Source organism: Acinetobacter sp. YH12076, from assembly GCF_013419525.1.
In the GTDB taxonomy this organism is placed as follows: domain Bacteria; phylum Pseudomonadota; class Gammaproteobacteria; order Pseudomonadales; family Moraxellaceae; genus Acinetobacter; species Acinetobacter amyesii.
The window spans coordinates 115343-158273 of record NZ_VOZY01000009.1 but is presented as its reverse complement, the minus strand read 5'-3'; the positions used below and the strand labels follow the sequence as shown (position 1 = coordinate 158273).

Here is a 42931-nt window from a genome sequence, read left to right as displayed (position 1 = left end):
TTGTGCTGGCGACAATAGCAAGAGTGAACCACCTGATCCCTTCCCGAACTCAGAAGTGAAACCTCTTAGCGCTGATGGTAGTGTGGGGTTACCCATGTGAGAGTAAGTCATCGCCAGCTCATTATTCCAAAAGCCCTCTGCAAATAGCAGGGGGCTTTTTTTATGCTTGGGGAAAAAGGGAAAGAAAATGGAGAGGGAAATAGAATGAAATTAATAATATATCTAATTAAATAATTCATTTATAAGGTGAATTGTTCCTAATAAAAGAATAAATTAGCTGAATAATGAGTCTAAAAAAGACAAAAAATCGGGCGTTCTCTTCGAAATTATGCTATAAAAAATAAAACGGCATAAAAATTGCTTATAAAGTGCGGTTAATTATAGGGGGAGTTATTAATGAAATTAGCGATGGGGTTAAAGGTTGCCAATTCCTTATCATTAACACCTCAATTACAACAAGCCATTCGTTTATTACAGCTTTCAAGTTTGGAATTGGAACAAGAAATTCAAATCCAACTCGACAGTAATCCTCTATTAGAGAAAGTTGAAGAACAAAATACCGTTGAAAGTTTAAATAGCTTACAAGAACAAGAAAGGGAAAATAAAGACTTAACCAATGAATTAAATGCCGATCATTTACCTGATGAGTTACCAGTGGATACAGAATGGGATGATGTATATACCCATCAACCCACAAGTTTAGGTGCTGCTGAATTTGAAGAGCGCGAAGATAATCGGCAGGGGCATCAAAGTTTACAAGCGCATATGCTTGAGCAAGTTAATCTTTTACACTTTTCTGTGATCGATAAACTAATTGCACACTGTATTATCGATGCTTTAGATAACAAAGGTTTTTTAGATTGTGACTTAAATGAAATTACCCAATCGGTTCAGCATCTTTTAGACTCTATGGATTATGAAGAAGAAGTCGAAGATGACGAAGTTTTAGTAGTTTTAAAGCATATTCAGCGTCTAGATCCTGTAGGGGTAGGCTCACGCAATCTTGCCGAATGTTTAATGGTGCAAGTTGAAAATCTTCCTGAACATGTTGAATATCGATATGAAGCTATTTTATTATTGAAAAATTATGAGTTGCTGATTACCAATGAATTACCCAAGTTGATTAAGCAAACGGGATTAAATACAGAACAGCTCAAACTAGCCATTTCTTTGTTAAAAACATTAAAAGCGCATCCAGGGCAAGAGTTTGAAGATAAAGATTCAGACTATCAAATACCAGATGTTGTGGTCTTAAAAAAGAATGAACATTGGTTGGTTCAATTAAATCCTGATGTAATGCCAAAACTACGGGTAAATTCTTTTTATGCCAATATGATCAAGCGTGCAGATCAAAGTGACGATAATCAATATTTACGAAATCAAATGCTTGAAGCAAAGAATTTCATTAAAAGTATTGATGAACGACATAAAACATTATTAAAAGTAGCGACATGTATTGTTGAGCATCAACGAGCGTTCTTTGAACAAGGACCTGAGGCAATGAAGCCTTTGGTACTACGAGACATTGCCGAAGAAGTCGAACTCCATGAATCCACAGTTTCCCGTGTAACCACAAATAAATATATGCTCACACCACGTGGATTATTTGAGTTGAAATATTTCTTCTCAAGTCATGTTGGAACGTCATCGGGTGGGGAAGCGTCTTCGACTGCAATTCGTGCAAAAATTAAAAAGCTGATTGCAGAAGAAAATACACGTAAGCCTTTGTCTGATAATGCAATTGCAGTTTTGCTTAATGCGGAAGGTATTGATGTTGCTCGTCGTACGGTTGCGAAGTATCGTGAATCGTTACATATTCCATCATCTTCAGAGCGAAAAGTGTTGATCTAAATTTGAAAATCTGACTATTCTAGAGGTTCATTATGACGAAATAATGAATCTCTTTTTTATATAAGGAATAGCCGAAATGATCTGATCGTGTAAATGTATGCTTCGCATATTGAGTTGGATAATTCGGCTTGAACTTTTCCAGTCCTGAAAGAAGGTGAGGGATAGAATTATGCAGATTACAATTCGTGGCCACCATTTAACAATTACGCCAGCAATAGAAGAAAATATTCGTCTTAAATTTGCGGAAATGACCAAACATTTAGATCAGGTCAATAGTATGCAAGTTAAGTTGACTAAAGATCATCAAGTTGATAAACGTTCAAAAAAAGGCAGTGATAATCACATTGCAGAAGCGATTATACGATTACCCGGGACCGAACTTTTTGCGCAAGCTTGCGCTGATGATATGTATACCTCGATCAAAAAATTGTCTGAAAAATTAAAAAAACAATTGCATAAACATCGAAAAATGCAGCTCATTTATATGCCTTTAACGGTTTAGATTGTACATTGTACAAAAAGAGGTTTTTTATAACCTCTTTTTTTATATATATAATGTATGTGACTAATGAATTATTTTTTAGATTTATAGTAAAATGACGGGTTTTACACCGTTAGTCCTATATGGGGTCTTGTGATGAATAGTGAACAGCTCACTGAAATTTTAAAAGCTGCTTTTCCAGAAGCTGAGGTTGCAGTTAGTGGGCAAGGCGGCAAATATGATCTACGCATCGTCGATGATCAATTTGAAGGGAAACGTCCTGTTGCTCGTCAACAATCTGTTTATGCACCTTTGAACTCCTACATTGCCAGCGGTGAAGTACATGCAGTAACAATTCGTGCAATGACCAAAGAAGAATGGCGCAAAGCAAGCTTATTCGGAGCTTAATAATTAATGGATAAATTTCTGATTCAGGGCGGTACTAAGCTCGAAGGTGAAGTTCGTATTTCTGGTGCGAAAAATGCTGCATTGCCATTACTCGCTGCAACTATCCTTGCGGATACACCTATTACATTAACCAATGTTCCAAATCTAAAAGATGTGAACACCTTAGTGAAATTGATCGCAGGTTTAGGTGTTCAAATCAGTTATGAAGGTGATACGGTTAAGGCAGATACTTCTAGCTTAGATAACCAATTTGCACCATATGAACTCGTGAAAACCATGCGTGCATCTATTTTGGTGCTTGGGCCGTTATTGGCGCGCTATGGTAATGCAAAAGTGTCTTTGCCGGGTGGATGTGCAATTGGTTCACGCCCTGTAGATCAACATTTAAAAGCTTTAGAAGCACTTGGTGCTGAAATTGAAGTTGAAGCTGGCTATGTGCATGCCAAAGTTGATGGTCGTCTAAAAGGTGGCGAAGTTGTCTTTGATATGGTCACAGTTGGTGGTACTGAAAATATTCTAACTGCTGCGGTTCTTGCAGACGGTGTCACCACGATTCGTAACGCGGCTCGTGAACCCGAGATTACTGATCTTGCTAATATGTTGATCAAGATGGGTGCAAAAATCGAAGGTTTGGACACAGATACTTTGGTTGTTACAGGTGTTGAAAGCTTACATGGCTGTGAATATGCCGTTGTTGCAGATCGTATCGAGACAGGTTCTTATCTTGCTGCTGCGGCAATAACTGGCGGTAAAATCAAAACCACGCATACAGATCCAAACTTGTTGGAGTCTGTACTGGATAAATTTGAAGAAATGGGCGCGGAAGTTACGCGCGGTGAAGATTGGATTGAACTGGATATGATGGGTAAACGCCCGAAAGCAGTAAGTTTCCAAACTTTACCACACCCAGAATTTCCAACCGATATGCAAGCACAGCTGATGGCGGTGAATGCAATTGGTCGTGGTTTTGCCACAATTTCAGAAACGATTTTTGAAAACCGTTTCATGCATGTACCTGAATTAGCACGTATGGGTGCTAATATTCAGGTTGAAGGTAATGATGCTGTTGTTACAGGTGTAGAGAAATTATCTGCTGCACCGGTGATGGCAACTGATTTACGAGCTTCTTTCTCATTGGTTTTAGCAGCACTTGCCGCTGATGGGGAAACGTTGATTGACCGTATCTATCATATTGACCGTGGTTATGAAGATGTGGAAGCGAAGTTACAAGGTTTAGGTGCCCAAATTAAGCGAGTAAGTTAATGAGCGATATGAGAAACGATGATCCCAATTTTGACGTAATGGGCAATTTTGATCATGGTTTAACTTTAGCATTAAGTAAGGGACGTATCTTAAAAGAAACTTTGCCATTGTTGGAAACAGCTGGCATTAACTTATTGGAAGATCCGGATAAATCTCGTAAGTTAATTTTTCCAACGACCCATAAGCACGTACGTATTTTAATTTTACGTGCTTCTGATGTACCAACTTATGTTGAAAATGGTGCTGCAGATATTGGGGTGGCAGGTAAAGATGTGCTGATGGAGCATGGTGCACAAAATGTGTATGAACCATTGGACTTAAAAATTGCCAACTGTAAGTTAATGACGGCTGGTAAAGTCGGCATGGTTCGTCCGAAAGGTCGTTTAAAGATTGCAACCAAGTACGTCAATTTGACCCGTCAATATTATGCAAGCTTAGGCGAACAAGTTGATGTGATCAAACTGTATGGTTCTATGGAACTTGCACCATTGGTTGGTTTAGGTGATTACATTGTCGATGTTGTGGATACCGGGAATACTTTACGTGCCAATGGTTTAGAGCCTTTGGAAGAAATCTGTAAAGTGTCTTCACGTTTAATCGTGAACAAAGCAAGCTTTAAACGTAAACAAACTTTGTTGAATCCAATTCTTGCACAGCTAGAAAAAGCCGTGGAAGAACGCGAGCAAGCAAAAAAAGCATAAGTTATTAAGTTTCTAGCTATGCTGATCAAACCGCTCAAATTTGGGCGGTTTTTTTATGAAAACTGAAAAATAATGTTAAAACTGTATTTCACCAATTTTAACGAAAGTTATTTTCAATAAAACTCCACATGAACACATGCGATAGATGTCCACAAGCTGCTGTAAAACAGGTAAACTAATCTTTTCCAATAGATTACCTTGTGGGTAAATTGATGCGACGTTTATCGACTCAAGATCAAAACTTCAAGCAAGCTTTTGCTGACTTGTTGGCTTTTGAAACTGTGAATGATCCAGAACTTTTAAAAACCGTTGACCAAATCATTGCTGATGTTCGTCAGCATGGTGATGCTCATGTTCTTAAATTGACACAGCAGTTCGATCGACATCCAGCGCATCAATTCTCAGAATTAGAGCTGACGCAAGCACAGTTGAAAGCAGCATTTGAGGGTTTAAGTTCAGAAGTGCGTGAAGCCTTAGAACTGGCTGCGAACCGTGTTCGTGAATTTCACCAAGCGCAAAAGCAAGACGGCTGGACCTATGTTGATGCTTTAGGAAATACGCTTGGTCAAAAAGTCACACCGCTGGACCGTGTGGGTATCTATGTGCCGGGCGGTTTAGCTTCTTATCCTTCTTCTGTATTGATGAATGCTGTACCTGCGCATGTTGCTGGCGTGCCTGAAATTATTATGGTGGTGCCTGCGCCGAATGGTGATTTGAATCCATTGGTTTTGGCAGCAGCTTACTTAGCCGGCGTACACCGTGTATTTACCATTGGCGGCGCGCAAGCGGTTGCAGCATTGGCTTATGGTACAGAAACTATTCCATCTGTGGACAAAATTACTGGCCCGGGCAACCGTTTTGTTGCTGCAGCAAAACGTGCAGTATTTGGTCAAGTCGGTATTGATATGATTGCAGGGCCATCCGAAATTTTGGTCTATGCCGAAGGTCAAAACAATGCTGAATGGCTGGCAATGGATTTATTGTCACAAGCGGAACATGACACTGTGGCTCAAGCGGTATTTATTACGCCAGATGCAGAACTTTTAGATCAAGTTGAGCAATGGATTGAAAAGCATTTAGAAGCGTTACCAAAAGCGGATATTGCGCGTACTTCAATCGAAAACCGCGGCGCATTGGTTTTAGTCAAAGACCGTGCTGAAGGCGCCGAATTGATTAACCAAGTTGCGCCTGAACATTTGATGCTGTGCTTGGATCAAGCACAGGAAATGGCTGAAGATATCCGCCATGCCGGCGCAATCTTCATGGGACGTTATACACCAGAAGCGATTGGTGATTATTGTGCAGGTCCAAACCACGTGTTGCCAACCTCAGGCACAGCGCGTTTCTCATCACCGCTCGGTGTTTATGATTTCCAAAAGCGCTCAAGCTTAATCATGTGCTCTGAAGATGGTGTGAAAACTTTAGCGAAAACAGCTGATACATTGGCGCAGCAGGAAAACTTAGACGCGCATGCGCGTTCAGCACGCTATCGTTATCAGTAATAAAATATAGACTAGGTGAAAAACTTAGTTTTCCAAAACTATAAACCTCTCCTTAACCCTCTCCTGAAAGGAGAGGGGAAATCTCATAAAATGAATATTCCTCTCTCTGAACGAGCTTTAAGGATTCCTTTAAAGCGAAGTGCAAGAGAGGTTAGGAGAGGGTGAAAAAGAGCAAAATAAAATGCCAAATATTACCTCTGAACAAATGCGTTTTTGGAGCCCAGATGTACGTGAATTAGAACCGTACACACCGGGTGAGCAGCCTAAAATCCAAAATATTTTAAAACTCAATACCAATGAAAATCCGTATCCGCCATCGCCAAAAGTGGCGGAAGCAGTGCAAAAAGTATTGGCAAATTCTGCTGATGTTTTACGTTTATATCCAGATCCAGATGCATCTGAGTTAAAGCAGGCGATTGCAAAACAGCAGCATGTGCCTGTTGAGCAGGTCTTTGTCGGCAATGGCTCGGACGAAGTGCTGGCGCACATTTTTAAAGCCTTTTTTGTGCAAGAGCTGCCGGTTTTGTATCCAGACATTACCTACAGTTTTTATCCCGTATATAGCCAATTTTTTGGCATTGCTGCCAATACTAAAATTTTACCGCTGAACGATGACTTTGAAATTGTGGTGGATGACTATAAACAGCCAAATGGCGGCATCATCATTACCAATCCGAATGCGCCAACCAGCATTGCTTTAGGTTTGTCTGCAATTGAGGAAGTGCTGCAAGCCAACCCAAATTCAGTGGTAGTGATTGATGAAGCGTATGTCGATTTCGGTGCGGAATCTGCTGTGGCTTTGGTTGCCAAATATGAAAACCTTGTGGTTTGTCAAACCACGTCTAAGTCGCGTTCGCTTGCCGGTTTGCGTGTCGGTTTCGCGATTGCACAGCCGCATTTAATCGCAGCGCTTGAGGCGGTAAAAAATAGCTTTAACTCTTATCCGATGGACCGTTTTGCGATTGCAGCAGCCGTGGCGTCATTTGAGGATCAAGCGTATTTTGAAGCGCAAAATGCCAAGGTGATTGCGAGCCGTGAAAAACTAGTAGAGCAGCTGTCTGAGCTGGGCTTTAAGGTATTGCCGTCTGCGGCAAACTTTATTTTTGCCTCATTGCCAAATAAAGATGCAGGTGAGTTGGCTGCTGAATTGCGTGAACGCGGGATTATTGTACGTTACTTCAATAAGCCGCGGATTAATCAATTCCTGCGGATCACCATTGGCACAGATGAACAAAATCAGCGCCTTGTGGATACGCTTAAAAACGATATTTTGGCTTAATTGCTGCAAGCTACTATAAATTTAAATCTACCCTAATTTTCCTTTCGAAAAGGTGAGAAGCACTGCTTCGCAAGGGGAGGGTTATAAAAAAGCGATTCAATTGAATCGCTTTTTTTGTTTAATCTTCCGTATACCACGTGTTTAACAAATCCAGCATCGCTTCGACTTTATCAAAGCATTCTTGATATTCAGCATCGCAATCAGACGCGATGGTGATTCCGCCACCTGCCCACAGCGAAACCTGATCTTGGTATTTTTGAATAGAGCGGATTAAAATATTCCAAGAGCCCGTGCCATCGTGATTAAAATAACCCATCGAGCCGCAATAGGCGCCGCGAGGAGCACCTTCAAGTTCATCAATGATTTGCATCGCGCGAATTTTAGGCGCGCCGGTAATCGAACCGCCCGGCAGTGCTGACATCAGAACCTCAAAAGGGTTTACATCTGTTTTCAGCACGGCCTCAACTTCACTGACCATGTGATGCACTTGGTTAAAACTTTCAATGTCAAAAAGTTTAGGTGTTTTTACAGAACCTGTTTCAGCATAAACACTCAAATCATTACGCAGTAAATCGACAATCATGACATTCTCAGCCATGTCTTTTTCAGATGATTTTAACCATTGTTTTGACTGCTCATCTAAAACTGGGTCTTCATAGCGAGGCATCGTGCCCTTGATTGGTTTAGTAATAATCTTGCGTTCAGGCTTAAAATCTATAAAAAGTTCAGGCGAACAACTTAAAATTTCAAAATCATTAATACGTAAGTAGCCTGAATATGGTGCATCAGTCAGTGACCAAAATTCTTGAGCGGTATCTAAGAGTGAACCGTTTGCTTGAGCTGTGAACTCTTGGGTTAAATTAATTTGATAGCAATCACCCGCTTTAATATATTCCTGCACTTGATCAAAGGCTTTCGTGTAGTCTGACTTAGACCATCTTGCAGTACATTTTTGTCTTAATTTAAATTGATTCTGAGTGATCTCTGTTTGAATGAACTGATCAATGTAGTCGTAAATCTTAGCTGCAGAATGATCTGAACTATAAAAATACCAACCATCATTCTCTAATTTTAAAAAACTGGAAAATTGTCCTAAAAACAAGCGAGGTTGCGCTTTGGCGTGCAAGGAAATCTGTTGCTGCGCTGCATAATCATAGCTAATAAAACCAGCCCAGCCCCCAGAAAACCCGTTGCCTAAGTTTGAACATAAATCTTGGAAGGCAATATTTTGCAAGGGCTGAGTATCAGATTCCTCATATTGATCTAAATTGGTACAGACATAAGCTTTAAGTTCATCATTCTTCAATTGTTGATATTGATTTGCCAAAAAGCAAATAACAGGTTGGTTTTGATCTTCTAAAAAAATCACATGTGGCAAGGGCGCAAGCGCTTGCAAAATTTTTTGAGCACTAACAGTTTGTTTGAGAATAAATTTTTTAAAAGAAATTGGTTTTTGCATCAACAGAAAAATTAACTTTAAAGACTAAAATGGATTTTATACCATTCCTAATTCATTTGGTTTGCAAATACCGTTTATCGGTAAGAATTAGATTGCGACCAACAACAGTTGAACAAATTTTAGCTTGGATATAATTTAATCGAGCGAGCAAACAACTCAAGGAAAGATTTAGCAGTTGTCACAAAATAATATTACAGCTGAATAAATCGAGTGGTTGAAAATCAAAAAAAATAAATACTCTTGGGAGAGTACCGTATGAAAAATTTCACTAAATTAGCTCTAGTTTCTTCAATCGCATTTAGTGCGAATGCTATGGCTATGCAAGCAATGGACGATGCTGCACTTAGTTCAACCACTGGTCAAGATGGTATTAACATCGGGATTGGTATCTCTAAAATTGAAATTGAAAAACTTTTCATTCACGATAACGACGGTTTAACGGATACAGCTAAGGGCGGTACAAGTACTGCTGGTGCGATCGTTATTCAAGGTAACAAGAAAGCTGGTGATCCTTTAGAAAATAAAGGTATCGTTATTGGTGCAAACTATGATAACGGTGGGGCTTATCTTCTAGCTTCTCGCAATTTAGCTGATTTACGTATTGATACTGATGCTGGTACTGGTGCAAATGGTGCATTCATTAACATCGCAGCTGATGTTTCTGGTTTAGATATCAAAATCGGTGAAATTGGCGTAACAGCATCTGGTACAGCGGGTACTACAGGCATTCGCCGTGGTGGTGACGATAACAACTACAATGCAATTTTATCTGGCCTTTCTCTAAAAACGGGTCCAATGACTGCAAATGTTCAGTTGGGTGCTGCTCCACAAGGTGCAATGATTAAACTGAGTACGACAATGGTTGGTGGCTTAGAAATTAAAGATCTGGGTATCCTAGATGCATCAACTAAAACGGCTACACGCGAAGCAGGTGAAATCTTTATCGAAAGCATCAAAGTTGCTGATGCTAATAAAACTGACTTAACGATTAACCAAGATGTTCGTGTTTATGGTAAAGAAGGCACAAACAATGGTTATATTCAAATGGTAAGCAACTCTGGTCCAATTGATAACTATGTGAAAGGTATTCATTTAGGAAGTAAAGACGCTGGTTCAATTGGTGATATCGAAGTTCAAGGCTTACAAACATTCTACAGCCCAGCTATGGGTGTATATAACCAAGGTTCTGTAATTACAATTTCTAGTAAGTAATCTAGAATAAAAATAAGGCGCGTGTTGATCACGCGCTTTTTTTTACAAAAAAGTGCGGAATGACCCAATAAAGCATAAAAAAATGCTGTTTTTTTATAAAAAAAAAGGTATCTTGCATAATACATGGATGTAGAGCAATAGCTCTAAAAAATAATGAAAAAAGGCACATCATTGCCGATAACTAAAAGTTAGAAGATATGTTAGAGATAGCTGTAGGCTCGGCATTGATGTATTACTTTGCCAAAGAGTCCTTCGATTTAAAAGAAAAGCCAGTCGGAACAGTTCACTATACCGAAACATTGGATTCACGAAATGATTCCTTTACTCGGATGCACCGTGAATCTGTAAAAATTAAACCTGCCATAGAAGATCAATTTCGAGGCATCGTTCGGCAAGCATACGACTACAGTTGTGGTTCAGCGGCCTTAACGACTTTATTAAATGGTTATGTCGGGACACAGTTAACTGAGCAACAGACCATGAATGGTTTGCTGAAATTTGGTGAAACTGAAAAAATCATCGAACGTCGAAGTTTCTCCTTATTAGACATGAAACGTTTTGTTGCTGCTGTTGGGCTAGACAGTGGGGGCTACAAAGGTGAGTTTTCAGATCTAGTTAAGCAAGGTCAGCCTGCGATTGTTCCCATTTCATATGCTGGTTTTAAACATTTTGTGGTTTTTAAAGCCTATAAAGATGGGCGTGTTTATGTTGCAGATCCAGCACTGGGCAATATCAGTTTCGATGAAGTTAGATTCCAAGAAATATGGGAAAACAACACATTATTCTTAATCAATGTTGCGCCTGAGCAACGTAAAAATTTATTGGCTTTGCAAGATTCAGACTTGCGACATGTTGAAGATGCAACCGTGAACCGTTATGCATTGGTTGATATTCAATATCCGCAGTTTTACATGGAAAAAATTGCAGACAAGGCATCTACGATACGACTTGATAAAAATATGAATGAAGAGTCGGAGTCATATGGTAAATCGAATTACAACTTTCTAAGGCTTTACTACAAGAGTAAATAATTAGATGAATGCGTATAACAAAGTGTCAGGATTAAAAAAATAAAAACGGTGGGAAGGAACATGAATCGTAAATGGATGAACAAAACACTACTAGCCATGAGTATTCAGGTGGTGATGGGGGTTGCCTATGCAGCTGAAGAGCCAAGCCTTGGAGAATATGATCCGGTTGAACAAGAGACAGTCGTAGAAGAGTCTGTATCTCCTGCTGCTGTAACCCAAGCTGATACTGCACAAGAAGCTGCTGCCGAGCCAGAAATTGGACAGTATGAATCTGTTGAAGAGCCAGTACAAGCTGAGGCACCACAAGTAGAAAGTGCTACTGCCACTGAAAAGGCATCGACAGCACTTCAACAGCAAGAGGGTGATGCGAGTCAAGAAGCTAACTTACAGGAAGTATTTAGCTCGAATGAACGTCAGTATTCATTGATTAAAAAAGGTGAAATATCATCTTTTTACGATATCGATTATACCTATTACCGTGATACTCAACTTGATATGGAAATGGCACAAGGCCAACTTTATCAACTCCGTGTACAAGAGAATGCCACACACTCAATGACCAATACGTTTACCGTGCAATACGGTGTAATGGACAATTTGACATTCTCTGCATCTGTGCCTTTAGTAGCAAAAACTGATTTATTAAAAGATACTTCAACTGCTGGTTTAGGGGATATTTCTTTAGGCGCACGTTGGGAACCCTTCCCATTGAAGCAAGGTCGTTTGCCACTGATTTTATTTGGTAATTTGTCTACGAAAACAGGTGATAGTCCATACGAAGTAAATGCAACAAAAGATTTAGCCACTGGCAAGGGATATTACTCTGTAGGTATCGGTGCAAGTACACGTAAATATATTGATCCCGTAGTGTTGTTCGCCTCTGTTTCGGCAAATTATGGTTTTAAAGAAACAGGGTTAAATCAAAAGCGCGGCTTAAGAACGATAGAAGAATTTGAGCCGGGTATTAGTGGTGGTTTTGCATTCGGTTTTGCATACTCGTTTAACTACGATGTTTCCCTCACCATGTCATATCAACAAAGTTTCAACACTGGCGCAGAATTTACATATAGCAGTGGCGAATCCTATTCACCTGCAGACCAAACCAGTTCAACTCTAGCAATTTCTTTAGGTGTACGTGTATCTCCAGATACGATTGTGAACGGTACAGTGGGGCTAGGTTTAACTGAAGATGCACCAGATGTGTCTTTAGGACTTTCTTTCCCGTTAGATATTCTAGGTTTTGGAAAAAAACTTCGTTAAGAGGGCTGTCGTATGCGTAAAATTCGACTCAGCCCACTTTTTAGTGCGATCGTTTTAACGGGCTGTTCTAGTGCTGCTTTTGCACAATTGGGTACCAACCTTTCAGTTGATGTACGGTCACTTGCATTAGGGAATGCAGTAACTGCTGATCCTCCGGGGATTAGTGCCGTGCATTTTAACCCTGCAGCATTAACTAAAATTGAAGGTTTGCAAACCGATATGCAGGGGATCATTGCAAACTTTGATATTCAACGTGAATTTACCGTCCCTGCGGGTTATAACGTCTTTGGTTATTCAGATGACCCAATGGTCTGTAATGATGGCCCTGAAGTAACGGCAGATATTTGTACGGACTTTAAAGATAAGGTTTCTGGTGATGTTGAATATGCATCCCTATATGTACCTGTCTTAAAAAAGATGGTGGATTTTGGTGCTGGCCAACCCATTGCCGCACCAACGATGGGGATTGCCTATAATCCACCAGGTTCTAAAGCAACATTTGCATCCGCCGTTTATGCGCCTTTGATTGCGGGTTTTGGTGCTGAAAATGGCAACCCCGGTAATTTTATGGGGCAACAAGTTGCTCTAGAGCGTATTACTTATCTATCGCCAACTGTAGGTTATCAAGTCAGTGATGAGCTATCGATTGGTGGTGGTGTAGGGATGTCCTATCAAGCCATTGGATTGAAATCTGATCTACGATTTCCCAATGAGTTGATCGGTATGTTAAGGATGATTGATGAAGTCGTCTGTACGCCATTCAAGGAAAATTCGGACATTATTACCGACATCTTGCTATTGGGGATGTGTAATACCGAAGAAGGGATGAACCCATTTGGCAAATTTGGTCAGATGGAATTGGCTTTAGAGCAGTCACTAAGCCCAAGTTATAACTTAGGGGTTTTGTGGGAGCCACGCGAAGATTTTAGTTTTGGTATGGTGTACCAAAGCGCTGCGAAAATGCGCATGAAAGGCCGTTATCGCATTCATAATGCAAAAGCGCCTCAGGAGATGATTAAGGGTTTAATGTCATCACCAACAGGTCAAATTTTAGCTGCAATTTTAGGTTTCCCAAATGCCGTGCCAAATTCGGAGTCGGGTTTGGTTTCGATGGATTTTGAATATCCACAGCACGTACAGGCCGGGATCAAGTATAAGGTCATGCCTGATTTACAAATCAATTTTGATGTGGGCTGGACCGATTATCGTGCTTGGGACAAATTCCGTTTTGAATTCGACCGTCAAATTTCAGCGCTGAAAATTGCAAAATTATTATCTGAAAATGTGACCGATAATTCTTTGGCCTTACCTTTGAAATTTACATCGCCTTGGAACTGGGGTATTGGTATTGAATATTCTGCAACAGATCGTTTGAAATTACGTGCAGGCTATGAACCACGAAGTACGTCTATTCCTGATGGTAAGCGAAATACCATGGTCCCAATTAATGGTGCGCAGCTCTTTGGTATGGGGATTGGATATCGTTTTGATGCAGATACGGATTTAGATTTATCAATCGGCTTTTTACGCAGTAAAGATAACATTCCAGCGAATACTAGTAGTCTTGCAAACTTAACCGGTGTGAATAACTTACTTTTAAACCCATATGCTGGACTGAATGTAAAAACCGATACGAAAATCACCATCCTAGGATTAAATTACAGAACTCGTTGGTAGGATAAGTAGACAGAATGAAAAGGATTTTATTCATAAAAACGTTACTTGCACTGTCTGTGGTGCAAGTGTCGTATACCAACGCTGGGGCGTTTCATACCATTATTGGGCCTGATGGGCGCCCAATGGTGGTACAAGTGCAAGAAAAACCAGCAAAGAAACCTAAAGAAAGTCCAACTGCTAAAACGATAGACTCTCAACCTGTACAACAAATTATTCAACCATCCGTAAGCATTAGTCCGTCTCAAACCAAGACACCGATAACACATCAAACGAGTCCAACAGCACAGGCTGTTGGACCGATGGATTCTCAACATTTAAGTATACGCGAGCCGGAAAAACGGGATGAAATTAAAGCTGTCACAGTAGATAAAATTAATGACGTCTCAGGGGATAAAGTTCCCAAACCTGAAAAGTCAGCACAAGCTTCAGATATTTCAGCAAAAGTGGTGCCTTCAACAGCATGGACAGAAAAGTTACAGCAATCAGAGCTAACCCAACCTCGTGAAGCGTATCAGCCCAAAGTTCTAGCTGAAAAAGATAAACCTGTCGTTGAGAAAAAGATCCTTGCTGAGAAAGTAGTCAGTACTGATCAATCCGTACGATCTTCAGGTGAAAACTTAGAAAATCATCCTTCAAAACAATCGGCTAAGGCAAAACAAGAGCAAGGCTTTTCGACCATGGCTGGTGAAAAGTATGTCAATAATGAATATCTTGAAGATAAAGAGTTTAACTTAGAAGGCAAAAAGCGCTTTTACACCATGCCCGAAGGCGTTATTGACAGCAAGATGGGGCAAACGCGGATGCAAACCATTGAACGTGAAAAAGGTGTCAGTCGCTCCGTCATTGATAATTTATTTAAACGTAATCAACCCGAAGATACAGGGCCGATCACTTTAGCCACATCGTATTATCGGGTCTCACAAGCTGACACCATTCAAGGTTTAGGTCAGCAATGTTTTTCGAATAAAAAAATGAAGAAAGCCAAAGAGCTCGACTTAGCTCAAGATATTAACTTATGGCCTCGAGCACCATTGTCGGACGAATTTGACTATGAAGTCGTAAAACTAAAATCACCATTACAAAATATTCGTATACATTCATTTGCATCCAAAGTACAAAATCCTACATTTTATTGGCCATTTGCGGTATTTTTAGACAAAAATGGATGTGTCATGGAAGGCGCAGGTGGATTCAAGAATAACCAAGGTGAAGCGGATCATCTTTACCATGAAAAAATTGAAGGCGTGATTCAAGTGCCTAAAGGTAGCCAGTATTTATTTTTAACGCCTTTAGCAACAGCAATTGATGTCGATGGTCGCGTATTAACCAATCAAGGCCAACTTAAATTAACAGCAATCCGTTAAGGACATAAGAAAGAGAATTAGGATGAAAAATAAAATTTTATTACCGTTTGCTTTAACGGCATTGGTTGCAGCGCTCAGTGGCTGTGGCGGTGAAAGTGCAAATGTGAATCCTGAAATTTATGATACCAGTACGACCAATGGTACTTGTAAAAGTAATACCGAAGGCTGTGTTGAGTTCGTTTTAGATTATCCAATTGAAGGTCTGAATTTTAATTGTTCGAGCGACGTTAAAAATACCTACATTACTTTATTTGATCTAAAAGAAGGTGTTTCGACAGGTGCTTGTAAGATTGGCGATACGGTAACTTTCTTTGTCCAAGGTGAAAAATCACGTCGAATTGATTTGGGTAAAGTAGATTTGAAGCAAATTTCCAATGTAGCCAGTGGTACGACACCTCCACGCTTGACCTTATTGGATTTGGCAGCTGGCATCGCGGGTAAACCTGCTGCAACGATTTCAAATACCGATGCAACGGTTAAAGTGGCCATGCGTTTGGCCAAAATTATTCAAGCCTTGGCTTTGAAAAATAACAGCGCAGTTACAGCTACAGATATCCAAGCGGTTTATATCAACAATGCAGATAAAGTATTGATTGATCAAATCACTCGAAATGTCGCGACAGCAGATTTCAGTATCAGTTCAGATACGGAATTTAATGACCTGTTTACACCTTGGCTAGACCTGTCCGAAGTCAGTAATGAAAACGCATTTACCTTAGTTTCAAAACTCATGAATATCTCAACGGCTGCGGTTTACCAGCCAGAGTTTGCGTTATTTTCAACTGATGGCGTGATTACCAATGCCAGTGGTTCAAATGGACTGGTCGGCTGTGACAAAAATGAATGTTTGCCGACCGATAGTTCAAAAGTCAATTTATTTGGTCATTTCATGTTAATGACGGACCGCCAAGGTATGACGTTTGGTAGTGGTTTACAGTGGAAGGGCAAAGTTGATCAACAGTTGAGTACCATTGGTGGTGTGAATGTCTTGCTCTTGACGCAGGTTCGACCAACACGTTTAACTGCAACGCCACAGGATAATTGGATTGATCCGCTTACCAAGCAAATTGATAAACCTGGCATACTGGGTTTCCGTTTTGATGCAGAAGAAGCAAACTCTGGCCCTCTGATTATTAAACAAGGGACGCTACTTGCCGACAAAATGGTGGTCGGTACAGGTGGAAGTTTATATAAAACGTTAATGGCTAAAAAAGATGATTATGTTCTGACGGCCGATGATAAGAAAAAATTAGGTCTTTGGGAGCAAAACATTAACCAAGTGCAATTTAAAGGCACGATGGATTTATACAAGCTTTATCCGCTGTCGTATTTAGACAAAAAAGTCTTTAAGTCTGTTGAAAATGTTGCCGCTGGACAAAATTATATCTTCCCGTTGTATGCAGATTTAACCTTTAAATTTACCGATACTTCGATTAAAACAGTGAAATTGGGTGTGGTGATTGACCGTAATGGTGATATTCGCACAAATATAAAATCTGGCGTGCCAGACGATGTATTTACTCGTCAAGATAGCCAAATTGTCGACTTGTCTACACACGCGACGGAAGGCTGTAGCGGAAAAGATGTGCTTGACCCACTGTTAATGAAAGATGACAAAGGTGTACAGCAATATCGTATCGGAACGACAACCCGTACCTTTACGCCTGAAGGAAATATCAATCCAAATACCATTTCGATTCGTATGATTTTAGCTGACCCATATTTCCATACGCTTGATGGCGCGCTGATTGGAATGAACTCAAGTGTGAAAACTTCAGCGGATACCACGATGGTTGTGGGCGGTGCTTTAGTGCAGTTACACAATATGATTAACGCCAATGCAGGCACGCGTCCCTCTGGCGTTGCTTTGACGGATTCGGATAATAAAGTGGTGAAGTGGGGGAATAGTTTGGCCAGCTTTAGTTATATTTATAGCTTAAAAAATCCAAATGATACTACTGCGGCTCAAACAGCGAAGTTAAGCGGTGGTGATATTTCTTTAGAATTGGCCCCGTGTTACACCATCAAGGTAAAATAAAAATTTAAATCTTGGAAAAATAAAAAAGCCCATCCGTGATGGGCTTTTTTATTTAAGAGATCTGCAAACTAACCTGTGTGATCGAGTCGCGTACCGAGAGTTTCGAGATGCATTTCAAACTGACCTGTTCTGCGGTCAGCAAAATAATGCCGCAGCGTTCTTTCCACACTAGGAAAGGCTAAATCATCCCAAGGAATATCTTCTTCACTAAATAATCGTGATTCAATGGTTTCATCACCCGCACCAAACTCTCCATTGATTAGTTCAGATTTGAACAAGGCATAAATTTGCCCAATACGGGGAATGTTATACATGCAATACAGTTGCTCAATGTTGACTTCTGCTTCGGCTTCTTCGCGAGTCTCACGTGCTGCGCCTTGCTCCATTGTCTCATAGAGTTCCATATAGCCAGCGGGTAATGTCCACAGCCCATAGCGTGGCTCAATCGCTCGACGGCAAAGTAAAACTTGATTGTCCCAAACGGCTAAAGCACCACAAATGACTTTAGGATTCACATAATGAATAAACCCACATGCGGTACAAATACGGCGTATCTGATGATCTCCAAGCGGGATCGCTTCTTTTGTTTTTTGTCCGCAGTTTGAGCAAAAGTTCATATTCATCGTCATGGATTGTGTGAACCGTCAGAATAACTTAAAAATAAAACTTTGGCATCATTTCTAACCAGCTTGGCCGAAATTCAGCTATGATGAAAACAAGATAATTATAAGGTTGTAATGTGGATGGATGAGGGTTTATTGACTCAGCGATTGCAGCAAAGTTTACGTTTTTCTAAGCGTATTCAACCTGCGCATGCTGCTGTATTGATTGCGATTACCCAAGAAGATAATCCACGTATTTTATTGACCCGCCGCTCGCTCTATATGAATAATCATGCCGGTGAAGTGTCCTTTCCCGGTGGCAAACGTGATGCCCAAGACACCAGTAATATCGTGGTGGCGTTAAGAGAAGCTCAAGAAGAAACCGCTCTAAATCCATTTGATGTGCAGCTTTTGGGTGATTTACCGATGCAAAAAGCACGGAATGGGATGTTGGTTAAACCGATCGTGGGATTGATCCCGCCTGACGTAAATTTAATACCTCAACCCACTGAAATTGACCGTATTTTTTTTGCATCATTAAGACAGCTTTTAGAAACGCCACCAACGCCGTATGAAGTTCGTTTTGCCCAGCAATCACTATATTTCCCCAGTTTAAGAGTTGAAAATGAAATCGTTTGGGGTTTGACTGCACGGATGTTGATTTCCTTATTTCAATATGGTTTGAATTATCAAAAAGAATGGCCTTTTTTATTAAATTCTCCTTCATTTCATTTGGGCCGTGAGCCATAAATCATTTTTAGAAAGTCAAAATAGGATGTTTGATCATGTTGTACAAATTTCAAGGATATAGCCCGAAAGCCACGCATCAACCTTGGGATGGTTGGGTTGCAGAAAATGCAACGGTCATTGGGCAAGTTGAATTAGGCCGAGAAGTGAGTGTCTGGTTCGGAGCCGTCATTCGAGGGGACAACAGTCGTATCAAACTGGGTGATTTTACCAATGTACAAGAAAATGCGGTGCTGCATACCGATGCGGGCATTGAAATGACCATTGGCGATTATGTCACGATTGGGCATCAAGCCATGCTACATGGATGTACCGTAGGAGATAATAGTCTGATTGGAATCAATGCCGTGGTCCTAAATCATGCTGTGATTGGTAAAAATTGCATCATTGGTGCGAATGCTTTAATTCCAGAAGGGAAGGTGATTCCGGATAATTCTGTTGTGATGGGTTCACCGGGTAAGGTTGTTAAGACTTTAGATGAACAAGCGGAAGTACGTCTAAAAATGAGTGCCATGCACTATGCCGCTCATTTTAAACATTTTACTCAACTCGAAGTCGCTGAACTTTAGAACGCTATATATGGCAAGCAAAAAAGCCTCGATGTTTGTCGAGGCTTTTTTATAGATTAAATACAGAAAGCGCTGAGTCTGAGGTGGAACATCTCGCGAACTGCGATGGAGTGGAGTATCATATTCAACGTTTTTTAAGATTAAATTTAATTAAGGTTGCGCATGAAATTACTGGCATTGGAAACTGCCAATGAGCAGTGTTCCGTCTCGATTGTAGACGAAACTCAAGAGCTTTATTTTCAACTCGATTTACGGGCAAAAGCGCAGACACAAACCATTCTCCCAATGATTGAGCAAGGGCTTAATCAAACTGCTATTGAGTTAGCAGGTTTAACTGCAATTGCATTTAGTCGTGGGCCTGGCTCATTTAGTGGTGTTCGTATTAATGCAGCGGTAACACAAGCCTTGGCATGGGCCAATGACGTACATGTTGTTCCAGTCTCGACTTTGCAAGCTTTGGCTCAAGCGGCGCATCGTGTACATGGTTTGACTGAAGTAACTGCAGTCCTTGATGCTCGCATGCAAGAAGTGTATATCGCCAGCTATCAACTCGATACCAATGGCATTATGCAGGCTGTAGATGAAGAACAACTATTAAGCTACGCAGATGCCACACCGCAGATCAAATTTACCGTCGTGGGTTCTGGTAGTGATCTCATTCAATCAGAACAAACACAATACAAAGACTTAAGTGCAACAGCACAAGATATTGCTACTATTGCCCGCGAAGCGGCGCAAAGAAAAGCATGGGTGAGTGCTGAACTTGCATTACCCGTATATTTACGAGATAACGCCTGGAAGAAAATTTCAGAACAAGGCAAGCCATAATTAGGGTTATATATGGATCTTCTACTGCTGCTCAAAGCGGCAATCATGGGTATTGTTGAAGGTATTACCGAATTTTTACCGATTTCAAGTACAGGGCATTTAATTCTGGCTTCAGAATTAATGAACTTTTGGACCAAAGAAAAAAGTGATGTTTTCGTGATCGCAATTCAAATGGGTGCGATTGCGGCGGTGATTTATGAATACTGGGGCCGCCTGTGGGGCGCAGCAACCGGTATGGTGACTGGTGAAGAAAAAGGTCGCCGTTTAGGTTTTGGCTTAATTCTCGCTTCGATTCCAATCGTGTTGATTGGTTTGACGTTTGGTCAGACGGTGAAAGAGCTGCTGTTCAATAACATTGCGATTGCTATGGGGTTGATTATCGGTGGTTTGATCATTATTTGGATCGAAAAAAATCCACCGCAAGTGCGTGCCAAAGAAGTAGAAGATTTAACCATTAAAGATGCGATTTGGATTGGTTTAATTCAAGTTTTGTCTTTAATTCCAGGGACTTCACGTTCAGGTGCAACCATTATTGGTGCTATGTTCTTGGGTGTTTCCCGTAAAGCAGCCACTGAGTTTTCATTCTTTTTGGGTATTCCTGTTATTGTCGGTGCAGGTTTACTGGATTTATATCAAAGCTATGATGTATTTCAAGGCACTCAAGATTGGACTGTGATCGCCGTTGGTTTAATCGTTTCATTTGTCTCTGCATTGATTTTAATTCGTGCGCTTGTCGCTTATGTGGCAAAACGTGATTTCATGATTTTTGCGTGGTATCGAATTGTTTCAGGGTTATTGATTTTGTTGTTCGCATTTACAGGCTGGAAATTATGGTAAGCGAAATCCGCTTATACACAGAACAAGAGTTTCATGAGAAAGCACAGCAGTATTCTGCTGTGCTTTCTTCACGTGGTGTATCTGTAAATATTGAATTGATTGAAAAATTAAACGCGCGTTTTTTACGTTTAAACCCTGAACTTAGTTTGTGTGTCGATGCAGATGGTTTGTGGTTAGCGGCCAATGGCATGAAGATGCAACCCGATTGGACAGCAGAAGTGGGGCGTTTAAAGCGAGCATCTTTAAAGTCTGAGATGATTGCACGTGCGTGTAATTTGGCTGAAAAACCACAGCTTGTAGATGCAACCGCAGGGCTAGGGCACGACAGTCTCTTAATGGCACATCTGGGTGCGCATGTGACTCTTGTGGAACGTCATCCGATTTTATTTACCTTATTGGAAGACTCACATCAACGTGCGCAGAAAGATGCATTTTTAAGTTCGGTTGTGGCACGAATTGAATTGGTCTTTTCAGATTCGGCAGACTTTTTGAAACATTTGTCGACGACCAATCAAATCTTTGATGTGGTTTATCTCGATCCGATGTTTCCACAGCGAGATCAAAACCAGCAAGCCGTCAAAAAGCAAGCTCAGGTCAAAAAACAAATGCAATTATTGCATTTACTGTTACCTGAAGATGGTGAAATGGATTTAGGTGATAATTTACTGGATTTAGCACAAAAAATTGCTAAACGTGTTGTGGTTAAACGTCCACGATTGGCGGTTTTTTTAGCGAATCAAGAGCCGCAACATCAGTGGCAAGGTGATGCTTGTCGCTTTGATGCATATTTCCAACATGATCTTGTGACTTAAAATGATATTTGCTTCAATATTGTTCAAAGATTTGTTATATAGTTAAAAAATAGCATTGCTAAAAACGACATCAAGCATAAAATTATTTGTGCAATTAAGCGAGCCAAGGCCACCATCAGAACTCTATGATTGATTTCAAACCCTCCATCAATTTTTGGCATGATTTTAAAAGCAACCAAACTGCGGGGATGTGGTTATTTTTGGGGTCTCGTCGTTCTTTACAAATCGTTCGACCATCGATTTTACAATTGGTGTTTTGGGGGATTTTAGGTGGTTGTGCCAACAGTTTATTTAGTTGGCTCAGCACGGGGCGTATTGGCGAATTTAATGCCCAAGGTCTCATTAGCTACGCATTGTGGCCATTTATTGCTTTAATCGTGGGGATTTTCCTGTCACAACGTGTGAATAATCCACGGTTAATGTTGGTCCCAGCATTGCTCTGGTTGGTGCTTGATACGCACATCATGTTGTTTCAATGTTTGATTCAATATATGGGAGATCTCGATTTTCTCCCATACTTCCTATATGACTACATTCCAACGTTATTCATTATTCTATTTGTTTGGCAAAGTCTAGCTGTCGTTTGGGTATTTTCACGTGAGTTGAAATGGCCATGGTGGGAGCGAGCACTGATTATGGGTGCGACGCTATTTACTTTGGTCGTGTGGCAAGTCTCAGTCAAAGATCAGCCGATTTGGAAAGTGGAAGAAGTTCCACCAAGCTTTGCTGAAGATGCCTTCTATGCTCAAAGCCGTTTGCTTAATAAATCCTTAGACGCAGTGGAATATGGTGAATTTGCCCAATCCCATTGGTACTTCTTAGGGGTGGCGGGTGCGAGTTATCAAGATGTCTTTAAACTGGAAATTGAACGGATTAAAGAACAGTTTGATACACGTTTTGGCACCTATGGACGTTCGGTTGAGCTTATCAATAACCCTGCAACGCGCACTGAAATTCCGCTGGCATCTAAAACCAGTATGGAGTTGGCGCTGCGTCGTATTGGTCAACAGATGAACCGAGAAAGTGACGTCTTATTTTTATATATGACCTCACACGGTTTACCTAATGTCTTTGAAATGGAAAATGCACCTTTGGATTTGGCGCAAGTCGATCCTAAATGGTTAAAAGAAGCCTTGGATGCCTCCGGAATTCGTTGGCGTGTGATTGTGATTTCTTCATGTTATTCAGGCAGTTTTATTCCAGCACTGCAAAATGATAATACTTTAATTATTACTGCATCGGCAGCTGATCGACAGTCTTTTGGCTGTTCGAATGAAGCTGAATACACTTATTTTGGCCGTGCGTTCTTTGATCAGGCGATGCGTGAACAGACCAGTATTCAAGCGGCATTTAATGAAACCAAAGCGACTGTTGCGAAATGGGAGGCAGCGCAGGGTTTCGAACCTTCTGAACCGCAGTGGTCGATGGGGAAAAACATGGCATTAATGTTGCCTCAATTAGAACAACGATTGTTCCCGCCGACGACTACTGCACCGGCTACGACGGTTACGCCTTAAAAGATTAAAAAGTTTAGGATAAAGATCATGGAATTAGTACAACGAAATACCTGTTTTGCGGGTGAGCAGCGTATTTATCAATTGGATTCTTCAAGTTTAAAAACCACGACAAAGTTTGGTATTTTTCTGCCGCAAGCAGCCTTGCAAGGCCAAGCGTGTCCTGCATTGTTTTATTTGGCGGGATTAACCTGTACCGAAGAAACCTTTGCTATTAAAGCGCATGCACAGCGTTTAGCTGCGCAGCTCGGCCTGATTTTAATCAGTCCTGATACTTCTCCACGTGGGGAACAGGTAGCGCAAGGCGATCATTGGGATATTGGGCAAGGCGCAGGCTTTTATATTAATGCAACGGAACAACCGTGGGCCGAGCATTATCAAATGGAACGTTTTCTTACTGAAGAATTGTATTCGCTGGTACAGGCTGAATTTCCGGTACAAAAAGGTGCGATTGGCATATTCGGACATAGTATGGGCGGTCATGGTGCATTAACTTTAGCGTTGAAGCATCCTGACCTGTTTAAATCGGTTTCTGCTTTTGCACCGATTTGTGCGCCGAGTCAGTGTCCATGGGGCGAAAAAGCCTTTAATCAATATCTAGGTTCAGACCGACAGCAGTGGCTTCAGCACGATGCTACAGCTTTAGTGAAATCTAAAGGGGCTTTGTTTAAAGCCATTTTGATTGACCAAGGCATTGATGATCAATTTTATAGCCAGTTAAATCCGATGTTGTTTAAGCAAGCGTGTGAGCAAGTTGGGCAGCCACTCGAACTGCGTGAACATGCAGGCTATGATCATGGTTATTATTTTATTCAAAGTTTTATGGACGATCATTTGCAATTTCACGCTGTCCAGTTGCAAACAGCGGTTCATTAATTCTAAAGCCAGTGGTTAAAAATATTGAGGCATAGCTTGCTTTGATATACGTATAAATAAAGCATGGTGATGAGCATTGCCATGCAAATGAATAAATTCGACATACCAAAAAAAATAATTTAGGGTACTTATGCAAAATTCACAAATGGAAACGCCGCTTCCGCCAGAGCTGCCCGTGATGAATCCACCGAGTCTATTTGGTGAGACAGAACAGGCTGATATTTTGGGACGAAATTATCATTTTAGGTTTAAAGGTAATGCGTCTGAATATTTCGGTATTTGGATCGTGAATATCTTACTGACGATTGTCACGCTTGGACTTTATGCGCCTTGGGCAAAGGTCCGCCGTTTACGTTATTTTTATGGTAATACTTGGGTGTTTCAGCGTCGTTTTGATTTTACTGGTTTGCCTACAAAAATTTTAGTTGGACGAATCATTGCATTAGTGGTCTATGGTGGTTTCTCTTTTGCTATAAAGTATTCTTGGGAAGCTTTCTTAGCGGGATTTGTCCTGATTTTCTTTGCGGTTCCTTGGCTTATTCGATCTACGATTCGTTTCCGTGCTCGCAACAGTAAATTTAGTAATAGCCGATTCTTTTTTTCAGGGACAAATAAAAGCGCGTATTGGTGCTTTGTTAAATGTCTTGCGGTGGTTGTCTTTACCCTTGGTTTGTTTACACCAGTTGCGGTCTGGCTATATAAACGTGAATGTCTGAATCATTTGTATCTGGGTCAGTTAAAATTTAATCTGAATAATACTTGGGGCGATTATATGCGTGCCATGTATGTGCCTTTATTTCTGTTTATGGGCTTTGGTGCATTGCTGGCAGTGATCTTTGCGATACTGTTTGGTAGTTCAGATGGTTTAAATGACGCATCTTATGTCTTCATTATTTTTGGTATGTATTTGATTGGCTACATGTTTATTTGGCCACTCACAGCTGCACGTATTTTTATTACCACATGGAATAACACCACGTTGAGCCGCAGTCAGTTTCATACGGACTGTAATCAATGGCGCTATGCATGGATTGTCTTGAGCAATTGGTTGGCTAAAATGGTTAGCCTCGGTTTACTGACACCATGGGCAGTTGTACGACTATATAAATATCAGACTGAATCTTTGCACTTAATGTTGGTCGATGATCCTGACCAATTACAAAATCAAATGCAGCAAGATCACAATGCGATTGCTGAAGAATTATCCGATATTTTTGACCTAGATATTTCCTTATAACGCAGGTGAATTACATGAAAACATCAGTAGTGAATGCAACCTATTATGATGGGAAAGTGTCAAAACCCTTTGTTGCTCAAATCAGTGCAGATGGGGAACATGCTGTGATTGTGCGTTATGGTCAAGACCTAGAACAAACGCAGCACTACACCTATCAAGATATGACGCTGATCGGTGCTTTGGGTGATATTCAGCCAGTGATCGAGTTAAAGGACGATGCTCGTTTAGAGTTTCATCAACCTTTGCCAGAGTGGTTCAATCTCGACGTAAAGTCGCGTTGGCATTCGATTTGGAAGTTAGAGCGTTCACCTTCTCTAATCATTTTTAGTGTGATTTTCGTGGTGGCTTTTGCTTTTGTATTAATTAAATGGGGCATACCAGCAGCGTCACATGTGGTGGCTAATCAACTTCCTGAGACAGCGTTAAAGAGTTGGGGGGATCAGGCGGAAAAATATATTATCGATATGACTGAACCCACAAAATTGCCACAAGCACGTCAAGACAAGTTGAAGCAAGAATATCAACAATTGGTGGCTGAAAATCGTCCTGCGAAGTTGTTATTCCGCGGTGGTGACAGCATCGGTGCAAATGCATTGGCGATACCCAATAACACCATTATCGTGACAGATGAGTTGGTTAAATTAGCGAAAAATGATTATGAGCTCATAGGTGTGCTTGCCCACGAACAGGGGCATTTAGTTCAACGCCATAGTTTGCAGCAAAGTTTGTCAGGTTTAGGCATCAGTATTATTTTGTTGATGATTACAGGGGATGGCTCAGATATTCTCACCAGTTTACCGGTTGCTGCGGTGGGTGCGAGTTACTCACGAGACTTTGAATCTGAAGCAGATTTATATGCCTTAAAACAACTTTCAAAACATCAAATTCCAACGGCACATTTTGCAAACTTCTTACAACGTATGGAAGATGAAGCTGATGGTGAAACAGCAAAAGAGAAAGGTGCAGAGGATGAAACTGCCAAAGATCAGAGATCTTGGACAGATTTCTTTGAGTCACACCCAGCGACGAAAGCCCGTATTGATGCAGTTAGAAATTATCAATCACATCAGCATTGAGTGAAAGGCTTTGATAATATGGCGACGTAGACTACGGTTCGCGTTGCCATGTTGCACTGAGTTCTTCTTGTCCCATGCGGATCAAATGATCTAATACCACATGTTCCAATTGATCTAGATTTGCACTTGGATCTTGGGCTGAAATCACCACATCTAAAAAAGCAGCTTGTGGTAAAAGACTGACCTCTGCAGAGGGCAGTTGAATCTTGAATGCAGTGTTTTCTCCAATGAGCTGTTCATTGACTTCAAATTTATGTTGCCAATGATTGACTAAGCGCTTAGCAACACGTGCTGCTTGGGCGGTGGTGATTTGTGTTGAACTTTTCATAGATGCAATTTTATTGTTAAGTCGTCAGTCCTTTAACTTAGCAAAGTACATAGATGCTCGTTAAGTCTAAATATGCAACGCTGTGTTTCTATCCCTGAGATCTTTATCCATATTAATCACTGATGTTACGTAAGCAAAAAATAATTTTGCATTTTTTAAAATGATATTTAAGTCAATTCGTCGGAGTCTTACATCTAGGGCTTAAATAAAGGGATTAGCCTTCGGCTGGAGGTACTCTTACGAAACGATGTTTCTCATTAGGCAAAATGAGAAGCGAAGCTTCGCAAGGAAACCATCTTGCGGAGCAATGCTCCTCACCGCAAAACTCGCTCTCTAGCGTCTATTTATTTAAAGTATTGCAAAAAAAAAATTTGATGAGAAGTCGTTCTATCTCAAACAATTGCGGATGACGTTACCGCGTATCGTTTTTTATTTGAATCAAATTTCGCTTCTGATATTACTGCGTAACATCAGTTCATCCTAGGTTTTTTTATTATAGAGATATCAATCATCAGTATCGAAAAAACGACTTAGGGCGTGGGCAGCGAATAGGGGGACAATTTGCTATAATGCGTCAATCACTCCCTTTTCAAAGCTAGGTTTTTCATGTCCAAGCCATTCTTAATCGCACCTTCAATTTTGTCAGCAGACTTTGCGCGCTTAGGTGAAGAAGTTGAAAACGTTCTAGAAGCAGGTGCAGATGTTGTTCATTTCGATGTCATGGATAATCATTATGTACCGAACTTAACTTTTGGTGCGGGCGTTTGTAAGGCATTGAAAAAATACGGCATTAAGGCGCCAATTGATGTACATCTAATGGTTTCACCGGTAGACCGTATGATTGGTGATTTCTTAGACGCTGGCGCAGATATCATCACTTTCCACCCAGAAGCGACTGACCACATTGACCGCTCTTTACAGTTAATCAAATCTGGCGGTGCGCAAGCGGGCTTGGTGTTTAACCCTGCGACACCTCTGCATTATTTAGACTACGTTTTAGATAAAGTTGACCAAGTCTTGTTGATGAGTGTGAACCCAGGTTTTGGTGGTCAAAAGTTCATTCCAATGACTTTGGAAAAGCTGCGTCAAGCACGAAAAATTATTGATGCTTCAGGTCGTGATATTCGCTTAGAAGTGGATGGTGGTGTTACTCCAGCCAATATTCGTGACATTGCTGAAGCCGGTGCAGATATGTTCGTTGCAGGTTCAGCGATTTTTGGTAAGCCTGATTATAAAGCTGTGATTGATGACATGCGTTCAGAGTTGGCAAAAGTACATGCTCAAGAGGCTTAAGCCTTTGGGTATAAGTTATTCCTCACCTGTGGATAACTATATGGATAACCGTATGGATATCTGTGTAGATAACTATATGGATAACTTGGATAAATTATAAACGATTGTGCATCAATGGTTTAATAATTAGACGTATTAAGTATAAAAAGGACTCAATTGAGTCCTTTTTTTATGGGGAAAAGTGTTTGAAATACTGTATGTTTATTAATCTATGGTAAATAATTAGTCAGTTTAAAAAATAACTTTTATGTTTTAACTGGACGATATGCACCGTTTTTTATGACAGCGCAATAAATTTAAAACTGTTGTGAATAACTGCACAATTAATTATGCTGTAAGTAACCGTTGAGATAAGCAGCAACTGGCAAAAACACATCATCGATCGTAGTAGCTAGTGATATTAGTTGCTCCTGAATGTATCGTTCATGATGGATAAATCAGTCGAGCTGCATGTCATGTTGATACGAATGTCATGTAATTGCATTTGAATCGTAAATAACATCATCATGGTGTTTCATGCGGATTTCGGCTGAGCCGATCGCGTGATGTTTCTAAAGATGTGTTAATAGGGATATATTGTCACAGTGCATCATTGGGTTGAATTAGGATACTAAATTGTTCAATTTTTTGCGTAAGCATCTTGGCTTTGCTTGGCTCATGGCGTTTGTCATGGGGTGGAGCAGTGTGGTCAGTGCTCAGCAAAATTTTCAACATCAACAAATGATGAACGCAAATGCCCATCAGGCATCAGTTCATGCAGCACATGCTGATCCTTCGCATTTAAATATGACAAATTGCCATCAAAATCAGCGGCAAGCTGCTCCTGAGCATGCAGTACATCATGGCAAGCAGACGACACCTGAAGTCATTTCAATGATGGATTGTCATCAATCTTTAGATGTGACATCTGCACAGCAAGATGGTCTGGTGCATCATTCATCGATACAAAACACAGACTGTCAGGACTGTACACTCGCACATTGCCAAATCAGTACCTCTTATGTCGATAGCGCCTTGGTCGCATTGCAGACCTTCCATGTGCATCACTATGCAGGACCTCCTCGTTTCATTTTTGCTGGACAGCATTTAAAAGGCTTTTGGCAAGAAATTCTAAGACCTCCGCAAGCTTAACCTGAGTATTAAATACGTTTTTTCGTTATTTTATAAAGGTTAAGTCATGTCTAATTTATCTAAATCATGCCTCGTGCTCGGGGTGTGTCTGCTGTCTCCAACGTGGGCGTTTGCAGCCATTAAAGAATATCATCTGAATATTGATGAAAAGACCATCAATTTGACTGGTAAAGCAGTCAAGAAAATCAGTGTCAATGGTCAGTTTCCAGCGCCTTTACTGGAGTTTGAAGAAGGCGATGATGCGGTCATCCATGTACATAATCAGCTCAAAAAACAAAATACCTCAGTGCATTGGCATGGTCTATTGCTGCCCGGCTTAATGGATGGTGTACCCGGCTTTAATGGTTTTAATGAAATTCAGCCTGATGGTAGCTTTACTTATAAATTTAAAGTACGTCAAAGCGGAACCTATTGGTATCACGCGCATTCCAAAGGTCAAGAACAAGACGGATTGTATGGCGCTTTAGTGATTTATCCGAAAGGTAAACAATCACTTGCCGCACATGAACAGACACAACGTGATTATGTGGTCATGCTGTCGGATTTTCATGAATCATCTAGCGCTCAGATTATGGCAAATCTGAAAAAGTCTGCCGAATACTATCAAAATCAGCGTGAAACAGTTTCAGATGTATGGACGCAAATTCAACGAACGGGTTTAAAAAACACTTGGCAAGATCGTTCAATGTGGAATCAGATGCGTATGCTGAAAACGGATTTGTCTGATGTAACGGGTTATACGTTTTTAGTGAATGGCAAAACACCACAGCAGAACTGGACAGGGATGTTTAAGCCCAATGAAAGAGTCAGACTTCGTTTTGTAAATGCTGCGGCTATGTCGTTTTTTGATGTGCGTATTCCTCAGCTCAAAATGACGGTGGTCAGTGCAGACGGTCAAGCGGTCAAGCCGGTCGCTGTGGATGAATTTCGCATTGGTGCTGCAGAAACCTATGATGTGATCGTAGAGCCTAAATCTGCGCATTATCAGATTGAAGCTGAGTCGATTGATCGGACTGGATTTGCGATTGGCACTTTACATGATGAAACGCAGCCTCAGCACTCAGGTATTCGTATACCAAAAGCACGGCCACGCGCTTTGCTGACCATGGAAGATATGGGGCATGGTTCAATGTCAGGTATGGACCATAGCAACATGGGACATACTGCTACAGGTTCAACCCAAATTTCAGCAAGCCAACAAGCGAATGCTCATGAGCACAGCGCGCATACTGTCAATCCATCAAATATTCAGCCGAAACAAGTTCATGATCATGCAGCTATGGGACATGACATGGACCATTCTCCAGTGACTGCACATACTACTATGCAGCATCCAGATATGCATAAACAGAACATGTCTGATTCAGCGCATGCCAATATGGATCATTCATCTATGAACCACACCTCAATAGATTCATCCATGAAACATGATATGCATACAGCGATGGAGCATGCACAGTCTAAAGAGGAGAAGCAGGCAGTTGAAAATTCAGCAACGGTTATGGGCTGGGCCAATGCTTCAACACCTGTCGGTGATAAGGCACTGCAATATAGTGATTTAAAAGCGTTAACCCCGCAGCCTGATACACGTGAACCGACGCAAGACTTGGTCATTCATTTGGGTGGAACGATGGAACGCTATATGTGGACCATGAATGGCAAAAAATTTAGCGAAGCCGAACCACTACAAGTGAAATATGGTGAGCGAATTCGCCTGAAATTTGTCAATGGCAGCATGATGGCACATCCGATGCATTTACATGGCATGTTTATGCAATTGGAAAATGGGCAAATGTCTTCTGAAATGCCAAATAAACATACGGTGATTGTGCCGCCAGGGAAAACAGTGACTGCTCTGTTAACGGCCAATGAATTAGGGGAATGGGCGATTCATTGTCACTTGCTGTATCACATGTCTGCAGGGATGATGAATAAACTTGTGGTCGCAAATGTCGCAGAGAATACGAAAACGGCATCTGTACCGCAAAAGGAGGTGTCTCATGCGCACCATTAAACCATGCACATATACGGTACTGAGTTTAGCATTGGCATCGGTCACTCAAATGACCATGGCGCAAGATGCAGATCACAGCATGCCGATGTCAGCTCAACATGAGTCGCATTCCTCACATGATTCGTCGCATCAAGAGATGCAAACAGGGATTGAATCGAGCCAGATAGAGCATACTGCAGAACATGCAGAACATGCAGAACATGCAGAACATGCAGAACATGCAGAACATGCAGAACATGCAGAACATGCAGAACATGCAGAACATGCAGAACATGCAGAACATGCAGAACATGCAAATGCATCATCTATTGCGTCACGTACTACTTCTGCGCAGCATCCTGTTGATCATAAGCGTGAACATGGTGGACAGATTTATCAAGCGACTGAGATAGACAATCGATGGCTCAATAATGCCGATGGCAGTGGAAGTTTAAAGACCGAAATTGAGAGTCGAATCGGGAACGATGAAAATAAGCTCTTCATCAAATTACATGCGGATAAAGCAGAATCTCAAGACGCTGATTATGCGGCTCAAGTGATGTATAGCCGTATGATCTCCGACTTTTGGGATGCGCAAATTGGTGCCCGTTATCGGGTCGATGAACATCAAGTGACGGACAAAGAACAGTTAGATGCTGCGGTGGGTCTGCATGGTCTGGCACCGTATTTCTTTGAAACCGATGCTTATTTATATATTGGTGCAGATAAACAGGTCAGTTTTTCTTTAGAAACCGAACGTGATTTGCTGCTGACGCAAAAATTGATTTTAAAACCGTATCTAAACCTAGATGTGGTGCTGAGTGATGACTCTGCTTATGCACAAAAAACAGGACTCAGTTCTGTATGGCTAGGGCTAGAAACACGCTATGAAATCAATAAAAAGTTAATGCCCTTTATCGATGTTGCTTACAGCTACGAAAAAGGAAATCAGCATACGGCATGGCAAGCTGAAACTGGAAGTGAAAAACACTGGTGGTATGGCGCAGGCCTTCGTCTGAAGTTCTAATAGAAAAATAGACCAAATAAAGAGGGCATCATCAACAGGTTTTGGTGATGCCTTTTTTATTTATGAATCTGTCCTTTGAACAGACATGCTATGTTTTGGCGCAAATCATCTGCACTAGAGTTTTACTCAACTGAATAACACCCTGAATTTGGTCAAAAAATGTAAAGACTGCACTAAAATTCAGCATATTTGCTATACTGAGACAATATTCGGAGGAACGACCTCCCTTACATCTTTGTTCGAAGCCAGTAAGAAAAATCGTCAGGACGACCTGACTCTACTAATATGGAGGAAGGCATCATGGCCTGGGTTGTTCTGGTATTCGCTGGTATTTTTGAAATCGTTTGGGCCTATTCGATGAAGCTCTCAGAAGGCTTTACAAAACTTGGCCCAAGTTTAGTCACTTTATTTTTTATGATCCTGAGCTTTGGTTTATTGGCCTATGCCATGAAAACGTTGCCTCTGGGAACAGCTTATACCATTTGGACAGGAATCGGCGCGATTGGCTCATTTCTCGTGGGTATTTTTATACTCGGTGAGCCTGCAACTGCCATGCGGATGTTAGCCGCAGTACTGATCATTTCGGGTCTAATCTTGATGAAATTATCTTCAAGTTAATATGTTCTAAAGCACAGCGGTCATTGATCCCTGTGCTTTTTTTTGGGTAAAAATATGGCTTGGGTTTTATTAATTGTAGCGGGATTACTTGAGGTGGTTTGGGCCTATTGTATGAAAGTCTCTGAAGGCTTTAGCAAACTGACGCCAAGTATTTTGACCATTGTTTTCATGATCGCAAGTTTCGCTTTATTGTCTTATGCAATGAAATCCTTACCGCTGGGTACAGCCTATACGGTGTGGACCGGCATTGGTGCAGTGGGTTCATTTATCCTCGGGATCGTTGTATTGGGTGAGCCTGCCAATGCCATGCGCATGCTAGCTGCGGTACTGATTATTTCAGGACTAGTCTTGATGAAATTATCGTCCTCCTGAATAATGAAGTGCTGCGATTTTGAGCTTGGAGTATCTCATGCAACTTTCTTATCAGTTTTTAAATTCGCCCGTTGGACAATTAAAACTTGTTGCACATGAAACCGCATTGGTGGCTGTCCTTTGGGAAAATGAAAACCCTAATCGTGTGCGATTGGCGGCTTTGGTTGAAGATCGGCAACACCCGATTTTGCTCAAAACTGCACAGCAATTAAATGAATATTTTGCAGGTAAAAGACAGCAATTTGACTTGCCGCTAGACTTTGAAGGTACCGAATTTCAGCAACAAGTTTGGCAAGCTTTACTGACGATTCCTTTTGGAGAAACTCGCAGCTATAAACAAATTGCAGAGCAGATCGGCAATGTCAAAGCCGTACGTGCTGTCGGTGCAGCCAACGGTAAAAATCCAATTTCAATTATTGCACCCTGTCATCGTGTCGTGGGCGCAAATGGAAAATTAGTGGGTTTTGCAGGCGGTCTAGAAAATAAAGAAATATTGTTAAAAATTGAGAAATTACAATAAAATAGAAAATATACTTATTTAATTGATGTTACGCAGTAACATCAAAGCACAATTCGCTTCAAAGAAAGAACGATACGCGTTAACGTCATCCGCAAGTGTTTGAGACAGGATGCCGCCTAATCAAAAATGTTTTTGCGATGCTTTGAATAATTTGACGGTGGTGAACGAGTTTTGCGGTGAGGAGCATTACTCCGCAAGATGGTTTCCTTGCGAAGCTTCGCTTCTCATTTTGCCGAAACAAAAGTACCTCCAGCCGAAGGCTAATCCCTTTATTTAAACCCTAGATGTAAGACTCCGGCGAATAGGCTTAAAAATCATTTAAAAATGCGAAATTACTTTTATGTGGGTAATATCAGTAATTTAAAGTAATGAATCAAATCAATGAATATTTCTCAAATTTTTGCACCGCTCATTTCGACGTTTTGGTGGCTAATTCCATTGTTACTGATTGTGGGGGCAATCAAAGCATTTAAACCTTATTTAAAGGGGAAAATGGGGGAGTTTGCTGTCGCCGTTCATGTCAAACTTTATTTGAAAGACCATTATATATTGTTAAATGATTTGACCTTACCAGATGGCGAAGGAGCTACAACTCAAATTGATCATCTTCTTTTAAGCCCATTTGGTGTGTTTGTGATTGAAACTAAAAACTATAAGGGCTGGATTTTTGGGAGCGAGAGACAAAAACAATGGACGCAAAAGATTTATAAAAAAAGTTTTAAATTTCAAAATCCAATTCACCAAAATTATAAACATATGAAAGTGTTAGAACAGGTGTTAAGCGATATTGTGGATAAAGACAATATGCATTCTGTGATTGTTTTTATGCCTGAAGCAGTGTTTAAAACAGAGATGCCGTCGAATGTATTTCGGGGTACAGCTTGGGTGGACTATGTTCAAACCTTTCAGCAACCCGTGGTCTCTGAAATGAAACTTAAACGAATACAGTTGCGTTTAGAAAAAGAAATTTTAGAAAAATCGTGGAAAACAAATCGACAGCACGTTGAAGATTTAAATCAACGGCATAATTCATAAACTTCCTGTATGCTGTGGATTGTGAACAGTATCTGACTGATAAAAATAGACGGACAATAACAATGAACGACACGCTTCAACATCTTTATGAATCGACTTTAGATCATCCTGAGCAATACCAAGACTTTTATCAGCAACTTTTAGCCAGCCAAGTATATTGTTTGGGTGAGCGTGATACAGAGCAGCATTTACATTTTCAATTGATGGAAACGGAGCAAGGCGAGCAAGCCATTCCATTTTTTCTGAGTCTTGCGATGCTTCAACAGGATGTTGGTGCAGATGCAGAGTTTGTCATGATCAGTGCTGAAAAATTATTTGCGATTACCAAAGGCGCAAGCTTGGTGATGAACCCGACTTCGGAACATCCTAAAGAGTTCTTGGCAGATGAGATCGACGCAATATTAGAGTTTGCCAAACAACAAAGCCTTTGAACACTGTAGGTATAATCAAAGGCTCTGCGGCTACGCTTAGATAGGTGTTTTCACACTTTTTCGTTTTCATATTGGGCGATGTGCTTTAAAACTTACATACCGGCTTTGAGTTTTTGCACGATTTCATCAAGTGGTTTGACACGTTTTACTTCATCCCAAAGGACTTTGGCTTCTGGATAGTGCTTCGACATCATGCCGAGCCATTGTTTATAACGACCGACCATATTCATTTCTTTTTTATACGAGCCATTTAAGAAACGAATTTGTAATCCAAGTAGTTCATGCCATGTAATCAGCGGTTCATCGGTATTACGACGGATACACTGTGTAATGTCAGGAGTGGTCACCGCAGCACGACCAATCATTAGGTCTTCACAACCGGATTCGAGTTGGCACTGTTTGGCATCGGCATTATTCCAAATTTCACCGTTAGCAATCACATTGATTTTCAATGCTTTACGAATGGGTTGCAATTGATCCCAAAAGGCAGGCGGGGTATAACCATCGGCTTTGGTCCGCGCATGGACTGTAACCCATGCAGCTCCTGCATCTTCGATGGCATGCGCATTTTCCATAGTGAAGTTACGGTCCATATAGCCCAAACGCATTTTTGCCGATACAGGAATATGACTCGGAACAGCATCACGCACAGCTTTGACTAACTCATACACCACTTCAGGTTCATCTAGCAGAACTGAACCACCACGGTGGCGGTTGACGGTTTTTGCAGGACAACCAAAGTTCATATCAATCGCAGGGGCACCAAGTTCTACCGCGCGTACAGCATTTGCCGCGAGCATAGTGGGATTGTTACCTAAGAACTGCACATGAACCGGTGTTCCTGCTGCAGTTTTGCCTGCATTGTTTAATTCAGGACAATAGCTATGATAAATATGATCGGGCAGGACAGAGTCCGTGACACGGATAAACTCGGTTACACACCAGTCAAAACTCCCCACATGCGTCAACACATCTCGCATAATTGGATCGGTTAAGCCTTCCATCGGCGCAAGAACAAGTTTCACGGTCACACAGCCAAAAATTGAAAAACGGAGTTATACGTGGTTTTGAAAGGGATGTCTAGGTTTTGTGCTTATGGTGACGCGGAATACGAAATGACAAGATTTTATGTAACTATTTGGTGAAATTAGGACCAAAGTCGTAAAGTATTGACTGACATAAAACTTTAACAATAAAATGAGTAAATACATATGGATAGCAATAATAAGAAGATGGCTTATACTGTTGTTTTTTAATGGAATCAACAACATATACTGTGCTTGAATCTTTTAAGATTTCATGTATGATGGCTGCAACTAGAAAAAAAGTATTGTTTCGTAAATTTTCTTTAAGTATCGCAGTGTTAGTCATAATCCTTCGTTTTTTACAGAAATGAAGTTCAATTCTTTATTATTTTCCAAGTTATAGTCAGTCATCATCCAATGGCTAAATCAACAAATTAATAGGTATTATTATGTCTAATACAGTTACTGGTACAGTTAAATGGTTCAACGAAACTAAAGGTTTCGGTTTTATTGCACAAGACAACGGTCCTGACGTTTTTGCTCACTTCAGCGAAATCACTGGTTCTGGCTTCAAAACTTTGCAAGAAGGCCAAAAGGTTTCTTTCAGCATCGCTCAAGGTCAAAAAGGCCCGAATGCTGTAAACATCGTTGCTCTATAATTTAGACGTAATGAAAAAAAAGCGCTGTATAGCGCTTTTTTTATGCCTGCTGTTTTTATGTGAATAATCAAGCTATAAAAAAAGAGAGCCGTAGCTCCCTTTTTAATAAAACTTAAGATAGTTTCATCGTCGACTTAGCGGCCCAAAACCATTTCTAAAATAAACTTAGATCCAATAAAGCCGACTGCCAAAAGACAAAAACCAATAATGGTAAAGCGAATAGCTTTTTGACCACGCCAGCCAAATCGATAGTGTCCAATAAGCAAAGCTCCATAGACGAACCATGAAATAATGCTAAAGGCTGTTTTATGCGCCAAATGCTGTGCAAAGAAGTTATCGATGGTGAAGAAACCAAACCCAAGCGCCACGGTCAGTAGTGCAAATCCAGCAATCAATAAATCAAATAGCAAAGATTCCATGGCTTGGAAGGATGGAAGCAGGCTCACCCATACACGCTTTTTCTGCTTGTTTTTTAGTTCACGGTCTTGTAAACGCAAAATAACCGCTTGAATTGTTGCCATCAGCAGGACGGCATATGCGGAAAGTGACAAAATAATATGGATGTCTAAACCCAGTGAATGTTGTTCTATAAATTGATTTTGTCGACTAAATGCAAAGCCCAAAATCAATCCCGTCGCTGCCACAGGAATGCCCAACAGGTTCATCGCAAGCACAGGCCGATAGGTACTAAATAATACACTGAGTAATAGCATGAGACCTGAAGTAAAAGACATCAGGTTGAACACGTCATAGTTGACACCCATAGGCGTCAACATATCGTTATATAAAACACCTGCATGCAATAACATGCCTAAACCAAGTACAACACCAATAAACCAATGGTTCGGCGCACGTTTAGACATTAAATGGCTGAATAAATACCAAAAAGACGTGGTATAAGCGATTAATGCTAGGATCGTGTAAACCAAGGGGAGACTGATCATGTCAAACCTTTTTCAGGATGTTGAATATTCATTTATATAAATTCTGCAAGAACTAAAGTATCCTATAGCATTCTATGCATAAATTTTCTATTTTAAGAAACAATTTTTTGCTCATGGCTATTTTAAGCGGATTTTGCAATGTTTGATACCTTAACAGAACGACTCACGCAGAGTTTAAGAAATGTTACTGGCTCAGGGCAGCTAACCGAAGACAATATTAAAGATACGTTACGCGAAGTACGTATGGCACTTCTTGAAGCCGATGTTGCGTTACCTGTAACTCGTGAATTCATCGCGAAAGTTAAGGAAGAAGCATTGGGCCAAGAAGTGATGACTCAGTTATCACCGGGGCAGGCTTTCGTCAAAATCGTTCATGACGAATTGACCAAAATGATGGGTGAGGCGAATGAAAGCCTAGACCTAGCGGCAAAACCACCAGTTGTTGTGCTTCTTGCAGGTTTGCAAGGTGCGGGTAAAACTACTACTGCGGCAAAACTTGCACGTTTCTTACAAGAACGTCAAAAGAAAAAAGTAGCAATGGTATCTGCCGACGTTTATCGTCCAGCAGCGATTAAACAGCTACAAACAGTTGCAGGTGAAGTTGGCGCGATTTTCTTTGAATCAAGCGCAGACGAAAAACCGATTACCATCGCAAATCGTGCGATTGAGCAAGCAAAAATTCAATTTGCTGATGTCTTGATTGTCGATACAGCAGGTCGTTTACATGTAGACGACGAAATGATGGATGAAATTAAAGAGCTACATGCAGCAATTAAGCCAACTGAAACATTGTTCGTGGTTGATGCCATGACGGGTCAGGATGCGGCGAATACGGCAAAAGCCTTTAACGATGCCTTGCCTTTGACGGGTGTGATCCTCACAAAAACAGATGGCGATGCACGTGGTGGTGCGGCACTTTCTGTTCGTGCCATTACTGGCAAGCCAATTAAATTCTTGGGTATGGGTGAAAAACTCGATGCCCTAGAGCCATTCCATCCTGAACGTATCGCACAGCGTATTTTGGGTATGGGTGACGTGCTTTCTTTGGTCGAAGAAGTTGAACGTAAAATCGACAAAGAAAAAGCCGAAAAAATGGCGAAAAAACTGCAAAAAGGCGGTAGCTTCAACTTTGAAGATATGCTGATGCAGTTTGAACAAATGAACAAAATGGGCGGCATGATGGGCTTCTTGGATAAACTTCCAGGCATGAGCAACTCAGGGATTCAAGATGCAATTGCACAAGCAAATCCTGAAAAGCAAGTGAAGAAAATGGAAGCGATTATTCAATCGATGACCATTAAAGAACGTCGTAACCCAGACTTGATGAATCCAAGCCGTAAAAAACGTATTGCAGCAGGCTGTGGTATGGATGTTTCTGAAGTCAACAAACTGATTAAACAGCATGCTCAAATGGCGAAAATGATGAAGAAATTTGCCAACCCAACGGGTATGGCAAAAATGATGAAATCATTGGGCAATATGCAAAAACAATTTGGCGGCGGTGGCATGGGTCCATTGTTCGGCAGTAAAGATCCGAAGTAATTTGGACTTAAAAAAAGGCGCATTCAGCGCCTTTTTTTATGGCTAAAATTTGATAAGACCGCATTCAAAAAATTGCTACGAGAATTATAAGTAAGCACTGGATGAAGGAATTTGTATATGAACTGATAAATACCAATTGAGCTAAATCATTACAAAAACATGCGAAATTGACATTGAGACCGTGTAGATGACAGGTCTAAAACAGAGGTGAAAGTTTGCCTAACTGCAAATTGAAAGCTTTACCCAAAATAAGCATCAAATAATGAATACACCTCATACGCCAGAGAGCCAAAACATCTATCTGATTCATGCTCATCAGGCTTCCCCTAATGAGTATTAGTTTCCTTATTGAGACAAAAGCAGCAAGGGGTAGGACATTATTCTTGGCGCATTGATATGGCAAATGCAGTACAACCAGATTTTGACGATTGTTAGAAGTTTATTTCCCTGCAAATACCTAAGCTCGATGAAAATAAAATTATTATTGTGCACAGTTTGGGTTGTCTGACAGCGCTGTATTGTTTGACAGCGCATTTCAGCCAGCGGTAAGGCAAGATTTAAGCGGGCATTTTTATTTCTGGATTTGTATATTCCTTTAATTTTTTTTGAATTAGGCAGCTTTATTTTAAAATGCAAATTGAACCGTCATATGCTGCATCAGCATTTGCCATTGGCCGTGCGTATGCTGTCCAGCAATGATCCTTTTGTTCCGCCACCGTTCACGCTGAAGTTATCAATAGTGATCCAAGGGTGGAACACGGAAGGGAAAATACAGGACTTTTATGACTTCATAATGTTTCCAGAATTGCTGGATATTTTGAATCAGCTCATGAAAGTGTTCTAGCAAATAGTCAAGTTTTGCAAAAATTCACAATTGTTTACCCTCAATCTTTAATTTTTATTTCAGACTGAATTCAAAAAGAGGAATGGAGCATGAAATGGCGCAAGTAATTGTGGTGCATGGCTATACCGCGAGCCCTGAAGAGAATTGGTTTCCGTGGATCGCGCAAAAGGCAAAAAAAGCGGGCGTCAGCCTCAAGGTGCTTCGGCTTGATCCATCCGAAACACCCGTCTTAAATGTGTGGATGAAGCAAATGGATGCGCAGATTGACGCATTAAATGAAAACTCTATATTAATTGCCCATAGTTTGGGATGTATCGCTGCACTGCATTATCTGTCGCAAAAACTGCAGCATCAGAACATAAAAGCTCTTGTGCTTGCGGCCGGTTTTAATGGCCGCTTGGGACGTCTAGAGCAGGTGAATCCTTTTATTGATGCAGCTAAAATAGATTTTGACTTGCTAAAACAGCAGGTTGAGCATCGGGTAGTGATCTATTCAAAAGGCGATGAGCGAGTGCAACCCGAATTCAGCTTGGCTCAGGCAAAAAGCCTAGATGCACAGGTGATTGAAGCGCGTCATCAGGGGCATTTTATTGACTCTGAAGGCTGTACCGAATTGCCTGAAGTCTGGGATGCTGTGGAGCCGTATTTGATCCGGGCTTAATCTACGGTTGTTGGCCAATATAGCTTTGCAGGCCTTTTAAAAGCAGATCATTATGGACTTCAGGCGTAAAGCGCTGCAGGTATTTGGCAAATAGCGCAGCATCGCCCCCAGTTAAAATTAAGCGACTGGGATATTTATCAAGCACCTTTTCAATGGTGCTGACCAAACTGAGCAATATGCCATGATGAACAGCGTCGATGGTATTTTTACCAGGAGACAGCTCGTCAAAGATGGCATCTGGAATTTTAATGCCTTTGGTGTTTTGGATGAGCGAATCACGTTGCAAATATAAATTTGGCAAAATATAGCCACCTAAATGTTGTAATCCATCCGTTAAGTCAATGGTGAGTGCTGTTCCACAGCTAATCACACAGTATTTTTGTGTAGGGTCTTTGACCACAGCCAGCATTTGCAGCCAACGGTCGATCCCGAATTTACTGGTATCTTCGTAGGCACAGCGCAAGCCCGCATATTCGGCATGAACTTTGGCAATGGTGACAGGAACGGCTAAAAATTTAAGAATTTTTTGAATCCGATCATTATTTTTCTTGTCGAGTACCGAGGAAATCCCGACCTGATCTAAGTCCAAACTTTTAAAGTGCTGGATTAAACCGAGTAGGAGTTCGGCAGGCGACTGTAAATGCAGTTCCGCAGCATGTTCTATGATTTGATCGTGTTCAGTAATCCAGTATTTCAGCCGAGTATTACCGACATCGAGCCATAATTTTTTCATCAGTAGGCCTTTGCAATCCTGTTTATGATTGATCTGCTAAACGTAAGCGACCTTGGAAATGATTTTCTAAGCGCTGCGAAGTTTGGATGTTGATCGAACCATCATTTTCAATACCGAGAAAGAGACCTTGGCTTTTGCCTTGTAGGTGTTCAAGCTCAACAGGCTGTTGCATAAATGCAGCATAATGGTTGAATCTTGCAGCGAGGTTATAGCAGTTATGATCGAACCATTCACCTGCAAGTTGAATCGCTGCATAGAGTTCAGCGATTAACTGTAAACGGTTTGGCGAGTGAAGTCCGAGTTCAGATAACGACGTTGCGCGTTGCTCAATTCCTGTGGATGGAATCGAAAATAAGTTCATGCCCACGCCGACAATCGCTTGATGTGGCGAAATTGGTTCAATCAAAATCCCGCCCCATTTGCCTTGTGGGCTATATAGGTCATTGGGCCATTTCACTTGTAATGCGAGATTTTGCAAACTTGGCATTTGCAAGATATTTAAGGCAATTTCGAGTGCAAGCCGTCCATCTATCGCTGTCTGTAAATTCAGCAATGTGCTTAAATAGATATTACCAACGGGTGAGACCCATTGATGATCGCGTTGCCCACGGCCCTGAGTCTGTTGTTCACTGCATACCAAAACATGCTGAATGCCTTTTTTGGCAATCTCACGGACATCGTCATTGGTCGATGTAGTAATGGGCTTCAGTAATAAAACTTCAGGCGGTTGAGGTACTGTGCTCAGCAATTGCTGTAAGTGTCTGGTCTCTAAATCCATTTGAATCTGAGAGTTGTGGAATAATATTGATGGAGTTAATCATATATTTACTGATTGGTGCAATCGCTGGTTTTGCTGCGGGGCTATTTGGTGTTGGCGGTGGCCTGATTATTGTACCGATTTTATTCATCGTCTTTACCCAACTTCAGTATGATCCCAGTGTGATTATGCACATGGCGGTGGGCACATCTTTAGCCACGATTATTGTCACCTCACTTAGCTCGGTTTCGGCGCATCATAAAAAAGGTGCCGTGCTGTGGAATGTCTTTCGGAATTTGGCACCGGGTTTGGTGATCGGTTCATTTCTCGGTGCAGGCATTGCAGATTATTTATCAGGGCAGGGTTTGCAACTGTTGATTGGCTTTTTTGCGGT

The 42931-nt window shown here is 41.0% G+C and carries 42 protein-coding genes and 1 rRNA gene (1 of these 43 only partly in view); 36 read left to right on the top strand and 7 right to left on the bottom strand.

All coding sequences use genetic code 11. The annotated features are described in order from the left end of the window. The first annotated feature begins 4 nt into the window (after positions 1-4). From rrf to hisC, 8 genes are all read left to right on the top strand, one after another. Positions 5-119, top strand: a 5S ribosomal RNA gene (gene rrf, locus FTU22_RS10980). A 277-nt stretch (positions 120-396) separates the two neighbouring features. Beyond that, entirely contained in the window at positions 397-1851 is a 1455-nt protein-coding gene (locus FTU22_RS10975) for an RNA polymerase factor sigma-54 (protein ID WP_180094438.1), read from the top strand. 169 nt (positions 1852-2020) lie between these two features. Further along, entirely contained in the window at positions 2021-2353 is a 333-nt protein-coding gene (gene hpf / locus FTU22_RS10970) for a ribosome hibernation-promoting factor, HPF/YfiA family (protein ID WP_078191195.1), read from the top strand. 135 nt (positions 2354-2488) lie between these two features. Then, positions 2489-2740, top strand: coding sequence for a BolA family iron metabolism protein IbaG (gene ibaG, locus FTU22_RS10965; RefSeq protein ID WP_180034593.1), 252 nt, complete (start codon positions 2489-2491; stop codon positions 2738-2740). A 6-nt stretch (positions 2741-2746) separates the two neighbouring features. Further along, positions 2747-4003: a UDP-N-acetylglucosamine 1-carboxyvinyltransferase gene (murA, locus tag FTU22_RS10960; RefSeq protein ID WP_180094437.1), complete on the top strand. Its 1257-nt coding sequence runs from the start codon at positions 2747-2749 to the stop codon at positions 4001-4003. Next, a complete protein-coding gene (gene hisG, locus FTU22_RS10955) occupies positions 4003-4704 on the top strand; it encodes an ATP phosphoribosyltransferase (RefSeq protein WP_180021457.1) in 702 nt (233 codons plus the stop codon). The genes murA and hisG overlap by 1 nt, the downstream gene beginning before the upstream one ends. Positions 4705-4904: 200 nt before the next feature. Next, positions 4905-6206, top strand: a complete 1302-nt coding sequence (hisD, locus tag FTU22_RS10950; RefSeq protein ID WP_180094436.1) for a histidinol dehydrogenase — start codon at positions 4905-4907, stop codon at positions 6204-6206. 181 nt (positions 6207-6387) lie between these two features. Further along, the gene (hisC, locus tag FTU22_RS10945) at positions 6388-7485 is read left to right on the top strand and encodes a histidinol-phosphate transaminase (RefSeq protein WP_180094435.1); all 1098 of its coding nucleotides are present in this window, start codon (positions 6388-6390) and stop codon (positions 7483-7485) included. Between the two features lie 118 nt (positions 7486-7603). Here hisC and pabB read toward each other — a convergent pair whose 3' ends face one another. Then, positions 7604-8944, bottom strand: coding sequence for an aminodeoxychorismate synthase component I (pabB, locus tag FTU22_RS10940; protein ID WP_180094434.1), 1341 nt, complete (start codon positions 8942-8944; stop codon positions 7604-7606). 255 nt (positions 8945-9199) lie between these two features. Between pabB and FTU22_RS10935 the strand changes: the two genes are divergently transcribed. The 6 genes from FTU22_RS10935 to FTU22_RS10910 all read left to right on the top strand — a co-directional run bounded on the left by FTU22_RS10935 (position 9200) and on the right by FTU22_RS10910 (position 17526). Continuing rightward, on the top strand, positions 9200-10156 hold the full coding sequence (locus FTU22_RS10935; RefSeq protein WP_078192372.1) for a DUF6160 family protein: 957 nt from the start codon (positions 9200-9202) through the stop codon (positions 10154-10156). Positions 10157-10353: 197 nt separating this feature from the next. Then, positions 10354-11187 carry a C39 family peptidase gene (locus FTU22_RS10930; protein ID WP_111884773.1) on the top strand — a complete coding sequence of 278 codons (834 nt, stop codon included), beginning with the start codon at positions 10354-10356 and terminating at the stop codon, positions 11185-11187. A 60-nt stretch (positions 11188-11247) separates the two neighbouring features. Next, positions 11248-12447, top strand: coding sequence for a hypothetical protein (locus tag FTU22_RS10925; protein ID WP_180094433.1), 1200 nt, complete (start codon positions 11248-11250; stop codon positions 12445-12447). Between the two features lie 12 nt (positions 12448-12459). Continuing rightward, positions 12460-14124 carry an OmpP1/FadL family transporter gene (locus FTU22_RS10920; protein ID WP_111884775.1) on the top strand — a complete coding sequence of 555 codons (1665 nt, stop codon included), beginning with the start codon at positions 12460-12462 and terminating at the stop codon, positions 14122-14124. 14 nt (positions 14125-14138) lie between these two features. Beyond that, positions 14139-15488, top strand: coding sequence for a putative pilus assembly protein FilE (filE, locus tag FTU22_RS10915; RefSeq protein ID WP_180094432.1), 1350 nt, complete (start codon positions 14139-14141; stop codon positions 15486-15488). 22 nt (positions 15489-15510) lie between these two features. Further along, positions 15511-17526: a hypothetical protein gene (locus FTU22_RS10910; RefSeq protein ID WP_180094431.1), complete on the top strand. Its 2016-nt coding sequence runs from the start codon at positions 15511-15513 to the stop codon at positions 17524-17526. A 68-nt stretch (positions 17527-17594) separates the two neighbouring features. Here the strand turns inward: FTU22_RS10910 and FTU22_RS10905 are convergent, their stop codons facing one another. Further along, on the bottom strand, positions 17595-18143 hold the full coding sequence (locus FTU22_RS10905; RefSeq protein WP_180023250.1) for an NUDIX hydrolase: 549 nt from the start codon (positions 18141-18143) through the stop codon (positions 17595-17597). A 126-nt stretch (positions 18144-18269) separates the two neighbouring features. Here FTU22_RS10905 and FTU22_RS10900 point away from each other — a divergent pair, with 126 nt between their 5' ends. The 9 genes from FTU22_RS10900 (at position 18270) to FTU22_RS10860 (ending at position 26624) form a co-directional block, all read left to right on the top strand. Beyond that, positions 18270-18878, top strand: coding sequence for a CoA pyrophosphatase (locus FTU22_RS10900; RefSeq protein ID WP_078191182.1), 609 nt, complete (start codon positions 18270-18272; stop codon positions 18876-18878). A 35-nt stretch (positions 18879-18913) separates the two neighbouring features. Beyond that, a complete protein-coding gene (locus tag FTU22_RS10895) occupies positions 18914-19444 on the top strand; it encodes a gamma carbonic anhydrase family protein (protein WP_180094430.1) in 531 nt (176 codons plus the stop codon). A 162-nt stretch (positions 19445-19606) separates the two neighbouring features. Then, positions 19607-20272: a tRNA (adenosine(37)-N6)-threonylcarbamoyltransferase complex dimerization subunit type 1 TsaB gene (gene tsaB, locus FTU22_RS10890; RefSeq protein ID WP_180094429.1), complete on the top strand. Its 666-nt coding sequence runs from the start codon at positions 19607-19609 to the stop codon at positions 20270-20272. Between the two features lie 12 nt (positions 20273-20284). Then, entirely contained in the window at positions 20285-21109 is an 825-nt protein-coding gene (locus FTU22_RS10885) for an undecaprenyl-diphosphate phosphatase (RefSeq protein WP_078191179.1), read from the top strand. Continuing rightward, positions 21103-21921: a class I SAM-dependent methyltransferase gene (locus FTU22_RS10880; RefSeq protein ID WP_078192362.1), complete on the top strand. Its 819-nt coding sequence runs from the start codon at positions 21103-21105 to the stop codon at positions 21919-21921. The genes FTU22_RS10885 and FTU22_RS10880 overlap by 7 nt, the downstream gene beginning before the upstream one ends. Positions 21922-22046: 125 nt before the next feature. Continuing rightward, the gene (locus tag FTU22_RS10875; protein WP_078192361.1) at positions 22047-23438 is read left to right on the top strand and encodes a C13 family peptidase; all 1392 of its coding nucleotides are present in this window, start codon (positions 22047-22049) and stop codon (positions 23436-23438) included. A gap of 27 nt (positions 23439-23465) precedes the next feature. Continuing rightward, positions 23466-24311, top strand: coding sequence for an S-formylglutathione hydrolase (gene fghA, locus FTU22_RS10870; RefSeq protein ID WP_180094428.1), 846 nt, complete (start codon positions 23466-23468; stop codon positions 24309-24311). A 130-nt stretch (positions 24312-24441) separates the two neighbouring features. Beyond that, positions 24442-25548 (top strand): YjgN family protein, encoded by a 1107-nt coding sequence (locus FTU22_RS10865; protein WP_078192359.1) that lies wholly within the window; start codon positions 24442-24444, stop codon positions 25546-25548. 14 nt (positions 25549-25562) lie between these two features. Further along, on the top strand, positions 25563-26624 hold the full coding sequence (locus FTU22_RS10860) for a M48 family metallopeptidase (RefSeq protein ID WP_180094427.1): 1062 nt from the start codon (positions 25563-25565) through the stop codon (positions 26622-26624). Positions 26625-26655: 31 nt separating this feature from the next. Here FTU22_RS10860 and FTU22_RS10855 read toward each other — a convergent pair whose 3' ends face one another. Further along, positions 26656-26952, bottom strand: a complete 297-nt coding sequence (locus FTU22_RS10855) for a DUF2218 domain-containing protein (RefSeq protein ID WP_180094426.1) — start codon at positions 26950-26952, stop codon at positions 26656-26658. Between the two features lie 606 nt (positions 26953-27558). Here FTU22_RS10855 and rpe point away from each other — a divergent pair. From rpe to FTU22_RS10810, 9 genes are all read left to right on the top strand, one after another. Then, on the top strand, positions 27559-28245 hold the full coding sequence (rpe, locus tag FTU22_RS10850; RefSeq protein ID WP_168378513.1) for a ribulose-phosphate 3-epimerase: 687 nt from the start codon (positions 27559-27561) through the stop codon (positions 28243-28245). Between the two features lie 615 nt (positions 28246-28860). Further along, positions 28861-29376, top strand: coding sequence for a hypothetical protein (locus FTU22_RS10845; RefSeq protein ID WP_180094424.1), 516 nt, complete (start codon positions 28861-28863; stop codon positions 29374-29376). A gap of 46 nt (positions 29377-29422) precedes the next feature. Further along, positions 29423-31390, top strand: coding sequence for a multicopper oxidase domain-containing protein (locus FTU22_RS10840; RefSeq protein WP_180094421.1), 1968 nt, complete (start codon positions 29423-29425; stop codon positions 31388-31390). Beyond that, a complete protein-coding gene (locus FTU22_RS10835) occupies positions 31377-32396 on the top strand; it encodes a copper resistance protein B (RefSeq protein ID WP_180094419.1) in 1020 nt (339 codons plus the stop codon). Before FTU22_RS10840 ends, FTU22_RS10835 begins: the two co-directional genes overlap by 14 nt. A gap of 300 nt (positions 32397-32696) precedes the next feature. Then, positions 32697-33014, top strand: a complete 318-nt coding sequence (locus FTU22_RS10830; protein ID WP_078191168.1) for a multidrug efflux SMR transporter — start codon at positions 32697-32699, stop codon at positions 33012-33014. Between the two features lie 54 nt (positions 33015-33068). Beyond that, entirely contained in the window at positions 33069-33386 is a 318-nt protein-coding gene (gene sugE, locus FTU22_RS10825; protein WP_078191206.1) for a quaternary ammonium compound efflux SMR transporter SugE, read from the top strand. Between the two features lie 37 nt (positions 33387-33423). Beyond that, positions 33424-33906: a methylated-DNA--[protein]-cysteine S-methyltransferase gene (locus FTU22_RS10820; RefSeq protein ID WP_180094417.1), complete on the top strand. Its 483-nt coding sequence runs from the start codon at positions 33424-33426 to the stop codon at positions 33904-33906. Positions 33907-34287: 381 nt separating this feature from the next. Further along, positions 34288-34941: a nuclease-related domain-containing protein gene (locus tag FTU22_RS10815; protein WP_180094415.1), complete on the top strand. Its 654-nt coding sequence runs from the start codon at positions 34288-34290 to the stop codon at positions 34939-34941. 62 nt (positions 34942-35003) lie between these two features. After that, entirely contained in the window at positions 35004-35372 is a 369-nt protein-coding gene (locus tag FTU22_RS10810) for an SseB family protein (RefSeq protein WP_180023108.1), read from the top strand. Positions 35373-35464: 92 nt separating this feature from the next. On the opposite strand, the gene FTU22_RS10805 is transcribed toward FTU22_RS10810, so the two are convergent. Further along, on the bottom strand, positions 35465-36397 hold the full coding sequence (locus tag FTU22_RS10805; RefSeq protein WP_180094413.1) for a tRNA-dihydrouridine synthase: 933 nt from the start codon (positions 36395-36397) through the stop codon (positions 35465-35467). Between the two features lie 449 nt (positions 36398-36846). Between FTU22_RS10805 and FTU22_RS10800 the strand changes: the two genes are divergently transcribed. Next, positions 36847-37056 carry a cold-shock protein gene (locus FTU22_RS10800; RefSeq protein ID WP_067761877.1) on the top strand — a complete coding sequence of 70 codons (210 nt, stop codon included), beginning with the start codon at positions 36847-36849 and terminating at the stop codon, positions 37054-37056. Positions 37057-37190: 134 nt separating this feature from the next. Here the strand turns inward: FTU22_RS10800 and FTU22_RS10795 are convergent, their stop codons facing one another. Beyond that, a complete protein-coding gene (locus FTU22_RS10795; protein WP_078191164.1) occupies positions 37191-38000 on the bottom strand; it encodes an inner membrane protein YpjD in 810 nt (269 codons plus the stop codon). Between the two features lie 138 nt (positions 38001-38138). On the opposite strand from FTU22_RS10795, the gene ffh reads away from it, so the two are divergent. Both ffh and FTU22_RS10785 read left to right on the top strand, forming a co-directional pair. Further along, a complete protein-coding gene (gene ffh, locus FTU22_RS10790; protein ID WP_180094411.1) occupies positions 38139-39542 on the top strand; it encodes a signal recognition particle protein in 1404 nt (467 codons plus the stop codon). A gap of 938 nt (positions 39543-40480) precedes the next feature. After that, entirely contained in the window at positions 40481-41047 is a 567-nt protein-coding gene (locus FTU22_RS10785) for an alpha/beta hydrolase (protein ID WP_111884791.1), read from the top strand. Position 41048: 1 nt separating this feature from the next. Here the strand turns inward: FTU22_RS10785 and FTU22_RS10780 are convergent, their stop codons facing one another. Next, positions 41049-41780, bottom strand: coding sequence for a type III pantothenate kinase (locus FTU22_RS10780; RefSeq protein WP_111884792.1), 732 nt, complete (start codon positions 41778-41780; stop codon positions 41049-41051). A 22-nt stretch (positions 41781-41802) separates the two neighbouring features. Further along, the gene (locus FTU22_RS10775) at positions 41803-42558 is read right to left on the bottom strand and encodes a biotin--[acetyl-CoA-carboxylase] ligase (protein ID WP_180094409.1); all 756 of its coding nucleotides are present in this window, start codon (positions 42556-42558) and stop codon (positions 41803-41805) included. Between the two features lie 29 nt (positions 42559-42587). Between FTU22_RS10775 and FTU22_RS10770 the strand changes: the two genes are divergently transcribed. After that, on the top strand, positions 42588-42931 hold the beginning of the coding sequence (locus FTU22_RS10770; protein WP_180094407.1) for a sulfite exporter TauE/SafE family protein. Its footprint extends 469 nt past the window's final position; 344 of the gene's 813 nt are visible here — the first part of the coding sequence; the start codon lies at positions 42588-42590; its stop codon lies off the right edge, out of view.

Excerpts from the sequence above, each read along its gene's own strand:
- FTU22_RS10975 (WP_180094438.1), top strand. The coding sequence starts at position 397 with ATGAAATTAGCGATGGGGTTAAAGGTTGCCAATTCCTTATCATTAACA.
- hpf (WP_078191195.1), top strand. The coding sequence starts at position 2,021 with ATGCAGATTACAATTCGTGGCCACCATTTAACAATTACGCCAGCAATA.
- ibaG (WP_180034593.1), top strand. The coding sequence starts at position 2,489 with ATGAATAGTGAACAGCTCACTGAAATTTTAAAAGCTGCTTTTCCAGAA.
- murA (WP_180094437.1), top strand. The coding sequence starts at position 2,747 with ATGGATAAATTTCTGATTCAGGGCGGTACTAAGCTCGAAGGTGAAGTT.
- hisG (WP_180021457.1), top strand. The coding sequence starts at position 4,003 with ATGAGCGATATGAGAAACGATGATCCCAATTTTGACGTAATGGGCAAT.
- hisC (WP_180094435.1), top strand. The coding sequence starts at position 6,388 with ATGCCAAATATTACCTCTGAACAAATGCGTTTTTGGAGCCCAGATGTA.
- pabB (WP_180094434.1), bottom strand. The coding sequence starts at position 8,944 with ATGCAAAAACCAATTTCTTTTAAAAAATTTATTCTCAAACAAACTGTT.
- FTU22_RS10935 (WP_078192372.1), top strand. The coding sequence starts at position 9,200 with ATGAAAAATTTCACTAAATTAGCTCTAGTTTCTTCAATCGCATTTAGT.
- FTU22_RS10930 (WP_111884773.1), top strand. The coding sequence starts at position 10,354 with ATGTTAGAGATAGCTGTAGGCTCGGCATTGATGTATTACTTTGCCAAA.
- FTU22_RS10925 (WP_180094433.1), top strand. The coding sequence starts at position 11,248 with ATGAATCGTAAATGGATGAACAAAACACTACTAGCCATGAGTATTCAG.
- FTU22_RS10920 (WP_111884775.1), top strand. The coding sequence starts at position 12,460 with ATGCGTAAAATTCGACTCAGCCCACTTTTTAGTGCGATCGTTTTAACG.
- filE (WP_180094432.1), top strand. The coding sequence starts at position 14,139 with ATGAAAAGGATTTTATTCATAAAAACGTTACTTGCACTGTCTGTGGTG.
- FTU22_RS10910 (WP_180094431.1), top strand. The coding sequence starts at position 15,511 with ATGAAAAATAAAATTTTATTACCGTTTGCTTTAACGGCATTGGTTGCA.
- FTU22_RS10905 (WP_180023250.1), bottom strand. The coding sequence starts at position 18,143 with ATGAACTTTTGCTCAAACTGCGGACAAAAAACAAAAGAAGCGATCCCG.
- FTU22_RS10900 (WP_078191182.1), top strand. The coding sequence starts at position 18,270 with ATGGATGAGGGTTTATTGACTCAGCGATTGCAGCAAAGTTTACGTTTT.
- FTU22_RS10895 (WP_180094430.1), top strand. The coding sequence starts at position 18,914 with ATGTTGTACAAATTTCAAGGATATAGCCCGAAAGCCACGCATCAACCT.
- tsaB (WP_180094429.1), top strand. The coding sequence starts at position 19,607 with ATGAAATTACTGGCATTGGAAACTGCCAATGAGCAGTGTTCCGTCTCG.
- FTU22_RS10885 (WP_078191179.1), top strand. The coding sequence starts at position 20,285 with ATGGATCTTCTACTGCTGCTCAAAGCGGCAATCATGGGTATTGTTGAA.
- FTU22_RS10880 (WP_078192362.1), top strand. The coding sequence starts at position 21,103 with ATGGTAAGCGAAATCCGCTTATACACAGAACAAGAGTTTCATGAGAAA.
- FTU22_RS10875 (WP_078192361.1), top strand. The coding sequence starts at position 22,047 with ATGATTGATTTCAAACCCTCCATCAATTTTTGGCATGATTTTAAAAGC.
- fghA (WP_180094428.1), top strand. The coding sequence starts at position 23,466 with ATGGAATTAGTACAACGAAATACCTGTTTTGCGGGTGAGCAGCGTATT.
- FTU22_RS10865 (WP_078192359.1), top strand. The coding sequence starts at position 24,442 with ATGCAAAATTCACAAATGGAAACGCCGCTTCCGCCAGAGCTGCCCGTG.
- FTU22_RS10860 (WP_180094427.1), top strand. The coding sequence starts at position 25,563 with ATGAAAACATCAGTAGTGAATGCAACCTATTATGATGGGAAAGTGTCA.
- FTU22_RS10855 (WP_180094426.1), bottom strand. The coding sequence starts at position 26,952 with ATGAAAAGTTCAACACAAATCACCACCGCCCAAGCAGCACGTGTTGCT.
- rpe (WP_168378513.1), top strand. The coding sequence starts at position 27,559 with ATGTCCAAGCCATTCTTAATCGCACCTTCAATTTTGTCAGCAGACTTT.
- FTU22_RS10840 (WP_180094421.1), top strand. The coding sequence starts at position 29,423 with ATGTCTAATTTATCTAAATCATGCCTCGTGCTCGGGGTGTGTCTGCTG.
- FTU22_RS10835 (WP_180094419.1), top strand. The coding sequence starts at position 31,377 with ATGCGCACCATTAAACCATGCACATATACGGTACTGAGTTTAGCATTG.
- FTU22_RS10830 (WP_078191168.1), top strand. The coding sequence starts at position 32,697 with ATGGCCTGGGTTGTTCTGGTATTCGCTGGTATTTTTGAAATCGTTTGG.
- sugE (WP_078191206.1), top strand. The coding sequence starts at position 33,069 with ATGGCTTGGGTTTTATTAATTGTAGCGGGATTACTTGAGGTGGTTTGG.
- FTU22_RS10820 (WP_180094417.1), top strand. The coding sequence starts at position 33,424 with ATGCAACTTTCTTATCAGTTTTTAAATTCGCCCGTTGGACAATTAAAA.
- FTU22_RS10815 (WP_180094415.1), top strand. The coding sequence starts at position 34,288 with ATGAATATTTCTCAAATTTTTGCACCGCTCATTTCGACGTTTTGGTGG.
- FTU22_RS10810 (WP_180023108.1), top strand. The coding sequence starts at position 35,004 with ATGAACGACACGCTTCAACATCTTTATGAATCGACTTTAGATCATCCT.
- FTU22_RS10800 (WP_067761877.1), top strand. The coding sequence starts at position 36,847 with ATGTCTAATACAGTTACTGGTACAGTTAAATGGTTCAACGAAACTAAA.
- FTU22_RS10795 (WP_078191164.1), bottom strand. The coding sequence starts at position 38,000 with ATGATCAGTCTCCCCTTGGTTTACACGATCCTAGCATTAATCGCTTAT.
- ffh (WP_180094411.1), top strand. The coding sequence starts at position 38,139 with ATGTTTGATACCTTAACAGAACGACTCACGCAGAGTTTAAGAAATGTT.
- FTU22_RS10785 (WP_111884791.1), top strand. The coding sequence starts at position 40,481 with ATGGCGCAAGTAATTGTGGTGCATGGCTATACCGCGAGCCCTGAAGAG.
- FTU22_RS10780 (WP_111884792.1), bottom strand. The coding sequence starts at position 41,780 with ATGAAAAAATTATGGCTCGATGTCGGTAATACTCGGCTGAAATACTGG.
- FTU22_RS10775 (WP_180094409.1), bottom strand. The coding sequence starts at position 42,558 with ATGGATTTAGAGACCAGACACTTACAGCAATTGCTGAGCACAGTACCT.